At 49.8% G+C, this 57671-nt stretch carries 55 protein-coding genes and 4 pseudogenes (2 of these 59 cut by a window edge); 46 read left to right on the forward strand and 13 right to left on the reverse strand.

Going from position 1 to position 57671, the window contains the following annotated elements; translation table 11 throughout:
• From J2T14_RS14025 to J2T14_RS14085, 13 genes are all read left to right on the forward strand, one after another.
• On the forward strand, positions 1 to 824 hold the 3' end of the coding sequence (locus tag J2T14_RS14025; protein WP_307471674.1) for a peptidoglycan D,D-transpeptidase FtsI family protein. 1267 nt of this gene lie to the left of the window's left edge; 824 of the gene's 2091 nt are visible here — the last part of the coding sequence; the start codon falls outside the window, past its left edge; it ends in the stop codon at positions 822 to 824.
• 534 nt (positions 825 to 1358) lie between these two features.
• On the forward strand, positions 1359 to 2282 hold the full coding sequence (locus J2T14_RS14030) for a metal ABC transporter solute-binding protein, Zn/Mn family (protein WP_307471676.1): 924 nt from the start codon (positions 1359 to 1361) through the stop codon (positions 2280 to 2282).
• Positions 2283 to 2313: 31 nt separating this feature from the next.
• Positions 2314 to 3126: a metal ABC transporter ATP-binding protein gene (locus J2T14_RS14035; RefSeq protein ID WP_307471678.1), complete on the forward strand. Its 813-nt coding sequence runs from the start codon at positions 2314 to 2316 to the stop codon at positions 3124 to 3126.
• Positions 3127 to 3129: 3 nt separating this feature from the next.
• Positions 3130 to 4071, forward strand: a complete 942-nt coding sequence (locus J2T14_RS14040; RefSeq protein WP_307471680.1) for a metal ABC transporter permease — start codon at positions 3130 to 3132, stop codon at positions 4069 to 4071.
• On the forward strand, positions 4068 to 4940 hold the full coding sequence (locus J2T14_RS14045) for a metal ABC transporter permease (RefSeq protein ID WP_307471683.1): 873 nt from the start codon (positions 4068 to 4070) through the stop codon (positions 4938 to 4940). Before J2T14_RS14040 ends, J2T14_RS14045 begins: the two co-directional genes overlap by 4 nt.
• A 415-nt stretch (positions 4941 to 5355) precedes the next feature.
• Positions 5356 to 6108: a Cof-type HAD-IIB family hydrolase gene (locus tag J2T14_RS14050; protein ID WP_307206868.1), complete on the forward strand. Its 753-nt coding sequence runs from the start codon at positions 5356 to 5358 to the stop codon at positions 6106 to 6108.
• A gap of 6 nt (positions 6109 to 6114) precedes the next feature.
• Complete coding sequence (locus tag J2T14_RS14055; protein ID WP_307471685.1) at positions 6115 to 6597, forward strand: DUF456 domain-containing protein; 483 nt, start codon at positions 6115 to 6117, stop codon at positions 6595 to 6597.
• A gap of 160 nt (positions 6598 to 6757) precedes the next feature.
• Positions 6758 to 8383 (forward strand): putative polysaccharide biosynthesis protein, encoded by a 1626-nt coding sequence (locus J2T14_RS14060; protein WP_307471687.1) that lies wholly within the window; start codon positions 6758 to 6760, stop codon positions 8381 to 8383.
• A 608-nt stretch (positions 8384 to 8991) separates the two neighbouring features.
• Complete coding sequence (locus tag J2T14_RS14065) at positions 8992 to 10590, forward strand: copper amine oxidase N-terminal domain-containing protein (RefSeq protein ID WP_307471689.1); 1599 nt, start codon at positions 8992 to 8994, stop codon at positions 10588 to 10590.
• A 58-nt stretch (positions 10591 to 10648) separates the two neighbouring features.
• Positions 10649 to 10996, forward strand: coding sequence for a thioredoxin family protein (locus tag J2T14_RS14070; protein ID WP_307206875.1), 348 nt, complete (start codon positions 10649 to 10651; stop codon positions 10994 to 10996).
• 158 nt (positions 10997 to 11154) lie between these two features.
• Entirely contained in the window at positions 11155 to 12099 is a 945-nt protein-coding gene (locus tag J2T14_RS14075) for a COX15/CtaA family protein (protein WP_307471690.1), read from the forward strand.
• Positions 12100 to 12121: 22 nt separating this feature from the next.
• Entirely contained in the window at positions 12122 to 12826 is a 705-nt protein-coding gene (locus J2T14_RS14080; protein WP_307471692.1) for a Cthe_2314 family HEPN domain-containing protein, read from the forward strand.
• A gap of 34 nt (positions 12827 to 12860) precedes the next feature.
• On the forward strand, positions 12861 to 13637 hold the full coding sequence (locus J2T14_RS14085; RefSeq protein WP_307471970.1) for an SDR family oxidoreductase: 777 nt from the start codon (positions 12861 to 12863) through the stop codon (positions 13635 to 13637).
• A gap of 232 nt (positions 13638 to 13869) precedes the next feature.
• Here J2T14_RS14085 and J2T14_RS14090 read toward each other — a convergent pair whose 3' ends face one another.
• A complete protein-coding gene (locus J2T14_RS14090) occupies positions 13870 to 14115 on the reverse strand; it encodes a NifU family protein (protein ID WP_168123009.1) in 246 nt (81 codons plus the stop codon).
• 88 nt (positions 14116 to 14203) lie between these two features.
• Here J2T14_RS14090 and J2T14_RS14095 point away from each other — a divergent pair, with 88 nt between their 5' ends.
• Positions 14204 to 14476 (forward strand): YuzB family protein, encoded by a 273-nt coding sequence (locus J2T14_RS14095; RefSeq protein WP_307471694.1) that lies wholly within the window; start codon positions 14204 to 14206, stop codon positions 14474 to 14476.
• Positions 14477 to 14512: 36 nt separating this feature from the next.
• On the opposite strand, the gene J2T14_RS14100 is transcribed toward J2T14_RS14095, so the two are convergent.
• On the reverse strand, positions 14513 to 15583 hold the full coding sequence (locus J2T14_RS14100; protein WP_307206885.1) for an NAD(P)/FAD-dependent oxidoreductase: 1071 nt from the start codon (positions 15581 to 15583) through the stop codon (positions 14513 to 14515).
• A gap of 62 nt (positions 15584 to 15645) precedes the next feature.
• Positions 15646 to 16749: an aminofutalosine synthase MqnE gene (gene mqnE, locus J2T14_RS14105; RefSeq protein ID WP_307206887.1), complete on the reverse strand. Its 1104-nt coding sequence runs from the start codon at positions 16747 to 16749 to the stop codon at positions 15646 to 15648.
• A 216-nt stretch (positions 16750 to 16965) separates the two neighbouring features.
• Between mqnE and erpA the strand changes: the two genes are divergently transcribed.
• The 13 genes from erpA (at position 16966) to J2T14_RS14170 (ending at position 29663) form a co-directional block, all read left to right on the forward strand.
• On the forward strand, positions 16966 to 17328 hold the full coding sequence (gene erpA, locus J2T14_RS14110; RefSeq protein ID WP_307206889.1) for an iron-sulfur cluster insertion protein ErpA: 363 nt from the start codon (positions 16966 to 16968) through the stop codon (positions 17326 to 17328).
• A 124-nt stretch (positions 17329 to 17452) separates the two neighbouring features.
• The gene (locus J2T14_RS14115) at positions 17453 to 17839 is read left to right on the forward strand and encodes a hypothetical protein (RefSeq protein ID WP_307471695.1); all 387 of its coding nucleotides are present in this window, start codon (positions 17453 to 17455) and stop codon (positions 17837 to 17839) included.
• Between the two features lie 169 nt (positions 17840 to 18008).
• Positions 18009 to 18263, forward strand: coding sequence for a hypothetical protein (locus J2T14_RS14120; protein ID WP_307471697.1), 255 nt, complete (start codon positions 18009 to 18011; stop codon positions 18261 to 18263).
• A gap of 66 nt (positions 18264 to 18329) precedes the next feature.
• On the forward strand, positions 18330 to 19076 hold the full coding sequence (locus J2T14_RS14125; RefSeq protein ID WP_307471699.1) for a response regulator transcription factor: 747 nt from the start codon (positions 18330 to 18332) through the stop codon (positions 19074 to 19076).
• A complete protein-coding gene (locus J2T14_RS14130; RefSeq protein ID WP_307471701.1) occupies positions 19073 to 20158 on the forward strand; it encodes a sensor histidine kinase in 1086 nt (361 codons plus the stop codon). The genes J2T14_RS14125 and J2T14_RS14130 overlap by 4 nt, the downstream gene beginning before the upstream one ends.
• A 141-nt stretch (positions 20159 to 20299) precedes the next feature.
• On the forward strand, positions 20300 to 21076 hold the full coding sequence (locus J2T14_RS14135) for an ABC transporter ATP-binding protein (RefSeq protein WP_307206899.1): 777 nt from the start codon (positions 20300 to 20302) through the stop codon (positions 21074 to 21076).
• Positions 21051 to 23000 (forward strand): ABC transporter permease, encoded by a 1950-nt coding sequence (locus tag J2T14_RS14140; protein WP_307471703.1) that lies wholly within the window; start codon positions 21051 to 21053, stop codon positions 22998 to 23000. Before J2T14_RS14135 ends, J2T14_RS14140 begins: the two co-directional genes overlap by 26 nt.
• Positions 23001 to 23126: 126 nt before the next feature.
• Complete coding sequence (locus tag J2T14_RS14145; RefSeq protein ID WP_307206902.1) at positions 23127 to 24566, forward strand: spore germination protein; 1440 nt, start codon at positions 23127 to 23129, stop codon at positions 24564 to 24566.
• 14 nt (positions 24567 to 24580) lie between these two features.
• Positions 24581 to 25657 carry a GerAB/ArcD/ProY family transporter gene (locus J2T14_RS14150; RefSeq protein WP_307471705.1) on the forward strand — a complete coding sequence of 359 codons (1077 nt, stop codon included), beginning with the start codon at positions 24581 to 24583 and terminating at the stop codon, positions 25655 to 25657.
• On the forward strand, positions 25654 to 26784 hold the full coding sequence (locus J2T14_RS14155; protein WP_307471706.1) for a Ger(x)C family spore germination protein: 1131 nt from the start codon (positions 25654 to 25656) through the stop codon (positions 26782 to 26784). Before J2T14_RS14150 ends, J2T14_RS14155 begins: the two co-directional genes overlap by 4 nt.
• A gap of 169 nt (positions 26785 to 26953) precedes the next feature.
• A complete protein-coding gene (locus J2T14_RS14160) occupies positions 26954 to 27802 on the forward strand; it encodes an SDR family oxidoreductase (RefSeq protein ID WP_307471708.1) in 849 nt (282 codons plus the stop codon).
• A gap of 16 nt (positions 27803 to 27818) precedes the next feature.
• Entirely contained in the window at positions 27819 to 28937 is a 1119-nt protein-coding gene (locus J2T14_RS14165; RefSeq protein ID WP_307471710.1) for a hypothetical protein, read from the forward strand.
• Positions 28938 to 29327: 390 nt separating this feature from the next.
• Complete coding sequence (locus tag J2T14_RS14170) at positions 29328 to 29663, forward strand: hypothetical protein (protein ID WP_307471712.1); 336 nt, start codon at positions 29328 to 29330, stop codon at positions 29661 to 29663.
• Here J2T14_RS14170 and J2T14_RS14175 read toward each other — a convergent pair.
• From J2T14_RS14175 to J2T14_RS14185, 3 genes are all read right to left on the reverse strand, one after another.
• Complete coding sequence (locus J2T14_RS14175) at positions 29608 to 30420, reverse strand: MBL fold metallo-hydrolase (protein ID WP_307471714.1); 813 nt, start codon at positions 30418 to 30420, stop codon at positions 29608 to 29610. The two genes, J2T14_RS14170 and J2T14_RS14175, sit on opposite strands and share 56 nt — an antisense overlap.
• A gap of 124 nt (positions 30421 to 30544) precedes the next feature.
• Positions 30545 to 31939, reverse strand: coding sequence for a sensor histidine kinase (locus J2T14_RS14180; RefSeq protein WP_307471717.1), 1395 nt, complete (start codon positions 31937 to 31939; stop codon positions 30545 to 30547).
• Positions 31936 to 32622, reverse strand: coding sequence for a response regulator (locus J2T14_RS14185; RefSeq protein ID WP_307471719.1), 687 nt, complete (start codon positions 32620 to 32622; stop codon positions 31936 to 31938). Before J2T14_RS14185 ends, J2T14_RS14180 begins: the two co-directional genes overlap by 4 nt.
• 170 nt (positions 32623 to 32792) lie before the next feature.
• On the opposite strand from J2T14_RS14185, the gene J2T14_RS14190 reads away from it, so the two are divergent.
• Positions 32793 to 33173: a DUF6220 domain-containing protein gene (locus tag J2T14_RS14190; RefSeq protein ID WP_307471720.1), complete on the forward strand. Its 381-nt coding sequence runs from the start codon at positions 32793 to 32795 to the stop codon at positions 33171 to 33173.
• Positions 33174 to 33387: 214 nt separating this feature from the next.
• Positions 33388 to 33894, forward strand: a complete 507-nt coding sequence (locus J2T14_RS14195; protein WP_307471722.1) for a GNAT family N-acetyltransferase — start codon at positions 33388 to 33390, stop codon at positions 33892 to 33894.
• 1074 nt (positions 33895 to 34968) lie between these two features.
• Here J2T14_RS14195 and J2T14_RS14200 read toward each other — a convergent pair.
• A complete protein-coding gene (locus J2T14_RS14200) occupies positions 34969 to 35460 on the reverse strand; it encodes a hypothetical protein (RefSeq protein WP_307471724.1) in 492 nt (163 codons plus the stop codon).
• Positions 35453 to 35668 (reverse strand): hypothetical protein, encoded by a 216-nt coding sequence (locus J2T14_RS14205; RefSeq protein WP_307471726.1) that lies wholly within the window; start codon positions 35666 to 35668, stop codon positions 35453 to 35455. The genes J2T14_RS14200 and J2T14_RS14205 overlap by 8 nt, the downstream gene beginning before the upstream one ends.
• Positions 35669 to 36102: 434 nt before the next feature.
• Between J2T14_RS14205 and J2T14_RS14210 the strand changes: the two genes are divergently transcribed.
• Complete coding sequence (locus J2T14_RS14210; protein WP_307471727.1) at positions 36103 to 36888, forward strand: class I SAM-dependent methyltransferase; 786 nt, start codon at positions 36103 to 36105, stop codon at positions 36886 to 36888.
• A gap of 363 nt (positions 36889 to 37251) precedes the next feature.
• Here J2T14_RS14210 and J2T14_RS14215 read toward each other — a convergent pair whose 3' ends face one another.
• Positions 37252 to 37689 (reverse strand): Rrf2 family transcriptional regulator, encoded by a 438-nt coding sequence (locus J2T14_RS14215; RefSeq protein WP_307471730.1) that lies wholly within the window; start codon positions 37687 to 37689, stop codon positions 37252 to 37254.
• Positions 37690 to 37811: 122 nt separating this feature from the next.
• On the opposite strand from J2T14_RS14215, the gene J2T14_RS14220 reads away from it, so the two are divergent.
• The 4 genes and pseudogenes from J2T14_RS14220 (at position 37812) to J2T14_RS14235 (ending at position 40857) form a co-directional block, all read left to right on the forward strand.
• Positions 37812 to 38453, forward strand: a complete 642-nt coding sequence (locus J2T14_RS14220) for an NAD(P)-dependent oxidoreductase (protein WP_307471732.1) — start codon at positions 37812 to 37814, stop codon at positions 38451 to 38453.
• A gap of 2 nt (positions 38454 to 38455) precedes the next feature.
• Positions 38456 to 39154: a DsbA family protein gene (locus J2T14_RS14225; RefSeq protein ID WP_307471734.1), complete on the forward strand. Its 699-nt coding sequence runs from the start codon at positions 38456 to 38458 to the stop codon at positions 39152 to 39154.
• 223 nt (positions 39155 to 39377) lie between these two features.
• Positions 39378 to 40321, forward strand: a pseudogene (locus J2T14_RS14230) (helix-turn-helix transcriptional regulator).
• Between the two features lie 131 nt (positions 40322 to 40452).
• Positions 40453 to 40857, forward strand: a complete 405-nt coding sequence (locus tag J2T14_RS14235) for a VOC family protein (RefSeq protein WP_307471736.1) — start codon at positions 40453 to 40455, stop codon at positions 40855 to 40857.
• 563 nt (positions 40858 to 41420) lie between these two features.
• Here J2T14_RS14235 and J2T14_RS14240 read toward each other — a convergent pair.
• On the reverse strand, positions 41421 to 42479 hold the full coding sequence (locus J2T14_RS14240; protein WP_307471739.1) for a TRAP transporter substrate-binding protein: 1059 nt from the start codon (positions 42477 to 42479) through the stop codon (positions 41421 to 41423).
• Between the two features lie 176 nt (positions 42480 to 42655).
• Between J2T14_RS14240 and J2T14_RS14245 the strand changes: the two genes are divergently transcribed.
• The 4 genes from J2T14_RS14245 to dctA all read left to right on the forward strand — a co-directional run bounded on the left by J2T14_RS14245 (position 42656) and on the right by dctA (position 47925).
• The gene (locus J2T14_RS14245; RefSeq protein ID WP_307471741.1) at positions 42656 to 44257 is read left to right on the forward strand and encodes an ATP-binding protein; all 1602 of its coding nucleotides are present in this window, start codon (positions 42656 to 42658) and stop codon (positions 44255 to 44257) included.
• A 13-nt stretch (positions 44258 to 44270) separates the two neighbouring features.
• On the forward strand, positions 44271 to 44990 hold the full coding sequence (locus J2T14_RS14250; protein WP_307471743.1) for a response regulator: 720 nt from the start codon (positions 44271 to 44273) through the stop codon (positions 44988 to 44990).
• 158 nt (positions 44991 to 45148) lie between these two features.
• Positions 45149 to 46588 carry an NAD-dependent malic enzyme gene (locus J2T14_RS14255; RefSeq protein WP_307471746.1) on the forward strand — a complete coding sequence of 480 codons (1440 nt, stop codon included), beginning with the start codon at positions 45149 to 45151 and terminating at the stop codon, positions 46586 to 46588.
• 32 nt (positions 46589 to 46620) lie between these two features.
• Complete coding sequence (dctA, locus tag J2T14_RS14260; protein ID WP_307471747.1) at positions 46621 to 47925, forward strand: C4-dicarboxylate transporter DctA; 1305 nt, start codon at positions 46621 to 46623, stop codon at positions 47923 to 47925.
• A 660-nt stretch (positions 47926 to 48585) separates the two neighbouring features.
• Here the strand turns inward: dctA and J2T14_RS14265 are convergent.
• The gene (locus J2T14_RS14265) at positions 48586 to 48759 is read right to left on the reverse strand and encodes a hypothetical protein (protein ID WP_307471749.1); all 174 of its coding nucleotides are present in this window, start codon (positions 48757 to 48759) and stop codon (positions 48586 to 48588) included.
• A 504-nt stretch (positions 48760 to 49263) separates the two neighbouring features.
• Between J2T14_RS14265 and J2T14_RS14270 the strand changes: the two genes are divergently transcribed.
• The 5 genes from J2T14_RS14270 to J2T14_RS14285 all read left to right on the forward strand — a co-directional run bounded on the left by J2T14_RS14270 (position 49264) and on the right by J2T14_RS14285 (position 53479).
• Entirely contained in the window at positions 49264 to 49734 is a 471-nt protein-coding gene (locus tag J2T14_RS14270) for a DUF4046 domain-containing protein (RefSeq protein ID WP_307471751.1), read from the forward strand.
• A 218-nt stretch (positions 49735 to 49952) separates the two neighbouring features.
• On the forward strand, positions 49953 to 51602 hold the full coding sequence (locus tag J2T14_RS14275) for an extracellular solute-binding protein (protein ID WP_307471753.1): 1650 nt from the start codon (positions 49953 to 49955) through the stop codon (positions 51600 to 51602).
• Positions 51603 to 51908: 306 nt separating this feature from the next.
• A complete protein-coding gene (locus J2T14_RS30910) occupies positions 51909 to 52112 on the forward strand; it encodes a DUF4372 domain-containing protein (protein WP_373458157.1) in 204 nt (67 codons plus the stop codon).
• 447 nt (positions 52113 to 52559) lie between these two features.
• Entirely contained in the window at positions 52560 to 52865 is a 306-nt protein-coding gene (locus J2T14_RS14280) for a carbohydrate-binding protein (RefSeq protein ID WP_307471755.1), read from the forward strand.
• Between the two features lie 110 nt (positions 52866 to 52975).
• Complete coding sequence (locus tag J2T14_RS14285) at positions 52976 to 53479, forward strand: helix-turn-helix domain-containing protein (RefSeq protein ID WP_307471758.1); 504 nt, start codon at positions 52976 to 52978, stop codon at positions 53477 to 53479.
• Here the strand turns inward: J2T14_RS14285 and J2T14_RS14290 are convergent.
• The gene (locus J2T14_RS14290; RefSeq protein ID WP_307471972.1) at positions 53376 to 53666 is read right to left on the reverse strand and encodes a hypothetical protein; all 291 of its coding nucleotides are present in this window, start codon (positions 53664 to 53666) and stop codon (positions 53376 to 53378) included. The two genes, J2T14_RS14285 and J2T14_RS14290, sit on opposite strands and share 104 nt — an antisense overlap.
• Positions 53635 to 54317, reverse strand: a pseudogene (locus J2T14_RS30915) (glycoside hydrolase family 27 protein). Before J2T14_RS30915 ends, J2T14_RS14290 begins: the two are co-directional and overlap by 32 nt.
• A gap of 382 nt (positions 54318 to 54699) precedes the next feature.
• Between J2T14_RS30915 and J2T14_RS14305 the strand changes: the two are divergent.
• The 3 genes and pseudogenes from J2T14_RS14305 to J2T14_RS14315 all read left to right on the forward strand — a co-directional run.
• A pseudogene (locus J2T14_RS14305) lies at positions 54700 to 56236 on the forward strand (glycoside hydrolase family 43 protein).
• A 179-nt stretch (positions 56237 to 56415) separates the two neighbouring features.
• A pseudogene (locus J2T14_RS14310) lies at positions 56416 to 56724 on the forward strand (endo-1,4-beta-xylanase); the annotation flags it as partial.
• 311 nt (positions 56725 to 57035) lie between these two features.
• A protein-coding gene (locus tag J2T14_RS14315; protein ID WP_307471763.1) for a Gfo/Idh/MocA family protein crosses the window boundary here: on the forward strand, positions 57036 to 57671 show its 5' portion. It continues 384 nt past the right edge of the window; the window shows 636 of its 1020 coding nt (coding positions 1–636); its start codon is at positions 57036 to 57038; its stop codon lies off the right edge, out of view.

Consider the following 57671-nt stretch of genomic DNA (forward strand, 5'->3'; position numbering starts at 1 on the left):
AAAACTCCTTGAATCACGTCTACGGCAGTATCGACGGCGCAGGCGCAATCGCTAAATCGTCCAACCCGTTCATGGCGTCTATGGTGGGCAATAAGCTGTATATGCGCGGCGATGTGAATGGCAAGAGCAGCGTCGAGATCTGGGACGAATACATGAAGCAGTTCGGTCTTGGCGTTCTGACCGGCAGCGGCTTGCCGAATGAATCGAAGGGCATTATCGAGTACTTCAAGGAAGCGCAAAGCGGCAGCTCGCAATCCGCGCTTATATTCGCCTCCTTCGGGCAGCAGGGTCGTTATACGACGCTTCAGCTGGCGCAATACGTGTCGATGCTTGCCAATCGAGGCAAGCGGATGAAGCCGCAGTTCGTGAATGAAATCAAGGATTCGGACGGCAACGTCATTCAGGGCTTCACGCCGGAAATCTTGAACACGATCGACATTCCCGAGCAATATTGGAAAGAGATCGAAGCAGGCATGTCCGAGGTTAAGTCGGAAGGCTTCGAGGGCGTTGATTACACGTATAGACGGAAGACCGGTACGTCCGAGCAGGACGTCGCTACCCGCCGCGCGGAGAACGCGGTGTTCATCGCTTATGCGCCCGCCGACAAACCTAAGCTTGCGGTTGCGGTAGTCGTGCCGGACGGCGGCTTCGGCGGCTACGGCGCATCGCCGATCGCGCGTCAAATCTTCGACGCGTATGACCAAGAAGTCGGACTGTACGGCGTACCGAAGAAGAAGACGGCCGCTAACACGGTTGATACAAGCGGTCAGGCGAACGCCGGAACAGACAATGCAGCAGCCGGAACAGCGGGCAATGCGGAATAACTCTAAATAATAAACTGCCCCTCTGCATCCATCGAATGGATGCAGAGGGGCAGTTTTTTGTTTACCGCTGTTATCCATTGAATTACAGGAGAAGCTCATGTTAATTTTGCATGAACACCCGCCGATTAACGATTAACGGGAGGAGCTCCAGTTATTTTGACGACTTCTATTCAATCAATAGAAAAGCAGATAATTAACTGGAAGAACTCCATCTATTCACTCAAAGTGTTGATATCGGCCAGTCATAACAGGAGAAAATCCAGTTATTTGACCAGCCACACGCCAGCTTTACTCGTTAGCGCGGGAAAAGCTTGAAAAAATAAATGTTGCACGAGAGAAACATTTTTGTGTATTATAAAAAAAGAGGCACTGAGCTAAATAATATTCTCAGGGTAAAATAATGTTCACAAGGGAAACTTGTCCGAAGACAATAACGTGAAATTCAACAATGAACAATCAATTTTCGAAACTCGAAAGGGAGGATGCAACATGCGCAAGTATTCAAAATCCAACTCAGCAATCAAGAGGTTTATCATGACGATCATATTTCTGACAGTTACGGCGCTCGCCGTATCGGCATGCGGCGGAACTTCCGCGAATCAAGGGGGGGATAGCGACGGAAAGCTGAAGGTGACGTCTACGATCGGCATGATTAACGATGTCGTCAAGCAGGTCGGCGGAGATCATGTCGATGCTGCCGCCTTAATGGGCTCCGGCATCGACCCCCATCTCTATAAGGCGTCCCAGGGCGATGTGAAGAAGCTTGATGATGCGGACATCATTTTCTACAACGGTTTGCATCTCGAAGGAAAGATGGCGGAGATGTTCGAGCAGCTTGAGAAACGCAAGCCAACCGTTGCCGTATCGTCTTACTTAAAGGAGGAACAACTCCATGCCGATCCCGCTCAGGGCAGCGGTTCGCATGATCCGCATATTTGGTTCAACGTGAAATTGTGGATGTCCGCCGCCGAAGTCATACGCGATACGCTCGCAGAGAAGGATCCGGCTAACGCTGCCGATTATAAGCAGCGCGCCGCCGATTATTTGAAGGAGCTCGAGAAGCTGGACGCTTATGCGAAGGAGCAAATCTCCCTCATTCCAGAGGACAAAAGAATCCTAGTGACGGCGCATGACGCCTTCGGATACTTCGGCGAAGCATACGGGTTAACTGTCACGGGTCTGCAAGGCATGAATACGATGTCTGAGTATGGCTCAAAGGATGTCAGCAAGCTTCGGGACTACTTGGTGGAGAACAAGATAAAGGCGGTGTTCATCGAATCGAGCGTACCGAAGAAGTCGATCGAATCCGTCATTGAAGGCGCTCGCCAGCTCGGTCATGAAGTGAAGGTCGGCGGCGAACTGTATTCGGATGCGATGGGCGACGAAGGAACAGAGGAAGGCACTTATATCGGCATGGTGAAGCATAACGTGGATACGATTGTAAGTGCGTTGAAATAAAAGAGGACCAGAACGAAAGCGAGTGATAAATATGAGCCTTACGAAAGCATTGTCTAAGCCTGCCGGCAGCACGGCAGCACCTTCCCCGTTGTCCGTGAACGGACTGACGGTTGCCTACCAGAAGAAGCCGGTATTGCGCGGCGTAACCTTCGAGATTAACGAGGGTGAGCTGATTGGCGTAATCGGACCGAACGGCGCCGGCAAATCGACGCTTATGAAAGCTGCGCTAGGGCTCATTCCGAGCATTGGCGGCGAGGTGCTCGTATACGGCAAGCCATACAAGGAGCAGCGAAAGCTGATCGGCTACGTTCCGCAGCGGGAATCGGTCGACTGGGATTTTCCTACGAATGCGCTCGATGTCGTTATGATGGGCCGTTACGGCCATCTCGGCTGGTTCCGCCGGCCGGGCGCGAAGGAGAAGGCGATTGCGCTTGAATGCCTAAGCAAGGTCGGCATGGCCGACTTCGCGGATCGCCAGATTAGCCAATTGTCCGGCGGACAGCAGCAGCGCGTCTTCCTGGCAAGGGCGCTGGCTCAGGATGCGAAGCTGTACTTCATGGATGAACCGTTCGCCGGCGTCGATGCGGCAACGGAGAAAGCGATTATTACGCTGCTTCAAGAGCTGAAGCGCCAAGGAAAGACGGTTGTCGTCGTCCACCATGATCTTGCGACGGTACAAGATTATTTCGATTCCGTGCTGCTGCTTAATGTAGAACTGCAAGCCTACGGGCCTACCGAACAGGTGTTTACGCAGGAGCGGCTGCAGCAGACCTACGGAGGCAGACTGGCCTTTCTTGACCGCAGCTTTCAAGTGCCGGCTGCAGACAGCGGAAAGGGCGTGTAGCAGATGGCAAACATTTGGTCGATGATTGCGGATCCGAACATGCAATGGATCTTTCTCGGCTGCACGCTTCTTGGCCTAAGCAGCGGCGTTATCGGCAGCTTCTCCTACTTGCGGAAGCAGAGCCTGATGGGCGATACGCTGGCGCATGCGGCGTTACCCGGCATCTGCATCGCGTTCATGCTTACGGGCATTAAGTCGATCGGGCTATTCCTCATCGGGGCAGGCTTGGCGGGTTTGATTGCCACTTTCGGTATCGGCTATATTACCCGCCATACGAAGCTCAAGCAGGATGCGGCGATGGGCATCGTATTATCGTCTTTCTTCGGTCTTGGCATCGTGCTGCTTACCGTTATCCAGCACGGCAATTACGGCAATCAAGCCGGGCTCGATAAGTTTCTGTTCGGGCAGGCGGCGTCGATGATCGGCTCCGATGTCATTACGATGTCTATTGTCTGTATCGTACTGCTGTCGATATGCACATTGCTGTTCAAGCAATTCAAGCTTATTTCTTTCGATCCGGGCTTTGCGCGCGGTCTCGGCTACCCGGTAGCCGCTCTTGAGCAACTGATGATGCTGCTTATGGTTGTTGCCGTTGTAGCGGGCATTCAAGCAGTCGGCGTCGTGCTTGTGGCGGCACTGCTTATCACGCCTGCCGTCTCGGCAAGGTATTGGACCAATAAGCTTAGCTTAATGGTCATCTTATCCGGTATATTCGGCGCGGCAAGCGGTGCTGTCGGCACGCTGTTCAGCGCTTCGGTATCGAACTTGCCGACGGGACCGGTGACCGTGCTGGCGGCAACGCTCATGTTCGGAATATCGATCTTGTTCGGGCCGCAGCGGGGCATTGTTGCGAAGCGGTTAATGCGGCAACGGGCGAAGCGTCGATTCGCGGTGCAACGAGAGATCTCGATTCACGACAACACGAAGAAGGAGGCGGCGTTATGAGCGACTTCTGGATTATATTGACGGGATCGCTCGTCGCAAGCTGCTGCGCGATTCTGGGCGTTTTCCTTGTCCTTCGCAAAATGGCCATGATCGGAGACGCGATCAGCCACTCTGTCATGCCGGGTATCGTCATCGCTTTCCTGCTGAGCGGATCGAGGGATTCGGTGCTAATGATGTTCGCCGCGCTCGCGTTCGGTTTATTAACGACCTTCCTTATCCAAATGTTCCAGCAAAGCGGCATTCAATCGGATGCTTCGATCGGCGTCGTGTTCACCGCCTTATTCGCGGTAGGCGTCGTCCTCGTCAGCTTGTTCGCCCGCCAAGTGCATCTGGATCAGGACGCGATCTTGTACGGGGAGATCGCTTATGTGCATTGGAACATCTGGGAGCTCGGCGGCGTTAATATGGGGCCCCGGGCGGTTTGGCTGCTCGGCTTCACGCTGATGGTGATCGTCGCGGTCATTAGCCTGTTCTATAAGCAATTCAAGCTTTGCGCGTTCGATCCTGCGCTTGCCGCCGCAATCGGCATTCCTGTCGCGATCTTCCACTATTTACTCATGGGTCTCGTGTCGATGGCAACGGTCAGTTCCTTCGAGAGCGTTGGAGCCATTCTCGTCGTCGGTCTGCTTATTATTCCGGCTTCAACGGCTTACTTGCTCACGGAGCGGCTTGGCATGATGATCGGACTAAGCATCGGGGTAGGCATTGCAAGCACGGTGCTCGGTTATTTGGCGGCCAAAATGCTGGATGCATCGATTGCCGGCTGCATCGTATGCGCTGCGGGCGTTCTGTTCGCGCTAGCGCTGCTATTCTCGCCTTCGCAGGGCATCGTTGCGAAGAAGCTAAGACTTCGCAAGCTTGCGGCTTGAATATAGAAATATGCATGAGGGAAAGCACTCGCAGAATCGGCCTTGCAGCCGCTTGCGGGTGCTTTATTTTGCAAATTTCGACTTTTATGAAACTATCTAATAACGTTTAGAATATTTGGAATATATTTTATTTAGAGGGATAAAGGAGACAGGTGGAGAATGAGTCGATCAAATTCGAATAGAGTTTCGATAGAAGGCTCGGCGCAGTAAGCCGATGAAGTGAGGAGCTTGCGGAGGGCTGCGATAGCGGCTTAAAGCAAGCTTCTTCTTTTTGAACGCCTCGAGGAGTTGATGGTGCTCGATAATACTTTCGTTTGGATTATGCTGCAAATGTGCTAAAATAACGGAGTCAACTAAAGATCAAAATTTTAGATGCGAGCCGTTTACGCTTGGCTGCCGGGAGGACTTACATAAGATGTCGAAGTACAAATTGGTTGCATTGGATATGGACGGAACGCTGCTGAACGAACAAAGCGAGATTAGCGCGGAGAATGCCGAATGGATACGGAAGGCGCTTGATGCCGGCGTTATTGTCAGCTTCTCGACCGGAAGAGGCTTCCAAAGCGCATTGCCTTTTGCAGAACAGCTGGGGCTGGATACCCCAATGATTACGGTAAACGGAAGCGAGATTTGGCATAAGCCGCATGTGCTGTATAAGCGGACGCATCTGAGTTCCGTGTACGTGAAGCGCATGCACGAGCTTGCTCTTAAGCACGGTGAGCCGTGGTTCTGGGCTTACACGACGGATACGGTGTACAATAAGGAAAAGTGGATCGATCCGGCTGCCGGCTACGATTCCTATCATTGGCTCAAATTCGGTTATTACACGGAGGATGATGTAGCTAGAAATGAAATTTTGGCAGAGGTTCAAAGCTGGGGAGCGCTTGAGATTACGAACTCCTCGCCGTGGAATCTGGAGATGAATCCGCAAGGCGTCTCCAAGGCGAGCGCGCTTCGCGACTTATGCGAACTGCTGGATATCGATATGTCTTCGGTTGTCGCGGTCGGTGACAGTCTAAACGATATCGCGGCTATCCGCGAGGCGGGATTAGGCGTAGCCATGGGCAATGCCCAGCAAGCGGTCAAGGACGCGGCCAACGCCGTTACGCTTACCAACGACGAACATGGTGTCGCAGAGGTTATTAAACGTTATGTTTTGAAAGGATGATCAGCTATGGAAATATTAGGTTGGATTCTTGTCGTAGCGCTGTTTATTGTGGGGATGGCAGGAGCGATATATCCAATCTTGCCGGGCGTGCTCGCTATTTACGCCGCATTTTTTGTGTATGGGTTCTTTTTCTCGTTCGGCGACTTTGACGTCTTCTTCTGGATCATTCAAACGATCATATTGGTGGTTCTGTTCATAGCCGATTATGCAGTCAGCGCCTGGGGCGTCAAGCGATTCGGCGGCAATCGGGCATCCGTCGTCGGAAGCACGATCGGCCTTATTTTTGGTCCATTCATCATTCCGGCTTTCGGTCTTATTATCGGACCGTTCGCAGGAGCCGTTATTGGCGAGCTGATCGTGGGCACAGAGTACAAGAAAGCGCTCAAGGCAGGCTGGGGCGCCGTTGTCGGCTTATTCACAAGCGTAGTCGTAAAAGTTATTCTTCAAGCCGTTATGATCATCCTGTTCGTATTGTGGCTTATATTCTAATTTTAAAAATAATGCAGATTCATGGGGCGCTTAATAAAGGCTCTATCGTGTAAGACATAAGCAAAATGCGTGATAGGCGCTCACTCCTTAGTGATGACCGTAATCACGCATCGCAATAGGAGTGAAAGACATAGCCTCTCAATTATTGAAGAAAGACTCGTTGATTAAGGGTACGCTCATACTGGCGGCCGCAGCGTTGACAGCCCGGTTTCTCGGGCTCTTTCAACGTGTGCCGCTCGATTATATGCTGGATAAGGACGGGCAGTTGGCGTTTGCCGTTGCCAATCAAGTGTATTTGCTGCTGCTTGTTGTCGCCACGGGCGGCATTCCAAGCGCAATAAGCAAGATGGTCTCGCAGCGCTATGCGCTGGGCAGACCGGAGGAAGCAAGGCGTATTTACAAGGCGGCGCTTCTATTCGGCGCCGTTGCGGGCGTGCTTCTGACGACGGCCATGTTCATTCTGGCGCCGGTCTATACCGACATCGTTAAGAAGCCGATTGCGGAATTGGCGGTAAGAGCCATTGCGCCGGCGTTGCTGCTGTTCCCGATTATCGCGATGATGCGCGGTTACTTCCAAGGCAGACAGTTCATGGCTGCCGGCGGCGTTTCGCAGATCATTGAACAAATATTGCGCGTGATCGGCGGTATCGGACTCGCGCTTATCGTGCTGGCTTGGGGCTGGGGCGACGCTTGGGGCGCGGCAGCCGCGACGTTCGGCAGCGTATTCGGCAGTATCGGCGCGTTCGCGGTCATGGTGTGGTACGGACGGAAGCTAAGACGCCAAGACTTGGCCGAGCAGGCGAAGAAGGGGAGCAGCTATCTTCGTTCGCGGAGCGGAAGCGGCTCGGCATTGCCTTTCCGCTCGATCTATAAGGAAATATTCAGCATGTCCCTACCGGCGGTCGTAACGGCGATGACGGTACAGTTTCTATACACGTTCGACTCTACGCTGTTCATCCGGCTGACCGAACGGTTCTATGATCTAGAGACGGCAACGCATGTATTCGCCGACTATACGATAAAGGCCATGTCGCTTGCCGGCATCCCGCCAATATTAGCGATTGCGCTTGGAGCATCGATTATTCCGGTCATATCATCGGCCTTCTCGGTCGGGAATATGAACGAGGTACAGCGCCAATCATCGCTTGTGATGCGGATTGTCTGCTTTACGGGCGTCCCGATTGCACTGCTCCTTACGGTTGCTGCCTATTCGGTGACCGGATTCCTGTTCAGCAGTCCTAGCGGCAGCGGCACGGTCGCATTGCTAACGTTGGGAACGATCTTTCAAATTACGATGATGACGACGAACTCGATTTTGTACGGGCTTGGCAAGCCGAAGAAGCCGATGTATCACACCTTCTTCGGCTTAGCGCTCAAAGTGGTGTTCAGCATTGCGCTTGCTCCGTTCCTTGGCGTGTACGGGCTTATTATCGCTTCCTCGATTTGCTTCATCGTTATTACGATGTTGAACGTTGCTTCCATTTGGCGAATCGTGAAGCTTAGCGTGCTCGGACGGCGCTGGGGTACCTACATGATCGCGGTTGCAGTCTCTGCGCTTGCTGGCTGGGGTGCAGAGAATGGCATCCTCGCTTGGACGGAAGGATGGCCGGACAAGCTGTCCTATTTGGTAGCAGGCATCGTTACGGCCGCTGTCGTCGGCGCTCTGTATCTCGCGCTGCTCGCGGCGCTTCGCGTCATTACGCCGGAGGATGTCCGTTCCTTCCCGGGACCGCTGCGCAAGCTGCTCACGAAGGTGCTGAAGCCTTTTTACCGCAAGGCGTTATAGGAGAAACACAATAATGCAACTCCCATGGTCGCTATGACCATGGGGGTTGTTGTATGAACTCATAATATGATTAAATCAAATAGAGGGGGCTGTCCCAAAAGCCAATGGCTTAGGGACGGCCCCTTTGTGCGTACACAGCTAACCTCTGACTGCTATGTTGACTTTTGCAGAAACTTTGGGCGGAATTAATGGCGGTGGGGAGCTATGTTGGATTCTCGCAGTAACTTTGAGCGGAGCGGTTGACGGCATTTTGGGTACAAAACCGAGGTCTATGTTGCGAATATCCAATATAGCTCTCGATATGGAGCGAAGAGCGAAACAGCCTAAAGTTGCTGCATTGATCCAGTATAACTTCGATCAATCCACGCCATGAACGAACCTTCGCCCAACACTTTTTGAGACAGCCTCCTAGAAATTTGATAGGGATATATATTAGCCCATCTTAAGAGAACGGGGTATAAGTATAATTTGGAATTTGGATTAAGTACAGCATCTTTGATGGAGAAACTTAAGGTAGACTAGTCGCGCTTCCATACATTTACACGCAATGGATGCTCTAGTATAATGATAACAGTTTAATAGACGAGTGTTGAAGGGGAGAATGGACATTGATTAAGAGATTAGGAAAACCAAGCAAGCTGATGCTCCTAATGCTTGCGCTTGTACTTGTATTCGTAGCGGGCTGTCAAGCGATTGGAGGCGTCGATCTGAATGCCGTATTGAAAAACTCGCTTAAAGTGACTTCGAGCGAAAGCAAGCAGACGGTGGCGTTTAAGCTGGAACTTGATGAAGCAGCATTCGATGATCTAACGGATGAAGAGATTGCCATTTATAAGTTATTATCTAACATAGAGCTGCAATTGAATGATGTGAAGATGGAAGATAGCTCTAATGCATCGTTTAACGGCAAGCTCGTGCTTGGCGGAGCGGCCTCCATCGGCTTCTCGATGAAGATGAACGAAAAACAAGCAATTGTAGAGATCGAAGGCGCAAAGCAGCCGTTCGCGTTCGATATGACAGGAACGGTACTCACTGAGTTGGCAGGCATTAGCCCGGCGGCCGGTACTCCTGCTGCAAACGACGAGTCGTTGACGGCGCTTGGCCACGCGCTCATCGATACGATTGGCGGTTACGCAATCGATAATCTTCCTAACCCGGAGAAGATCGAAGTGAAACCGACGACGGAGACGATTAACGGCGAATCGACTGCTCTTATGCAAGTGCACACCGAGATGGACGGCAAGGCGATATGGGCATGGGTGAAAAAATATGTAGATGCGCTCGTTGCCGATAAGGCAGGCCTGGAAAAAATGATCAAAGGTGTTGTAGAAGTGCTCTCGAGCGATCCTGACGTATGGGAAACGCTTGGCACCGTCAATCCGTTCGAGGAGAGCGGAGAGCTTGATGCGCCAACGCCAGACGAGCTTATCCAGCAAGGTATCGATGAAGCCGTTGCGATGCTGGAGGAATTGCAGGCAGAGCTGAAAGCGATGGAAACGGAGGATCCGGAATCAATCGACATGCTGCTCGGCGATAACTTGACCGTGACGGCGGATGTTTACGTGGACACGAAGCTCGATATTCGCAAGCAAGCTTTCGAGCTTTCCTATACGCTGCCGACTGAAGAAGAGGAGGAGCTGGCTCTTTTCCCGATTAAGGGCTTTACGGTGACCTCTACAAGCGAATTATGGAATGTCAATGAAGCGGTAAAAGCAGATGAAGTTACCGTGCCGGAAACGGCTGTCGAGCTCGAGCAGCTGCTGGAACTGAATAGCTATCGGTTCATGAAGATGTTCAAGGACGATTCGGCGGTATATGATATATTGAAAAATAAATTGCATTTGAACCAACAATCCGTCAGCTTCTATACGGACAGCTATTACAATCCTCCGATCGTGGTTCAAGGAGGAATAACGCTTGTCCCGCTTCGATCTACGGCGGACGCGTTTAGCGGTGTGATTACGTACGATCCGAAGTCGAAGGGCATTCAATTGTTCGACGAGCCGACAGGCACTACGATTGAACTGAAGATCGGAAGCGACAAGGTGCTCGTTAACGGCGTTAGCGCAACTTGGTCATTCCCGGTGACAAGCGTGGGCGGTACAGCCTACGTGCCGGCTCGCAGCCTAAGCAATACGCTGAAAGCGAAGCTGGCGTGGTCGGATTTGTTCGATGAGAAAATATTGACGATCGAGCGTGAAGTATAACCTTCAGGTCTGGAACAGATGTTAAGATTACGAAAGCGCAGGAAGCAGAGGTGGAAATATGGAGAAATTAACGACCGAAGAAGCCTTTCGCTCCGCAGTAGCAAGCGAAGGCCTTACGATTGCCGTATTCAAGACGACCTGGTGCGGGGATTGTCATTTTATTAATCCTTTCATGCCCGATGTGGAGAAGAAGTACGAGGGCCAAGTGAAGTTCATTGAGCTGGATCGCGACGATCTGCCGGATTTGTGCTCAGAGCTTAACATTCTGGGCATTCCGAGCTTCATTGCTTTTCGCCAAAGTCAAGAGCTTGTACGGTTCGTAAGCAAGCTGCGCAAGACGCGCGAGGAGATCGAGGAGTTCGTCGATCGAGCGATCGCGGTTAGCGCCGCGATGGAAAGCAAATAATAGAAGGTCCGCGTTAAGGGAGCTGTTGTCCCGCGACGCGGACTTTCCTTTTTTTAATAAACGTTCATACGTAAGTGTCACATTTTCAACATGGCTTTTGACAATTGTTATCGATATAATTGAAAGGTGATTAATTCCTGAAAAAAGGTGATTTTATTATGGTAACCGGCCGTTTTCGCACGTTAGCTATCGCTACGTGCATCGGAATGCTTCTTGTACTGCTCGCCGGCGCGCTCGTCACGAATACGGATTCAGGCCGCGGCTGCGGCGATGACTGGCCGTTATGCAATGGCAAATTCGTACCTTCTTACACGCTGGAATCATTGATCGAATATTCGCATCGACTTGTTACAGGCTTCGAGGGCATTTTGGTATTGGCGACCTACATGGCGACGCTGCGGATGCATCGCAGGGACAAGCAAAGTCAAGATTTCAAAGAACCGTTGTTTTACGCCGGAGGCGCGCTTCTCTTCACGATCGTGCAAGCGTTGATGGGCGCTGCGGCCGTGAAGTGGCCGCAGTCGCCCCCGGTCATGGCAATTCACTTCGGCATCTCGCTCATCGCGTTCGCCGCTACATTGCTGCTCGTCGTATGGACGTATCGCGTGAAGAGGGGACAGACGGCTGTTGTTAAAGTGCCGGCCGTCATATTCCCCGTAGCGCTTGCTACAGCGGTTTACTGCTATGTTGTCGTCTATCTGGGGGCTTTTATTCGCCATACGGAAGCTGCGGGAGGCTGCTTAGGTTGGCCGTTATGCAACGGCGAGCTCGTTCCGGAGATCGAGGGGGCTACCGGCGCCGTATTCATTCACCGGGCTGCAGCTCTCGTGCTCGGTTTAGCGATTGCCGGCTTGTATATGTTTATCCGCAAAGTCAGCAATCCGGAAGCTGGTCTTACGAAAGCAGCTGGTTGGTCGCTGACTCTCGTCATCACGCAAATATTCAGCGGAGCGCTGCTTACGGCTACGGTGAGCAACGAAGACTGGTTTATTTTCACAAGCTTATTGCATAACTTGATTATTACCGGATTGTTCGGCTTGCTGCTCGATCTCGTCATTCGATCATGGCGATTAAAGGATGATCGTTCAAGTAAGTCATTCTAATGCTAATAGGAGGCTTGGACATATGCTCCGTTTTCTGTTTGATGAGCCGTCAAGGGAAGCGACGGGCTGCCTTGCCGAGACGCTCCGGCTAATGGAGGAATTCGGCACGCTTGTGTCGAAACAGATTGCAGCAGGCCAAGATCCCGATCATAAGCTGCGTAAATACGAGATATGGACGCTTGGGCTTCGTTCCGCACTGGACGAGCTGGAGCAGAGCCACTATGCGGCGGGCAAATACAAGGAGCTTATTCGTGCCGTATCCGTTCACCAGATGACGCCGCAGGAGCGGATGAACTATTCAAGGTATGTCTACTATGACAAAAACGGGTTTATCCGCGTGTTCTCCTTGCTGGATAAGCTGGGCACGCTGCTGAACGATCTGCTCGATATGCGCACGGAGAAGGTGAAGGCGCATTTTTCCTATTTCACGGTGCTCCGCAATATGCGCGAGCGCAAAGCGCATCCTGAGCTGACTTGGAAGCTTAATGACGTGAAGGAGAAATATAAGGAAGCGACGAATCGGCTGCGCAAGCGAAGAAATACGGAAATACACTATATGAACTCGGAAATGCACGACGATCTGATCCAGAGCCACCGGATGTACGGAGAGGAAGCGAAGCTGGAGAACCTCGAACAGCAGGCGGCCGACTTGTCCGATGGCGTCATGCTGGCGATGGAGTCGATGCGTCTGTCGTTCCAATACGGCTGTAAGCTAATGAGAAAATAAGCAAGCATAAGCGGGAGAGGGGATACTCGTGGAGCTGAAGGGCAGAACGGCATTAGTGACGGGCAGCGCGAAAGGGCTTGGCAAAAGAACGGCGATCCAGCTTGCCGAGCAGGGCTGCAACGTCGTGCTAAATTATTATGAGAGCGAGCTTGAGGCGGAGCAGGTTAGGCGGCAAATCGAGCAGCTAGGCGTAAAGGCGATAACGGTTCAAGCCGATATATCATCGGCCGAGGGCGCCGAGAAGCTGGCAAGCGAGGCCGAACGATGGGCCGGTGGTGTTGACATCCTAGTCAATAACGCCGGTCCGTTCGTGCGTGAGAGGCGCTTGTTCAGCGAGTATGACGATGCGACGATTATAAGGCTTCTGCATGGCAACCTGCTCGGCGTTATGCTGCTGGATCATCGTCTGCTGCCAGGCATGCGCAGCCGCAGATGGGGGCGGATCATACACTTCGGCTACGGCCATGCAGGGGAAGCGAGAGCGTGGCCTCATCGGGCGGTATACGCAGCAGCCAAGACGGGGCTCGTTTCGTTCACCAAATCGCTTGCCGTCGAGGAAGCGCCGTTCGGCATTACGGTGAACTTAATCGGTCCCGGCGACATTCGCGGCGCGAACAAGGAACGGACGATCGAGGAGGCCGAACACGAATACGACTCGGAATCGCCGATGGGCAGGCCCGGCACAGGTGAAGATGTCGCGCGCGTCGTATTATTCTTATGCGAGCCGAAGTCGAACTTCCTGACCGGCAATGTCATTGACGTGACGGGCGGCTTCGATCCGATCCGCGCCAACATCAAGGGGATGTTCTAAGCCGGATCGGCTTAGAACATCGGAGAACCGAATAACTGGATTAAGTCCTTCTATTTACGCGACGAAACGCCATTTGCAAAGAATAACTGGAAAAACTCCTGTTATTGCTAAGAAACAATAGGGAGCTCGCGAAAAAAAGAGTCTTACTCCCAAGCGCCGAGCGTACACTCGGCCTTGCTTGGGGTAAGACTCTTCGTCATTCTAGGGCGTTATCGTATGATTCAAGTACGGCTTAGAATACTTGAACGACCTCAACGACACCTTCGACTTCTTCAAGCAGTGCGCGTTCGATACCCGCCTTAAGCGTGATCGTGGAGCTCGGGCAGCTACCGCATGCTCCCATAAGGCGAAGCTTGACGATACCATCTTCGACATCGACCAATTCTACGTCGCCGCCGTCCCGTTGCAAAAACGGACGAAGCTTATCTAATACGTCGAGAACTTCATCATACATGGTTTCTTGTACTTGTTCACTCATTGCAATCATCTCCTTTCTCCCCTATTATAGTACAAAGCGCTTCAATTGAAAATGGATAGCAACTTAGTAAAGTAAGGTGATCATAATAATGTTCAAACCAATGATTGAATTTTGCGCCAGCAACATGCACCATGGAACAGATCGTATTATGGCAAAATTTCAGGAAGACGATGCATACGAGGTCATCGAGTACGGCTGCCTAGGCAATTGCGGCGAATGCTACATGAACCCGTTCGCCCTTGTTGACGGCACAATCGTGTCCGCCGAAACGGCAGACGAGCTCTATGACAATATTTTGAAGTCGCTTAAGCAGCAGCAAGCCGATCGGGATGCGCTCGACAAGCTGCTGGAAGACCTGTAAGCGGGCACTAAGGCCTAGCTCCCCCTTGGTTATAACTTAACCAAGATGACGCTTCGAACGCCAGAGCACGCCGCTCTTGACGAGACGCGGCACGCGGCCCAAGATCGCCGTACCGCCCATGACGCCGAAGCCGCTCTTTTTGCCGAGCGAGCCAAGCACGCCTTTCAGCTTGATCTTGCCGAGATGCGGCAGCGACTTGTCATGCCAGATCGCTTGAATCACTTCGGCGATTTGCTTGCCTTGCGCGCCGGCAGCTTGGCCGCTAGGCGAGAACGGCAGCGATGCGCAGTCGCCGACGACGAATACGTTTTTGTAATCCGGAAGCTGATGGTGCTCGTTAATGATAAGCCGCCCTGTTTTGTCCTTAGGAAGGTTCATCCGCTGCACGAGAGGCACGGGCTGAATGCCTGCCGTCCAGACCGTAACATCGGTATGAATCTGGCTCGATGTATTGGAATCATACAACGCCCCGGCCTCCAGCCTCGCGATCGCGATATTTCCTCTCATCTCCACCTGATGCTCCGTGAACCACTCGGCTACGAACGATTGCAGCTTGCCAGGGAATGCGGAGAGAACACTCGGACCGCGGTCCAAGATGCGGATATTGAGATCCGGACGGCTCTCGCGAAGCTCTGCCGCAACTTCTACGCCGCTAAGTCCTCCGCCGACAATGGTCACTTGGCCATAAGGTTTAACGTCATTCAGCAGTGCATATGTTTTTCTGGCTGCCGAGAACGTCTGAATGCTCGTTGAGTACAGCTCCGCGCCTTCGATGCCATGATATTTATCCGTACAGCCAAGGCCGATGACGAGCCATTCGTAAGCGATTGGATCTTGTCCTTCCATGTAGACAAGCCGCCCCTCCATATCGACGTCCGTTACTTCCCCGTACGCGTAAGAGATGCGCGGATCTACCGGGAACTTGACCCGAAGCTCCAGATCGGACACCGTTCCCGCCGCGAGGGCATAATATTCGGTTTTGAGTCCTTGGAACGGCATGCGGTCAACCAGAACGATCGATACGTCATGCGGTACTTGTTTCTCCAATAATTCATTCGCGATGGCGAGTCCGCCATAGCCTCCACCCAAAATAACTATTTTTCTCATATGATTCCATCTCCACAATTCTAGATGATGATTCTATAGTATGCCCTCGTAAGGCTGTTTCCTTACTCGTACACTTTGATTTCGTTATAGAACGTGTCCCGCTCGACAGGTATCCGGCCCGCACCCTTGATGAGCCAGATCAGATCCTCGCGCGTAATGCCTTCTGGCGTGAGCGCGCCTGCCGCATGGCTGATCTTCTCCTTCACGATCGTGCCGTGGGCATCGGAGGCGCCCATCGTCAGCGCAACTTGCGTAAGCTGCACGCCGATATTGATGAAGTACGCCTTGATGTGCTGAATATTGTCCAACATGAGCCGGCTGATCGCGATCGTCTTCAAATCCTCGAAAGCCGAATTGCGGCGGCGTATGCCGGCACGCGGATTAATCGGCTGCATGGACAGCGGAATAAACACAAGAAAGCCGTTCGTTTCATCCTGAAGCTCGCGTACGTGCATCATATGGCGAATTCTTTCTTCCTTCGTTTCGATCGAGCCGTACAGCATCGTCGTATGCGTGCGCAATCCAAGCTGGTGAGCTGTCCGGTGCACGTCCAGGTATTGGGACACATCGGCTTTGTCTACCCGCATTTTTTTGCGGTATTGATCGGACAGGATCTCGGCGCCGCCGCCCGTAAGCGATTCAAGCCCTACCTTCATCAGCTCCTGCAGTACTTCCTTGTATGAAAGGCCGCTAATACGGGAGAAGAAATCGATCTCCGCAGCCGTATAAGCTTTGAGCGTTACTTCCGGAAAACGCTGCTTCAGCGCAGCAAGCGAGTCCACGTAATACTGGAAGGGCACATGCGGGTTATGTCCTCCGACAATATGGAACTCGCGGACGCCCGGGTGGAAGTGCTGTTCCACGTATTCGATCATTTGCTGACCGGATAGCGTATAGGCTCCTTCTTGTCCTTCGTCCTTACGAAAATTGCAAAAGGCGCAATGGGCTTCGCAGACGTTCGTGAAGTACAAGCTCATGTTTTCGATAAAATACACTTTTTTGCCGTTTTTACGCATAGCGACTTCGTTCGCCAATTGGCCGATGGTAAGCAAATCATCCGATTGATATAAGAAAACGCCATCCTCCAGCGAAAGCCTTTGACCATGACGCACTTTTTCGATGATACTTTGCATTTGCGTATTTTCTGACGGGATTACGATGTTCATTGCATAGCCTCCCTCTCTTAAGGTGGTTTGTGAAAAAAGGTACATAACTTTCCGGTGAAGAAGCTGTAACTATTATAAACCTCATGCGTAGTGCGGGCAATCCCAAAATGATGTTAGTTGTGCGGATAGCTCTTGAGCAAGCTAGCGTTTAGGAGTATACTATGGATAAGTAAGTGGAATACCATGCAAGCAGAGACCTAAATGGAGGGATGTAACATGATCACGATCAGTGACACGGCATCTGACAAAATAAAAGAAATGCTCGAAGAGGAAGGAACGCCGGATATGTTCCTTCGAATCGGCGTCAAAGAAGGCGGCTGCAGCGGTTTCTCGTACGGCATGGGCTTCGATGACGAGCAGCATGAAGGCGACAACGCGCTTGAGCTTAAAGGACTCAAAGTCGTTGTCGACGGCGACAGCATCAAATATTTGAACGGACTCGTTATCGACTTCAAGGAATCCGCAATGGGCGGAGGCTTTACGATCGAGAATCCGAACGCAAGCGCGACTTGCGGTTGCGGCAGCTCGTTCCGGACGGCAGCCGATGCAGGCAAGCCAGCCGCGGCCGGAGAATGTTAATAGCCGCTCTGTAATCATCTTCCGGGGCTGTGTATCGTTACCGATGCACGCCCCGGAGGATTTTTGTTTTGGTTGGACAAGTTAAGCCAAAGCCGATACTTAGACATCTTGGGGGATACCGCTAATGAAATTCATTAAGGATTACGGGCAATTTATCGAAGTAGGCTGTACATCATGCGGTAAGAAGCATACGATTCAGAGAAGCCATTACACATCGGTACCGGAAGGATACAAATTCCAATCCCAAATTACTTGCTCATGCGGGCTTACGGCCATAGCTGCCAGCCGGGACAAAAGCAAGTGGAGCTTCGACCCCGAATATACGATGAAGAGAGTCGGGAGCCGGTCGACGTCGGTTAAGATGCTCCTCGTCATTGGAGCGATTATTGCCATGTTCGTCAGCGAGACGGTATACATCTTCGAGACCGATAGAGCCGCCCATAGCGGTACAGCACAGCAGCAATCCGATGAAGAAACGTCAAACGCGGAAGCGCTTGTTTATGCCCTATAGAATTTTCGCAAGATAGACTCGTCATCCTTTCAGAAGCCTTGCAGTCTGCGCGTTCATGTGCGGGAGCGGAGGGCTTTTTTTTGTTGGCTGCCTTCACTTGGCACTTGAAGGCATAGTTCGAAGCATTGTGGACAATCTAACGATATTCCAATAGATGGATGCTGAGACAATGCGTGCGGCAGAAGTCGTTAGAAAAGGAGGAGTCCGGGTGCTGTTGTTCGTATGTATTGCCGTCGTAGTCCTGCTGCTGTTCGAAGCGCCGAGACTGTGTCTAAGAAAGAAGAAGAAGGCGGTTGTCGTATTCGTGCTCGTGCTGTCGCTCGTGACGGTGCTGGCTTATAATTTCGAATACCGTTTGCCGTTTCCTGCGCCGGTCAAAGGGATAGAGGCGGTGTTCAAGCCGCAGACAAGCTGGATGGAATAATTTGCTTGGCCTTAACGATCCTGCTATCGTTAGAGTGATAGTTTTTTAAGATGCAGGAGGATATGCATGTACCGAATATTCATCGTTGAGGACGATGTGAAAATAGCCTCGATATTGAAAAATAATATGGAGAAATACGGCTTCGAGGCCGCAAGCGCGATGCAATTCCGCGAGCTTCTGCCGGAGCTTGCGGCATTCGATCCGCATCTTGTGCTGCTTGACGTTAACTTGCCATACTTTGACGGCTTCTACTGGTGTCGCCAGATACGGGCCAGATCGAGCATGCCGATCGTATTCATCTCCGCTCGCGCGGGCGAGATGGATCAGGTGATGGCAATCGAGAACGGCGGGGACGATTACATAACGAAGCCGATTCATCTGGATTTGTTGATGGCGAAAGTAAGGGGCGTGCTTCGGCGCGCTTACGGTGAATATGCAGCGGCGGGTATGGGCGGCGCTTCGGCTGCAGCTTCCGCGGCGGCTGCCTTGGGGGAGCTGGAGGTACGGGGCTTGCGTCTGCATCTAAGCAGGAACGAGCTGGAATGGGGCGGGAAGCGGGTGGAGCTGACCAAGAACGAGCAGCTGCTTGCCGAGTGTTTAATGAAGCAATCCGGTCATGTCGCTTCCCGGGAGCAGCTGCTGGAGGCGCTATGGGACGATGTGCAGTTCGTCGACGATAATACGCTCACGGTCAACGTCACCAGGCTGCGCAAGAAGCTGGAAGAACTGGCGCTTCCGAAAGCAATCGAAACGATTCGCGGCCTAGGCTATAAGCTCGTATTGCCGGAAGAAGCAGAGGGAGCAACGTCATGAAAGGATTGACGCTTGCCGTTTTCTTGCGGGATCGGCTCTTATATATCGTCGTATGCATGCTCATTATATTTTTATCCGTGCTTATGCTGCTGCTGGAGCGGGAGCGTTATCCGAAGCTGATTGAACTCAACACCGTTTTCTATTTTATCGTGTTGGCCTTATTTTTCGTTGCTCTATGGCTTGTACTCGATTATTTGCGTTTGCGTCCTTATTACAAGCAATTATTGATCGCGATTGAACGTTCGGATGGTCTATTCACCTCGGCTATCTTGCATGAGGCCGTTACGAGAGAGCAGAAACTTGCCGCAAGGCTGCTGGAGGAGCAGCACCGTGCCTACTTGGACGAGCTTGGCAAATACCGCCGTCAGCAAGAGCTTCACAATCATTTTGCGCTGCAATGGGTGCATCATATGAAGACGCCCGTATCGGTCATTGATCTGTTGTCGCAGGAAGCGCTGCGGCAGACTGCGCATACGGAGGAGGAGCAGCGTCATTTCGCCGCAAGCGTGCAAGAGGAAGCCGAGCGGATTACGAACGGGCTGGAGATGATGCTCTATTCGGCGCGTATCGATAAATTCGAATTCGATCTTCGAATCGAGCGAACGGCTCTGCATGAGCTTGCGCGCGGAGTGCTCAATGCGCATAAGCGGTTATGCATTCGCCATTCGATCTTCCCGCGGCTGGAAGGCGAAGCTTGGGTGGAGACGGATCCCAAGTGGATGACTTTCGTTCTGAATCAGTTTGTAAGCAATGCGATTAAGTACAGCAAAAACAAGCCAGGTTCAAAATCGCTGCTGCTGCGGATCTTGCCTCAGGCAAACAACGGAACGCTGCTATCCGTTCAAGACGAAGGGATAGGCATCCCTTCGCATGACATTCCGCGCATCTACGATCCTTTCTTCACAGGGGAGAACGGTAGAACGACCGGCGAATCGACGGGGATGGGCTTGTATTTGACGAAGCAAGTATGCGGACGCTTAGGACATGCGCTGTCGGTATTATCCGAGGCGGGGAAGGGGACGACATTCACGGTCAGCTTCTCGCCGCAAGGCATACATAGGCTAGCCCAGAAGCATGAGTAACGAGATGTAGACGCCGCCAAACCTGACATTTTTGTAAGGTATGCAAGGTCGGATTGAAAGGTAAATCGATGGGTCAGCGTTCTCCCGGCAGCTATACTTGTTGTATGCAAATGAAAATAATCGTTCTGGGAGGAACATGGCATGAGCGTACTAAAGGCACAAGGGCTTGGCAAAATATACAGCAGCAAAGGAAACGTGGCATACAAAGCGCTGGAGGATATCGAGCTGCAGGTCGAAGCGGGAGAATTCGTAGGCGTCATGGGCCCTTCGGGCAGCGGCAAGACGACGCTGCTGAACTTGCTCGCTACGATCGACCGCCCGACCTCCGGGCAGATCGAGATCAACGGCGTTAATCCGAGCAAGCTTATCGAGAAGAAGCTGGCGCTGTTCCGCCGCCGCGAGCTTGGCTTCGTCTTTCAAGACTTCAATCTGCTCGATACATTGTCTATCAAGGAAAACATCATATTGCCGCTCGTTCTTGAGGGGATGGCCCCGAGAATCATCGAGCAGAAGCTTGCTCCGATCGCGGAATTTCTACAGATCGCACCGATATTGGAGAAGCGGACCTACGAGGTTTCCGGCGGGCAGAAGCAGCGTGCCGCCATTGCGCGCGCTATCATTCATCAGCCGTCGCTTGTGCTTGCCGATGAATTGACGGGAAACCTCGACTCCAAGGCGGCGAAGGATGTCATGGACGCGCTGAAGGATATGAACGAGCGCTATAAAGCTACGATTCTAATGGTGACGCATGATCCGTTCTCGGCAAGCTACTGCCAGCGCATCGTATTCATCAAGGACGGCAAGTTCTTCTCCGAGATTAGAAGGGGAGCGAATCGCCAAGCGTTCTTCCAACAAATATTAGAAGCGCTCAGCGTGCTGGGAGGTAACTTCGATGACGTTCCGTTCGCTCGCGCTTAGCAATATTAGAGGCAATTGGCGATCCTACAGCGCGTTTTTCCTTAGCAGCGTATTTTCCGTTCTGATCTTCTACATCTATGCAGCTTTTCTTGCGCATCCGGATGTCGTTAACGGAAATATCATGGCGGCAACGAAAGTACGCAGAGGGATGGTATTCTGCGAATACTTGATCGTCATCTTCTCATTCCTGTTCGTACTCTATTCCAACTCCGCGTTCCTGAAGACGAGAAAGCAGGAGTTCGGCTTATTCTCCTTATTCGGCATGACGAAGGCTCAGCTTAGACGGCTTGTCATCTACGAAAATACAGCAATTGCGGTGCTCGCGATTGCCGTGGGCATCGGACTCGGGATGTTGTTCAGCAAGCTGTTCTTCATGGCGCTTGGCGTCCTTCTCGATATGGACGAAACCATCCCGTTCGCCGTACCGCTCAAGGCCGTCTGGTTGACTGGAGGCGGATTCTTCCTTCTATTCATGGTCATCTCCCTATGGACGGCGCTTCGAATCGGACGTAATGAGATTATCGATTTGCTTAATGCAGCGCGTAAGCCGAAGGGACAGCTAGTGTATTCCATATGGCTCGTCGCGCTTGCAATCGTATGTCTAGCTACGTCTTATGGTGTCGCGCTTTCGATGACTCCGGAGAACTCCGAGGGACTGACGAGTCCGCTTATCGTCCTTGTTACGGTCGTCATCGGCACGTATTTTCTGTTCACGCAGCTTAGCGTCCTGTTTCTTCGTTTCATTCAGAAGCGTCGCGGCGTCTATTACAAGCGAACGAATATGATCGTATATTCGCAGCTAGGCTATAAAATAAAGGATAACGCCCGCATCTTGTTTACGGTATCGCTGTTAAGCGCGGTTATTATGACGGCGCTGGGCGCTGTCTATATTTTGCAAATCGGTTCGACGGAAGAAATGGTGAAGCGTTCGCCGTATTCGATCGTGTATATCGAAGAAGGCTTGAATAGTCATAAAGTCATCGATCCGAAACAGATGGAGAGGATCATCCAGGAAGACGGCTTCAAGGTGACGCGCGAAGCGAAGTTCACTGGCGTGAAGCTGAGCGACCCCGTCATCAAGTCGGGCGAGGTCGAACGGAGCTACGATTGGAGCAGCGCCCTAATTATGAGCCTGGGCGATTACAATAAGCTGGCTTCAAGCTTAGGGGAGCCCATACAAACGTTGCAGGAGGGGACGGTGAAAGTGTCCGTTCCGATCTACGGCGATAACCCGTTCGGCAGCGGAACGGTGGAAGGAAAGCTGAACGGCGTTCATCGCAGCTTCGAAATGTCGGAAGCAATAAATGCCGCGGTGATTAATACGACCGATTTCAATTATGTCACATTGGTGATGGATGATCTGTCGTTCGCCCGGCTTCTGTCCGGCATACCGGAAGACAAGCTGCTTGTCGCTTATGCATTTGAACTAAGCAATTGGAAGAAAGCGGGCGAGACGGCCACGAAGCTGCAACAGCTTGTGCCGAAGGAGCTGCTTCCAGGGACCGACTTCAAACGTTCGATTCGTTATGCGAGTTCAGCGGAAGAGATATCGCTTACCGTATTCATCGGCATATTCATTGCGCTGCTCTTCTTTATCGCATCGGGCAGCATGATCTACTTCAAGCTGTTCACGGAATTGCAGGAGGATCAAGCCCAATTCAAATCGTTGTCGCGGATCGGGATGACAAGGGGGGAAATCCGCAAAATCGTAGTGACGCAGATCGGCATCGTTTTCTTCGTGCCATGCGTCGTCGGCATTGTCCATACGCTATTCGCGATGATGGCGCTGGACAACTTGATGGAATCGTCCAATTGGATCTATTCTTTCGTTGTTATCGGCATTTACATTGCGATGCAGAGTATTTATTTCCTCTTTGCTTGCGGCAGCTACATGAAGAGCATGCTGCGCGGAGCAACCGCTTAATATTCACAACCATAACCGTACGGGGCAGCTGGCATGCTCCGTGCGGTTATTTGCCTTGGTATAAATATCCTGCCGAAAGCTCAGATTAACGTATGAATCCGTTTTATAGGCGGGAGGCGACGACCTATGGCTTTATCCAAATCCGAGGACAACATGGACAATATGAAGCCTACTCTTCAGCACACATTGGAAGAGTTTAAGGATTGTGCGGACATCTTGCATCGTACATTGCCTGAAACGGGAATAGACATGGTTTTCTTCGAGCATTTGGTCGGGAGCGATCAATTCACGAGGGATGTTGCAATCCCCTTCATGGATGCCAACGGCGATGACGTCAAACGGCTGCTTAATCGTTCCCAGTATGAAGAAATGAATACAAACAAGCCGTTTATTAAGGCCATATTGGAAGGAGCGGTTGCCATCTTCCACAACGACCGCAGTTATGTGGTCTACGTATCGAAGCCTGAAGCACGCTCTATTCAGCAATCCGAGACAGAGGCAATCATTACCGGACCCCACGATTCCTTCAACGAGGTTGCGGAAATCAACATGTCCCTTATTAGGAGAAGGGTCAAAAGCTCGCATTTGAAATCAATCTTGCTTGAAGTCGGAGAAGTGACGAAAACGAGAGTATATGTACTCTATTTGGATGATTTGGCTAATATGGAGTATGTCAACGAGCTGCAATCCCGCATTGAGAAGATCGAAATCGATTCGGTATTGGACGGCAATATGCTTGTGCAATATATCGACGATTTTCCGAATTCGATATTCCCGCTAATTCCTACAACGGAGAGGGTCGATGCGGCCGTATCGAGACTTGTGGCCGGCCGGATCATCGTGGTGGTCGACGGAAGTCCTTCCGTTATTTCCGCGCCTGCATCTTTCTTCGAGTTTTTCTCATCGCCGGACGATTACTACCAGCGCTGGATGTTGGGAACAGCAACAAGGCTATTAAGATTCATAGCATTTATAATTACGGTCACCTTCACGGCGATGTATGTCTCCGTAACGACGTTTCATTACGAAATGATTCCTGAGGATTTGCTGCTAACACTGACGGAATCGCGATCCCGCGTACCTTTTCCGCCCATATACGAAGCGCTTCTTCTCGAAGCGACCATCGAGCTGCTAAGGGAAGCGGGAGCGAGACTCCCGACCAAGATCGGTCAGACGATCGGTATCGTCGGCGGTATCGTTATCGGCCAAGCGGCTGTTCAAGCGGGACTGACAAGCAACATCTTAATTATCGCGGTAGCTTCATCGGCGATTGCTTCCTTCGTTATACCGAGCTATGTGATGAGCGCATCCATTCGTCTCATTCGATTCGGTTTGATAATCCTAGCCAGTGTACTGGGAAATCTTGGGCTGATGATGGGCATAGTCATGGTCATTATCCATTTGGCAGGCTTAACGAGCTTGAAGGCTTCCTATCTAACGCCGATAGCACCCATGAACGTGAAGGATTGGCGGGACGTATTCATCCGTTCGCCCTTCGCATGGTTGAAGGAGCGGCCATCCATGTCAAAATCGCCGAATATGCGAAGAAATAAGATGAAGCAATAGGGGGAAAAAGGGAGTTGGCCAAGGAAAAGCTGTATCCTTTCCACGTGACGATACTTACCTATATGACGCAGACCGGAGTCGTCATGCTGAGCTTGCCCCGCATTCTTGCGGAAAATTTCGGGTACAACGGATGGATGGCATTAATCGGCCTCTCCGGCATTGCGGCGTTGAACATTTTCATTATTTCGCTCGTTTACCGCTTGGGTAAGGGAAAATCGATCTTTCAGATTATGGAGATGTCCTTGCCCAAGTTTGTTTTATATCCGCTGTATTCGTTTATCGCTTGCATATGGGCCGTTACGGGATGCATTGTCGCCAAAAACTACGTATCCATTTTCCAAATGATTTCGTTCAATACGACGCATGTCATGCTTTTGAAGATTATGGTTGATATTCTTGTTTATTTTCTCGTCATTAAAGGGATCTATAACATATCGAAGGCGCTTACGAGCTTTTACTGGGTGACATCTTGGATGTATTTGATTTTATTTTTTTATTTTAAAGATTTCGAATGGGCGCGAATGACTCCTTTCTTTTTTTCCGGAGAGACGCATTTCGTGGAAGGAAGTATGAGCGTGTTTACGTCCTTTATTGGATACGAGCTAAGTTTGCTATTGTTTCCGTACGTTGAAAAAGGCAAAAAATTTATGCGCGCGGTCCAAATCGGCAATTTGCTCACAACGTTAACGTATATAATTATTTGCTTCATCTGCTTCGGCTTTTACAGCTTCGAACAGTTGAAGTTGATGGTTTACCCGATGCTCGATCTATTGTCCTATATCAAGCTGCCGTTCATCGAGCGCATCGACAACCTGCTGTTCGCGTTCTTCTTGTTTACGACGGTCTCAACGATTGCGATGTATATATGGGCGTCTCAAGAAATAGTGAAACGGATGATTCCGAAAGCGAAAGTAAAGGTTATCGTAATTTTGATCATCATGGCGGTTTTTTTTATTGCATGGATACCGGACACGATACCAGAGATAGGAGAGTGGCTTCAATATTTGGGATACACCGATACGGTCATCGCCTTCGGTTTACCTCTCATGCTCATCGCCATCCTGCTAGTGAACAAGAGAGCAAGGCAATGATCCCCTTGCGCAAGAAGGCATTGCTGCTGCAGTTGTTTGCCGCACTCCTCGTTCTTTCAGGCTGCGGAGACGAAAAAATACTGGAGAGACTGGGGTTCATCCATACCGCGGGATACGAACTCGTACCGGCGGAGAACAGCGGTGAACCGGATAAGCTCAGAGTAACGATTGCCGTACCGAAAGCCGATCCGGAAGGAAAGATCAAAAGGGAAACAATGACGGCAGTCGTAGCTACGAGCAAGGAAGCGAGAATCGAATTATCGAGGCAAACCGAGCTTTCTTTAGTGAGCGGGCAGCTCCGCAGTACGCTGTTCGGCGCCGCTCTTGCCAGGAAGGGGATTGGCGAGCATATCGATACCTTCGTACGCGATCCTGCCATATCCCAGCGAGTGAAAATTACGGTTGTCAACGGAAACGTGCAGCATTTGCTTAATAAACGTTATGCGGAACATCCGAGGCCAGGGCAGTACATCGACCGAATGTTGGATAAGGAAGCGGAGGCAATGATGATTCCAAACGTCACGCTTTACGATTTTACACGGGATTATTATGACGATGGAATCGACGCCGTGGCACCGATTATAAGGGAAAAGGGAAAGGATATTACGATTGACGGCATTGCCTTGTTCCAGGGAGACCGGTATGTCGCCCGAATCGATCCTGACGATTCGCTTATATTCGCGATTTTGCGCCAAAACTTCAAGCGGGGGGAAATGAGCATCAATTTGAATTCATTGGGATATGGCAAGGAGAAGTTATTGTTCAGTTCTATGGTCAGCAGCCGGAAAATAAAGGTCAATCGTGGGGAAAACGGCGGGTTAAGCGTTCAAATCCGAATGCTTGTCAAGGGCTCTGTCCTGGAATATGTGGGCGATCTGAAGATCGGAGAAGAGGAAGACCGACATAAGCTGGAGAAGCGAATCGCCGAGTATTTAACGTCGAACGCGCAGAAGATGATTGACGCCATGCAGCGGCATAAGGCAGACAGCATAGGCATCGGGAAGCATGTCAGAAACAGCATGAGCTACACGGAATGGAAAAGCACGAATTGGGATGAACTATATCCGAACATAGAAGTCAGATGCAGTACGGAAGTCGTCATTAAAAATTTCGGGAAATTTATGTGAGCAAGAGTCGCGCCGGATGATTCGCATCGTAATAGCGAACGATCCGGCGCCTTTTCGTTTGGAAGCTGCGGAGCTCAGTGTTCCTGTCTTAGAGCATTTAGCGAATAGATGAGACAACGGTTGATCGATAATGGTAAGATTTAGGTAAAAGAGTAGGGAGGCATCTTGCATGGGCAATATGGACGGAAAAACGGTCATCGTAACCGGAGCGAATTCCGGTATGGGGCTCGCGACGACAATCCAGCTCGCGAAGCTGGGCGCTAAAGTGGTTATGGCTTGCCGCAGCGAGGAGCGGGGCAGGCAGGCGCTGGGGCAGGCAAGGGCCGCGAGCGGGAGAGCGGCAATTGAGCTGATGTTATGCGACCTCGGCAGCTTGGCAAGCATCCGCAGCTTCGCTGAAGCCTACAAGGAGCAATATGACCGATTGGATGTGCTTGTGAACAATGCAGGTGTCATATCGCTTACACGCGCGACGACGAAAGACGGCTTCGAGTCGATGATAGGCGTCAACCATTTGGGTCATTTTCTGCTTACCCATGAGCTGCTGGAAATGCTGAGGGCTGCGCCGCAAGGCCGAATCGTTAACGTATCTTCGGGTGCGCATAAGGCCGGCCATATTCACTTTAACGATCCCTTCTTAACGAAAGGCTACAATGTGGCTAAGGGGTACGCCCAGTCGAAGCTAGCCAATATTTTGTTCACGAAGGAGCTGGCGAAGCGGCTTGCCGGCACGAAGGTGACGGTCAACAGCGTGCATCCCGGGGCGGTCGGCACGAATATCGGCGTAGATCGAAATACGGGCTTCGGCAAGTCGGTGCTTCGTATGCTGAAACCGTTCTTCCGTTCGCCGCTTAAGGGAGCGGATACCGCGATATATTTGGCTTCATGCGAGGAAGGAGGAGCGTCGACGGGATTGTATTTCATCGATCGCAAGCCTGCACAAGTATCGAAGCGAGCCGCCGATTCGGAGCTTGCCTCGAAGTTCTGGACATGGAGCGAGCAGCAGGTAGGACTATAGCGAGGAGGTTATGCGAATGGACAAACAATCGGCCATCGCTCTGATTATGAAGGAGATCGGCCTGCTCACCGGAAAACACCGCAATCAGATTGAAAATATGCTGGAAATTCAGTTTGATTGGCAAGAAGAGCTTACGGAGGCGGGGCTGCTAGGTTGGGAGGAGTCCAAGCTTCAAACGTTGTACCAGGTGATGAAGGGCGTCCAGATGACCCGGGAGTATGTGCCTAATATTTCGCAATCGTATGCGAACGTAAATCATCTTCAACTGCCGTCCAAAGTACAATTCGGACGGATCCGCGAGAGCGACAAGCCGGTTCCCGCTTCACCTCCCAAGGAACATGACCAATATGGCAAATACGACGTGCCGCAGTCTGTAATCCGGCTTTATGAGCTCGAGCATGAGCTTGGAAGCGATATGGATTTCAAGCTAGGTCTGCTCATGCAGAAGCAGGACTTTCGCTACCATTGCACGCCGCCGGATTTTATCCCGTTTGCCAGTCCGGGGATGGACGGCATCCATTTCTGCTTCGTTACCGATTTCGGCACGGTTGACGATTTGGAGAACGCCTATATCGCCGCCGTCTCGCCTATGGATTTCGACAACGAGATATGGATCGTCGCTAGAAACATAATGGAGTTTCTCCGCATTGTAAGTACGGACCGCAGCGTGCTCTATAACAACTATGGATCGGGTGAAGCTTATTTGGCCGACGTTAAACGACGGGAGCGTAAGGAGCCGGATGACGCGCAGCGAAAGGCGGTCAGCCGCCTTAAGCAATTCTTCGGGATCGAGGCTATTGACGATCTAGCCTCGCATATCGACGAGGTGAAGGCGGAACGGGCTGCACGCGTGCGGCTGCATACGTTGGATTCGGTAGGCGTTATGGCGATGTCCGACTCGCCTAGAGAGGGTGAGCCGCGAATGGTTGCGGAAGCGCCGGAATGTCCGGAGCTGCCGGAACATGCTTTTGATGAAGCCGATGCGGAGACGAAGCTTGCCAGCATTCGCAATCTTCAATATAAGAAAATCATTCCCGAAGACCGTAAAATGTTATTGTTTTGCATGAGAACGCTCGCGAAGCTGGGCTTAAGCGACGAACGGAATCGATTGCGCAAGCTCGGCGTACAGGAATGACGAGGCATACCCGGATAAAGGGATAGAACGAGGACTTGGTCAGCGTGCGCACTCTTTTTGTAAGGCGCGTGATTCTCTTATAGGCGAGCTATATTGGAAATTGACACTAACTTTTGATGAAAAAAGAGCCGTTCCTTTTCTATATTGGATTTATGCATGAATTTTTACCCAATAGGCGTTGTACAGCTCATAGAAGCATAGAGTTGATGCGAAAATCCACATAGCCGCTTATAAGGCGGCGCGAAGTTTAAGATGGGGTCATCCCCGACGTCTAATGAGACGCAGGGGATGATCTCTTTGTTTGTAAAAAGACAGATTCGGCCATGCGAGAACAAAATAGGTGCATGAAGAGGATAAAATCAGTCATATACAATGAAGGGAAAGCTGTATATGATTAATCAATTGCTTTATTCCGATCTCGGATTAAAGCCCGGCAGCTTCGTTCCCCTTCACGATAGAAACGGCGAATATGAGCTGAACAGCTTGCCCGTGCTCGATTCCGATCATCTGTTCATCCATAATCATATAACGCTGCCGGAGGAAGAAGAGAAATTCCTGCATATGCAGAAGTCGATCGCCTGGAATGCCATTCAAGCGGTCCAAAAGAAGCAGGCGCGGCTCGTTCCGAATTGGATCGGAATGAGCTGGTCGCCTGCCGGAAGAGAACGGATTATGGACGTGATGCTGCATTTTCAAAATCACTCGCGTTTAGCGAACTTTGAATAATCGCTTCCGCTTCGCAGGCCAGCTGACGGATTCGTTCGTTGGCAAGTTCTGCGAAAATGCCGCCATGATAACAAATGACGGTCTCGATATCGAAGGGGATCAATGCCGCTATCGAAAGGCAGGCCTGCCGAAAGTCCGAGCAAAGATCCGGATCGGGAAGCTGAAGCTGCCCGTCGACGACTCTCAACGCGTCGGCTGCGATCAGCGTCTTACTTGGGCGATGATAGAGGCTGATATGGCCGGGCGTATGACCGTGCGTGCCGATTACGTCGATGCCGCCGCTGTAGGGAAGCAACGTTCCATATTCCAGCACGGAATCGACGGGAGCCGAAGGCGGATGCTCGAGCGTTCTCCGGAACGCGGCTCGCCACTCTGCCGGGACCTCCGGGGGAAGCGAGCCGACGGCGAGCTCGATCGCGGCATCGGTTATTTTAAGGAGGCGGCGTTCGCCTTGAATGTACGGTATTTCCAGGGCTGAGGCATAGATCTCGGGCTTGCGAGGCAATGCAGCCGTTATCGTAGGCAAGCCGCCGATGTGATCAAGATCCTGATGCGTCACGATAATGCGGTTCACCTTATCGAAGGGGATGCCGAAGCGTTCCAATTCAACCTTGAGCAAGGGGAGCTGCCCAGGGTAACCGGCATCGATCAATAGGACATTTTCTTCGTCCCAAAGGACAGTTGGATAGATCGTTTCCGTCTTACCCATCATTTCGGCCGAAATGGTTAGTAGTTGTATCCCGTTATTTTGTTGCATGCAAAAACCTCCCTAATCGGATGTTGAAGAGCATAGTGAAGTCTAATAACGAATGCAAACAACATCTTATCAGGAAGAATGAATTACGTAAAGAGGATAACTTATTATTATACCACAAATATATTTATTTGTCAATAGACAAATAAATGTCAGTTGAGGGGCGTGGAGAGGCATACGGAAGCCTGATGCGGAAGCTCGTTCCGACGCCGGTTTTGCTGTCTGCTTCGATCGTTCCGCCGTTAGCAATCACGAATTGCTTGGCAATCGCCAGTCCCAGACCCATTCCTCCCTCGGATCGGGAGCGCGCTTCATCCGTACGGTAGAACCGTTCGAACAAAAACGGCAAATGCTCTTCGCTGATTCCGATCCCTGTATCCTCAATCGTAATCAACAGACGATCAAGCTCTTTTGACTTGCCTTTTTCCTCGCTGACCGCTATCGTTACCGTCCCTCCCTTATCCGTATAGCGAATCGCATTGACGAGCAGGTTGACGAACACCTGCGCCATGCGGTTCGGATCGACGACGACTTCCGTACGGTCCGCATCGCAGCGCCATGCAAGCCGAACCGCGTTCTGCTCCGCATCGGGCTTTATTCTCTCGATCGTCCGCTGCAATAATTGGTCGATGGCGACAACCTTCTTATGGACCGGAAGCTTGCGGGCTTCCGCGAGCGACAGCTGGTGCAGATCGTCGATTAGGCGCGTAATCCGGATAAGCTCATCCTGGAGCGGGAGCAGCGCTTGCGGTTCGATCGTTTGACCTTGCTGCTGAATCAGATCAAGCTTGCCTTGCACAATCGTAAGCGGCGTACGAAGTTCGTGGGCGATATCCGCTACGAGACGTTTGCGGTTATCCTCGGCTTGCTTAATGTCGGAAGACATCTGATTGAACGCGAACGCGACTTTCCCGTATTCGTCTTTCGAAGAGACGTTAGCAACTGTGACGGCTTCTCCTTTGCCTAGACGGTCGATCGCATCGATCAGGCTGCGCAGCGGCAGGGTCAACCGCTTCGACAGCCAATAGGCTACAACCGATGCGAGTACGATAAAGATTATGGCGCCGGCGATAAGGAGAATGTTCAGCATATCGAGAATGCCGATTCGCAGTTTCGCCACGAAGGCGATATCCGAATCCGTGTAATACAACCACGCGATCGTGGCATCGCCGGATTGGATAGCGGTTTTGATATGGAAATAGTTGAACGTAGGAGCGTTGGAGCTGCCTGCCGCGAATATTTCTTTATGATCTGTTGCTATAACCTTGATTCCGGCTTCCGTGTCGCCGGGCTCGAGAAGCTTGCTTGCTTCGGCTCGTTCAAGGCCTTCCCAAGTACGGCCGTTAAGATCGTACATTTGGAGAAGCGAGGCGGCGATTGCTTCCGTCTTGGATTTGCCCGCTTCGTTGACCATGACCGTCAGCATGTCGCGGACGACGAACTGGGCGGTAACGGCGAAGACGACGCACATGACCGCGATGAAGGAAGCCATGACAAGGAAAAGCTTCATTCTCACGCTCATACGCGATCACCGAAGCGGTACCCGAAGCCGTAAACCGTCTGCACGTAACGCGGGTTGGCCGGATCTTCCTCCAGCTTCTTGCGAATGCGGCTAATATGCGCGTCAACGGTTCGTTCGTCGTTCAAATAATCGTCCTCCAGCGCGGACTGCAGCAGCTGCAGCCGGCTGTACACGATACCGGGCTTCGCGGCCAAAGTGTGCAACAGCTTGAATTCGGTTGGCGTGAGCGTAAGCTCCTTGGCGCGAAACCAAGCTTGCCGATGCGCTTCGGACAAGACAAGTTCACCCCGTGTGATCGGCTCGGCGGACATTTCGCGTTCATCTAGACGGCGCAGCACGGAACGAATCCGCGCCGCCAGCTCGCGCAAGGAGAAAGGCTTCGTCATATAATCGTCCGCGCCAACCTCGAGGCCGATTATTTTATCGACCTCGTCGGTTCTCGCGGTTACCATTATGATGCCCATTCGGCTTATTTTGCGAAGCTCCCTACATACGTCGATGCCGCTCATTTCCGGCAGCATCCAGTCCAGCACGACGAGCGCCGGCTGCTGCTCCTTCGCTTTGGCCAGCGCTTCGGGTCCCGTAACCGCGGTTATCGTCTGATAGCCTTCCTGGCGCAAGAACGGCTCCATGAAATCAAGTACTTTACGCTCGTCGTCGACGAGCAGCAGTTTTTGCGGCATATAGTTGGTCCCCACCTTACCTGTAATCCTATAATAGCTCACATTATACACGTTCCGGGGGCAGCCGTGCCAAAGTTCACGGAACCCGAATAACTCCGTCATAAGTTCGCAACAAGTTGCTGTTAGTATAGACCAAGTAAGCAACTTCAACGACGGAGGCTAAAGTTATTATGGAAAATAGAAATCCCTCATACAGAGGAAGGGGCTTTGCGCAAGCCGCATTTGTCGTGCTGGCTTGGCTTTACGTTGCGTGCGTCGTCGTTCAGACGATGTTGGCGGGCATGGCCGTATTCGCGAATCCCGAACATTGGAGCAGTCACGTTATATTCGTTCGTTTTTTTGAGTTTTTGCCTTTCTTGATGCTGATCTTCTCGTTCGCCGCGAAGCTTCCCGTTCCGCTGCGTTGGCAGTCGTTCGGGCTTTACGCTATCATTTTCATCCAATATATGACGGCCAATCTGCCGGGCGCGGGGCTGCTTCATCCGGTAATCGCCTTATTCCTGTTCTGGTTTTCCGTAAGAATCGCAAAATTGGGTTGGCAAGCACGATGAGGACGGTTCTAAGTGTTATCGTTGGTGCAGCAGCAGGCATTTAAACTGTTCCGTGTGTAAACTCTGCTGGAGTCGAGCGTAGGGACGTATATTCCGTTGCCGCCCGAACGATAAGAAGTGCAGTGCTCCTAGTTGATTTTAACCGTTTATTACCCGCTCGTTGGAACATTATTCGTTATACTACATGAAGAATCCTATGAAGTGAGGTATGCTTATGAACCTAATCGCAATTAGAAGCATGAACGAAAATGACCATCTGAACATATCCAATGCTTTTGCAAATCAAGGTTGGCATAAGCCGGCCGAGCTGTATGAAAAATACGTGAATGAGCAGGCAGCTGGACTTCGTGCATCGTTAGTGGCAGAAACAAATGGACAGTTTGCCGGCTATGTGAACATCGTTTGGCAGTCGGATTATTTATACTTCAAGGAGCGTTGTATCCCTGAAATTCAAGATTTTAATGTGTTAATCAAGTATCGTCGTCTTGGTATTGGAACGCTGCTGATGGACAAAGCCGAGGAGATTATAGGTAAGGATTCGGAGCTTGCTGGCATTGGGGTAGGCTTGTTCAGCGATTATGGTGCGGCTCAGTCTATGTATGTGCAGCGCGGTTACATACCCGATGGCCGAGGAATCTATAGGAACGGCGAGTACTTGCGTTACGGTCAGCAGACAATAGTAGACGATGACCTCAATCTGTATTTTGTGAAAAAGCTATAAGCACGTTAAAAAAGGGGATGTCACAAAAGCCGATGGCTTAGGGACAGCCCCTTTGCGCGTATGCAGATAACCGCTTGCCGTTATGTTGGATTTTCGCAGTAACTTTAAGCGTTTGACGATTTTGGGTGTAAAACAGAGTCTATTTTGCGAATATCCAATATAGCTCTCGATATGGCGCGAAACAGCCTAAAGTTACTGCAATGATCCAGTATAGCCATTTCGCGCATTCCACGCCATGAACGAACCATTCGCCCTCATCGGGTAAAAACAAAGAAACCATTCCTTGAAGCATCAGCGCAGTTGCGTTCATCACCTATGTTCCAAGCACGGTGAGCATCGCGTTCCTGCCGTTGTCGGCCGTAATCGGAGCTTTCGGGGATGCGCTGCTCGTCTATGCGCTGGCATGGAAGAACGGCGGGAGAGAAATGTCTTGAAATCTCTTTAAATCTTACTGTAGCTCTTTATTTTGAACGAGGTTCTTGAATAAGGGGGTGCGTTTGGTTTTGGCCTCGATGTTCAAGGGTTCCCGGATTTTTGCCGTTTGGAGGTATGGTCGCTCAAAATCTCGATGATCTTTGCTGTCAAGAGGAGAAGCTTGACGATGTTTGCTGTTTTCAATTGGCTATGCTCCTTTCTTCAAAATGCCTTGCTTTGAACAAAAGCAGCTTCTCGCGAGATGCGGGTATGTGATGGTCAGGGTTCTAAGTTTGAGCAGCCCTGTCGTCCTACTGGGCTATCTTCTTGCAGGGCTTGGGTTTCCGATGTTTGGACATCCGCACTCTTGCCACCCTGCACCGCACTTGTGGTCTGGTCCAGAAGAGTGCGGTTGAGTGCGCCTCCCAGGGCATAGTAAAAGCATTGAAAGGCTTGAAAGAGCGTCAAGAGCGGCAGTTTTGCCTGGATCTGCGGTAACCGATTGGAGAGAGTATGTTTCTCTGAGGCGGTAAAGCCAAGTTGTCCCGTCCTTTGATTTTGAAGACAGGGCAGCACAGGGCGGAAGGAGGGCTCTTGAAAAGTCTTGCTGTGCTTGGGAAGAACGTCAGGGCGGGTTGTTTTGAGGAAATGAGTGTTCGTTCACTTTAAATCATCGTCATGACCATTCAAAGCGAATCGTTCCTGGCTGGTCAGGAACGGGTCTTTGTACTGGACGTGGAACAGCTCGCCCAGTTCCTTCACCCAGAGGACGGCGCTGGCGACGTCACCGCCGTGGAACGCAGGAGCGTTGGCGAAGCTTTCTTCTTCCCAAACGAATACCGCTTCCTGTCGTTGCTGGTCGACGGCGAGGAAAAAGTTGGAGCCGTCCACGTAGGGGTTCGTTCCCGCCTGGGCATCCGTAGTACGCAGGACCAAGCGGACGCGGTGCGTGGGTTTCAGTTCGTCAAGTGATGGTCCGAGGCCGTTTTCATCGTTGCTCGCAAAAGGTTCCGCCGCGACAAGCATGACGCAAACGTTCGTCCCGTTGCTGTTGTTGTCGGTGACGTTTTCGTTCCGATCGAACGACTCCTTCAGATTCTGGAGAACCAGTTCGTTTGCCGTCAGTTTCTTTCCGCTTGGTCTCTCAGCCATTGTTCCACCTCCTCGTCGTGTGCCCCGGCCTGTGTGAAGTCAGTACCGTGACTTTGTGGGCTTGAAGTCCGCCGCCTACGTCGAGCAGTTCGACGTACTCGGGGAAACTTCCCAGGAGTCCGCCGCCTTTGCGGTTCAGCCCGACGTTACCGAGATCGCGGACGTTGTCTCCCGCTTCGAGAACGACGACGTAGCCGCATCCGTCCAAGCGAAACTCGCTCCTATCTTCGTCATCCTGCTGATCCTTTAGTTGTAGGATGCAGTCCTCAATGTGATCAAGGAGTGTCGCTGGGACTGCTTTTGCGCGGCGGAGCAAGTCAATGTCCTGCTTCGTCTTGATGGTTCTCATTCATATATCCCTCCTGAAAATGAAAAAGACCCCTTGAAAAAGGGGGCTTGGTATAAGTCACAACTATGATATATGTATAAAAGCTCACTTAATACGAGTTTTGATGAACAAAAAAGGACACTGTAAAAGTGTCGTTACGGTATTTTTGTGTGATTTTAAGCAGAGGGTACCTATCCCGATTCCCTATAATAGTATTATAAATCCAAGAACTTTATAAGTCTATACTTTTGGGAAAATTTTCTGTATCTTAATCATGCTGGCCGGCAAATCTCATGTTGGAGGTGTTGGAATAAATGTTTCCTGAACTGACAAAACATCCAGATTATCTTAGAGGACAGACATTAGAATGGTGCAATCAATTAGCAGCCAAGACGGGAAAATACGAATACACTTGGAATAATACTTATGAAGGGCAAACAGCAGAAAATATCTTGACTGAAAAACTTTCTTCTTTGTTACATGGAAAGGTACTGGAAGTTGGCTGCGGCCATGGAGAATACGCCGTTCAATGGGCAAACGTAGCGGTAGAGATTGTCGGTTATGACATGACGGAGGGGTTTATTGCAACAGCTAATCGAAATCGGAAATCAAATGTCCGGTACGTATTAGGGCGCACTCACGACGGATTGCCTTTTCCTGATGATTATTTTGATATAGCCTATACGAAGAAGGGTCCGACTAGCTGGTACGAGGAGGGAAATAGAGTTGTTCGGCCCGGTGGAACGATTCTATTGTTTCATCCCGGTGACGGCAATGGCGAAGGAGCAGAGCTTGGGACATGCTTTCCGGGATTATTCGGTCCGCCTTCAGTAGGTACTCCGATACTTGATAAGATTCAAGAGAGGTTAGAAACAAGTGATCTAACTAACATTGAAATGTCTGTCTTGAAAGAAACCGTTTGGATCCCAACTCCTGAAGATGTGTTTGAAATGGTTTGCTTTGGGCAAAGTGGCGGATTTAGAAAATTTGTTAGAGACGAATGTTACAATCGGATCGTTTCACAATTTGAAAAACACTCAAGTGAAAAGGGAATAAAGACAACAGGGTTCTACTACTTAATTCAAGCAAACGCATCCTAATTTTTTTGGGCTATCTGTTAAGGTGGCCCATTTTTTCTTGAAACTTGCCGTTACAGACAGCGCGGTGAACCGTATCATAAGTGAGGGCAAGTTTTTTGCTGAATTGCTTGTTTTTGCATGAGGTTTGAAAGCTTTCGGGGATTTTCCGGGTGTTTTTCTAGAGTTGCACTTTACGTTGCTATTCGGAAACATGGACTACCCCTACCACATCCCACGGTTTAGTTAGGAGGATCGAGGGATTTTGTCGCGGGAAGAAAAGTGTCAGAGCTGACAATGCTTATGTATCAAAAACTGCTTGAACCGGTTTTAAACTAACGGCAGTATAACGGGATAACGAAACTCTGCGTCTTACATAATTATTTTCTAATTATTAACCTGTTCTTTATCTGAAATATCATGAACAACATCTTTTATTGTTCTGTTCTCCAACTCTTTTTCCAAATCCCGTTGAGCGGCAGAAAATTGAATTTCAACGGACTCTTGGATGTTTCTACCGACAGGACAATCAGGATTGGGGTTGTCGTGTACGGAAAACAGTTCATCTTCTTGTACAGCATTTACCGCCCGATAGACATCCAACAAGGTTAATTTCGAAATGTCCCTAGCTAGTTTAGCACCAGCAACTCCAGGTTGGACATCGACCAGTCCAGCCTTTTTTAACATCCTCATTATTTTCCTAATAACGACAGGATTGGTATTTACACTAGTTGCAATATTTTCAGAAGTATTCAACCCACTCTTATTGATTTCCAACAAGGCAAGGATATGGATTCCTACGGAAAATCGACTACTAATACTCATGAATGATCACCACTTTTTTCATAATTGAATTGTTGACAACCGAGCAAGATGTAATTATTATAATTACATGTAATCGATATAGTTACAGGTTGATTTCATCATAATACTAGGAGGAAACGAAAATGAAAATTGGAATTGTCGGTGCAAGTGGTAAAGCAGGAAACCTTATTCTTAAAGAGGCTGTGGAAAGAGGTCACACAGTTACAGCAATCGTTCGAGATGCAGGGAAGGTTAAAAATCAAAATGTGTCTGTAATTGAAAAGAATATCTTTGACTTAAAATCAGAAGATTTTACTAATTTTGATGTCATTGTAAATGCTTTTAATGCCCCATTTGGGGAAGAACATCTTCACGTTGAAGCAGGAAGAGTCTTAATTGAAGCACTAAAAGGTGCACCACAAACAAGATTAGTTGTTGTTGGAGGAGCAGGAAGTTTATTTGTAGATGAAGCGAAGAAAGTACGAAAATTTGATACTCCTGAATTTCCTGAAGCTTATCTTGCAACTGCTAAAAATATGGGAAAGAACCTTGAAGAGTTACAAAATACAGACGGAGTCAATTGGACATATATCAGTCCAGCGGGTTTTTTCGATGCTGAAGGTAAACGTACTGGAACTTATCAAAAAGGTGGAGACCAATTACTGTTTAATTCCAAAGGTCAAAGCTATATCAGCTATGCCGATTACGCAATTGCAGTACTGGACGAAATCGAAAATCCTCAGCACATAAACGCACGCTTTACCGTCGTTGCTGAAGCGGAGTGATTATGGAGAATAAAGAACTTGCTCTTATCTATGTATGGGATGCTTACTGTGGTTGGTGTTACGGGTTCTCGAACAGTCTGCAAGCCTTTCACGAGAACCATCTTGAACTACCCATAAAAGTTTTGTCTGGTGGTCTGTTTGTTGGCGATCATAAGCAACCAATCGGGGCATACCCACACATTCCAGAAGCAAATAAAAGAATCAGCCAGCTAACTGGAGCAGAGTTTGGCACCTCTTACCAAACGATGTTGGAAGAAGGTGCTTTTGTTATGGACTCCAAGGCTTCGGCTAAAGGCTTTTCTGCATTGCGTTCCTTCGCACCAGAACGTGCCTATTATTTAGCCTCGTCCATGCAGCGCGCGTTTTATTACGAAGGTAAGAGTCTCAGTGACCCAGCAACTTACCGAGAAATTGCTATTGCTCATCAGCTTGACCCAGAGGCAGTTCTCGCACAGTTCGAGGACGAGGCATCCACCAAAGATGCCATTGAAGACTTTGTGAAGGTTCAGCAGATTGGTGTTCAAAGCTACCCTACATTGTTTTTGCAGAATGGTGACGACTTTATCGGGTTTGGTGGAGGTGTCATGACCACCGAAAAGCTTGAAGCTCGTCTGGAAATGGTGATTCAAGAATTACAAAAACAGAAGATAGTTGAACCGCCCGTGGAAATGGCGTGCGATATAGATAAAGGGAAATGTTAGATAAAAGAGGATAAAGGGAATCAATAATTTTGGGAGCCGATTTATCAGCTCCTTTTATTGTCTAACTATCTTAGTACGATAGTTGAAAAGGTGAGAAAAAAAGGAAGGGCCATCCCACACAAAGGATGGCCTTAAAACTTGCCGTTACAGACAGCGCGGTGAACTGTATCACAAGTAACGGCAAGTTTCTGTTGTACAGTATTACGTTTCAAGGGGGCAGTCAATGAACAAAACAGATCGTTTGTTGGCCATCGTGCTGGAGTTGCAAGGCAGGCAGGTGGTACGCGCCGAAGATTTGGCGGCACTATTTGAAACCAGCGTGAGGACCATCTATCGCGACATTCAGGCGCTCAGCGAAGCAGGCGTGCCGATTACAGGCACTACAGGCACAGGGTATACCTTAATGGAGGGATATTTTCTACCTCCGATTAGTTTTACGATAGAGGAAGCCGTGACCTTGCTTATAGGAACAGAGTTTATCGAGCAACGATTTGATGATGATTATCGTGATAGAGCTAATGTTGCTAGGAGGAAAATCGAGGTCACTCTATCAGACAGTGTCCGCAGTGAGACCTCCCGTATACGAAGGTCGCTGCGATTGCTCGCTCCAGGCAAACATGCAGCTCCGTCAAACGAAAGGAAAAATCTCGATAAGATCCGCCGAGCTCTATTAGGCGAAAGATCAGATTTCATTATTAAAAAAGAATTACGGATTCCACGGGGAGCCGCCATAGCGAACGTACCGCCGCTCCCTATGGCCTTGTACTCGTTGAAGGATCTTGGATGCTTGTGGCACGGTGTGATCTACGCCAAGACATCCGCCATTTCCGGTTGTCCCGAATGGCTAAACTTATCGAACTGGACGAACGATTCGAACTCCCGGCGCATTTTGACTTAAGGGAGTATACTCCTTTAGATGATCGTCATTTGCGAGTCTGCCTTCGATTTAACCATGACATCGCAGATAAGGTGAAGGAATCGAACTATCATTACGTAGAGGATATGAAAGAGCATCGAGATGGATTGGATGTGGTCTTACGCGTTCGTCAGCTGGATGAATTGCTGCAATGGGTGCTTGGCTGGGGAGCGGGCGTAATCGTGTTGGAACCCGAATCGTTCCGAAATCGGATTCGTGAGGAAGCCAAAAAAATTCTAAAACGCTACTGACATAACGTTGTCAGTAGCGTTTTTTTATAATTGGACATGTAAATGTAAAGGAGATAAATAAGTAAATAGTATGTTTTGCAACAGCTGTAGGACACAGCCAAACCTATTATTATTAGGAAGGATGATATCTTGTGAATTTCGCTTCTGTACGAATCATTACTGACGACGTGGATCGCCTCGTCGAGTTCTATGAGAAAGTCCTGGGGATTTCGGCGGAGCGACCCGCGCCTGTATTTGCCGAACTCGTTGTGTCATCATGCACCCTTGCAATCGGCCACTCCCAGACGGCGCAGCTATTCGGCGCCGGTTCCGTAGTGGGGGCTAACAATCGCACTGTCATTATTGAGTTCCGCGTCGACGATGTCGAGGCCGAATATGTACGCTTGAAGCCATTTGTCGATAATTGGGTAAAGGAACCGACCACGATGCCGTGGGGGAACCGTTCTATGCTGTTCCGCGATCCCGACGGCAACCTTCTTAACCTCTTCGAGCCGGTGACCGAGGATGCGATTAAACGGTTTAGAGGTAGACATTGACGGGCAGTAAAGGATGACCTTCAAACTTGCCGTTACAGACAGCGCGGTGAACCGTATCACAAGTAACGGCAAGTTCAACTGGTTTTCCAAATTTCTTTCCAATAGGTATTTATACCACACGTGAGTTAGCTATCAAAGAAGTGGAAGCCATGCCAAGAGAGCACAACTATCAAATACTTCGAATGCCGCTAAATAATAACTTCGCATATTACCATAAAATGAATGGTAAGTTGGTTGGGATGGATTCGATCCATCATGAACATTTTCATTTCAAAGATGAAAGTTTGTTACGCTAACGAGGAACGTTAGCTCAATAAAACAGCGACAGTCTAGGACTTTATTTTTTCGTCCCATGCTGCCGCTTTTTTTTATAGTTGGAGCTATTCTAATACTATTTTTACGAATCTGACGGTTTTATAATTCGAAAAGCCGCGTGAGACCAACATATCCAGTCTAATCCTTTATTTTCTTTTTACAACTGTTTTTATTCTATTTTTAAGTTGGATGATTTCGCCCAATTATATTCATTTTATAGATGATGTATAATTATTCGAAGGGAGGCATCAGCTTTCGTATTTCCGTTGCAAATTGCGGATCGCCTCCATCAGTTCTTGGCCGAAAAACCGTTCAGACTGCCTGTAAAGCTGCTCCCATTGCAGCATCCATTCCGCCCGCTCGCTGTCTGACAGCACATGAATCTGCGTATAGCCATCCTGCTGGATTTGCTCCAAATAACGTTTGTCCATCTGCACAGCGTATCGGTTGATCCAATCCGTCGTCTCTTTCATCGCTTGCTCAATCGCTATTTGAAGCTCGGACGGGAGCCGATCCCAGAACGGCTTGTTCATCAGTACGGCATAGCCGAGATACCCGTGATTGCTGATCGTCATGTATTTCTGAACTTTATAAAATTTTTTGCTGTAAATATTGGATATTGTATTCTCGCCTCCATCCACGGTTCCCGCCTCAAATTCGCGGTACACCTCGTTAAACGGAATCGACGCCGTATAGGCTCCGAGGGCGTTGAATTGATCTTCAATAATCCGGCTTGGCAATATTCGAAACCGCTGCCCGGCAAAATCGGACGGATCGGTAAGCGGACCGCGGTTCGACGTCATTTGTTTAAAGCCGTTACTCCAGAAGGCCAGTCCCTTCATGTTGCTTTTCTCCAGCCGCTCGAATAGAATTTGTCCGACCTCCCCCTTGAACGCCTCTTGAACCGCGTCATCGGACAAGAAAACATACGGCAAATCCATTACCGCCCATTCGGGCAGCATGACCGACAGGTTCGAAAAGGACGGCGCAATCATCTGCACCTCTCCCCGCTTCAGCGCTTGCTTTTCATTAGGTTCGGAGTATAAAATACCGTTCGGGTACACTTCGACTTTGACCTTGTTCCCGGTTTTCTCCTCTACCAGATCGGCGAACCGCTGCGCAGCCAAGCCTTTTGGCGTATTTTCCGCCACCACGTGGCTAAACTTTATCACATAGCGGTCGTCAAAACCGTCCTGCTCGTCATCTAATACGGCCTTTCCATTTGTAAAAGCGGGGTAAAACCCGGCTAAACCGGCGGCCAGTAAGCCTACGGCAATAAACAATAAGGTGCCAAGCCATGGCTTCATGTGCTTCTCCTCCTGGGTACAAGCTATATAATACTTAGTATATAACAACGTTGCGCCAAACCGTAATGCTTCCCCAATCAGAAGTTGTTCAAAAGAACGAAATCGAATGTTTTTCAAAGGAAAGTGGTTTATAATAAAAACTAAATTTTTGTTAGGGATAAGGAGCTTGTTGCCGTATGCTGCAGCGGATGAACATCAACTGGAAAATCGCTTTCCTGTCGTTTGGCATCGTGCTGTTCGCCCTGTTAATCGGCGGCGTCGTCCTGCTAGGCGGCATTCTCCAGCTGAAGGAAGAAGAGCTCGGAAGAAGGCTCCTTGTCACCGCCCGCACGGTTGCCCAAATGCCGGAGGTCATTGGCGGCATCGGCGATCTTTCCAAACGTGTAGACCTGCAGGCCGCTGCCGAGCGAACCCGTATTATCAACGATGCGACCTATATCGTCGTGATGGACATGCAGCGCGTACGCCTTTCTCACCCGGTGGAAAGCAATATCGGCACAGTCTCCGAAGGAGCGGATGAAGGCGCGGCGTTTGCCGAGCATACCTACGTTTCGAAGGCCAAGGGCGAGCTTGGAACGGCGCTGCGCGCTTTCGTGCCGGTAATGAGCGAAGAGCACGAGCAGATCGGCATCGTCGCCGTCGGCCGAATCATGCCGACAGCCGGACAAGTGCTGCTGGATATGTCGGGAAGAGCTTCTGTCATTGTTCTGCTGTCGCTGCTGTTCGGAATTTGGGGTTCGTGGAAGCTTGCCCGCCATATCAAGGAACAGATGTTCAAGCTCGAGCCGCATGAAATTGCAAGGCTGCTTGTCGAAAGGAATGCGACATTCCACGCGATGCACGAAGGGGTTATTTCCATCGACAAGGACGAGCGGATCGCGATTTTTAACGACAAAGCAAAGCAAATGCTCGGCATCCAAGGCGATGTCACGGGCAGAAGCATCCGCGAAGTACTGCCGGATACCCGGCTGCCGGAAATGCTGGAAAGCGACGAGCCGGTTTACCATCAAGAAATCGTTGTCGGGGGCAAGCACATCGTCAGCAACCGGGTCAGGGTTAAAGTCGAGGATAAGACCGTAGGGGCCGTCGCGATTTTCCAGGATCGGACCGAGACAACCCGCATGGCGGAAGAGCTTACGGGCGTCAAAGCTTTCGTCGACGCGCTGCGCGTGCAAAACCATGAATATATGAACAAGCTGCATACGATTGGCGGCTTGATCCAATTGGGAAACAAGGACAAAGCGCTCGAATATGTATTTGAAATATCCGAGGAGCGCGAAGAGCTGATACGGTTTTTGAGCAGCCGGATTCAGCATGACAGCCTGACCGGTCTGCTGCTGGGTAAGATTAGCCGCGGGCGCGAACTGGGCATCGACGTCAAGCTCGACCGGCATAGCCGGCTGCAGCGTTTCCCGGAAGGGATGGATCATCATGATTTTGTCGTTTTGCTCGGAAATTTGCTGGAGAATGCGTTTGAAGCGTTAGGGACAAAGACGGGGGACAAGCGGGTATTCATCAGCCTGGAACAGGATGACGATATTATATCCGTACTCGTGGAGGACAATGGCTGCGGTATGGACGAAGCGGTCAAGTCGCGCATATTCGAAAGGGGCTTTTCGACGAAAGGCAGCGCTGGGCGCGGCATTGGGCTGCACCTCGTGGCAGGCATTGCAGAGCGGGGCGGAGGTACGGTTCGCGTCGATTCCGTACCGAGGGAAGGCACAACAATAATAATAACCTTTCCGATGAGTTCGGATGCCGTTAGCGATAGGAATTAGGGAGGCTGTTACGATGGAAACGATTCGCGTGCTGCTCATTGAAGACGATCCGATGGTTCAAGAGGTAAACCGGCAATTTGTAGAGGGGGTTGACGGCTTTCTAGTCATCGGGACCGCCTCAAGCGGCTCGGAAGGTCTTCGGCTCATATACGACTTATCGCCGGATTTAGTCATTCTCGACATTTTCATGCCGGGGCTGGACGGTATCGGGCTGCTGCAGAGGGTTCGCGAAGAGCAGCTTGAGGTTGACGTCATTGTAATCAGCGCAGCCAACGATATGGCGACAATCGGACGCATGCTGCAAAACGGCGCCGTCGACTATATAATGAAACCGTTTAAATTCGAACGGGTGAAGCAAGCGCTTGAGCGTTACCGGAGTAAGAAGAATTCGCTTGGATCAAGTAAGGCTGTTACCCAAAACGAGCTGGACCTTGTACTGTTCGGTGAACATGCCGCCAGCGCTTCCGAACCCGCTTCGGAGACGCTTCCCGCCGCTCAGGCCGGACTGCCTAAAGGGATGCAAGCGGCAACGCTCCGTCACATATTGAAGTTTCTTGAAACACAGCCAAAGCCGGTATCCGCAGAGGAAACCGCCGAGGCCGTCGGCATCGCTCGGGTAACGGCCCGCCGCTATCTGGAATACCTGGAGAAGACCGGCAGCGTACGGCTTGAGCTGCAATACGGAGTCGGCAGACCGCTAAATACCTATTTATATGCCGACACTGGTTTATAACCGTGTTCCAACCGTGTTCTTCTGCGGAGGGGCACGGTTTTTTCATGATCAAAATGACCAAAACGATCAATATGTCCTAATCGTCACCGCCTTATTTGAAAGCGGTATCATAGACACAAGAAAGCAAAAGCAAATCAATCGTAAAGGTGTGTTGGCCAATGTCCATCCCTGCTGGCGCGAATACGCGCATTATTCTTCGTCTGGAAATGAATAAACAGATCGCTTCCTTCGCGCAAATCGCCGCTGTCATCGGGGAAAGCGGCGGGGATATCGTAGCGATTGACGTAACCCGGTCCGATCAAGTGACGACGGTCCGCGACATAACTGTGAACGTATACGATAAAAAGCATGCCGATTTGATCGTGCAAGCGGCCGGAAGACTTGCCGGCGTACGCGTGCTGCAGGTGTCGGATCAGACTTTCCTGATGCATATCGGGGGCAAAATCGAAATGACACCGAAAACGCCGATTAAAAACCGCGACGATCTGTCCCGCGTATACACGCCGGGCGTCGCTCAAGTATGCCTCGCCATTCATGAGAAGCCTTCCCGCGCCCACTCGCTGACGATCAAGCGCAATACGATTGCGGTTGTCTCCGACGGATCCGCCGTGCTCGGACTCGGCAATATCGGTCCGGAGGCGGCCATGCCGGTCATGGAAGGAAAAGCGGTGCTGTTCAAGCAATTTGCCGGCGTCGATGCTTTCCCGATCTGTCTCGATACGCAGGATACCGATGAAATCGTCCGTATTGTGAAAGCGCTTGCTCCCACATTCGGCGGGATCAATCTGGAGGATATCTCAGCGCCGCGCTGTTTCGAAATCGAACGCAGGCTGATCGAGGATCTCGATATTCCGGTATTCCATGACGACCAGCACGGTACTGCCGTCGTTTTACTCGCCGGTTTGCTTAACGCCGTTAAGCTTGTCGGCAAGCGTCTGGAAGATTGCAAGGTGGTCGTGTGCGGTATCGGTGCCGCAGGGACCGCCTGCACGAAGATACTGATGGCTGCCGGCGTCCGCAACATCGTAGGCGTAGACCGGAATGGCGCTATCGCAAGCGGCATTCCCTACGAGAACGAAGCATGGAGCTGGTATGCCGAGCATACGAACCCGCAGCGGTTGACCGGAAGCTTGTCCGAGGTCATCGCAGGCGCGGATGTCTTTATCGGGGTATCCGGGCCGGGCGTCTTAAAGATCGACGACCTGAAAAAGATGGCGCAAGATCCGATCGTCTTCGCGATGGCGAACCCTACTCCGGAAATTTTACCCGAAGAAGCAGAGCCCTATGTACGTGTTATGGCTACAGGCCGCTCCGACTATCCGAATCAAATCAATAACGTGCTTTGTTTTCCGGGCATCTTTCGAGGCATTCTCGATTGCCGCGCATCCCGCGTAACCGAGGAGATGAAGCTCGCCGCGGCACAAGCGATCGCTACTGTCGTAACTGAGGAAGAACTGAACGAGCATTACATTATTCCGAGCGTATTCAACCACAGCGTGGTGGAGCGCGTTCGTGAGGCGGTCATCAAAGCCGCCATTGAATCCGGAGTCGCGCGCAAATCGGTTCCGGCTAACGGCAAAGTTATCGTTTCATTATAGTCCGACCATTTCTAATGAAAAGAGGGAACATTATGAGAATTAACTTTAAAAACTTGACCGTTCAAGTGTTGATTGCCATCGTCATAGGCATTATGATCGGCCAATTTTTCCCGGCATTCGGCATCGAGCTGAAGATGTTTGGCGACATTTTCATCAAGATGGTCAAAATGGTCATCGCTCCGATTGTGTTCTTTACGATTGTCGTCGGCTTCGCGGGAATGGGCAGTATGAAAAAAATCGGCCGGATCGGCGGCAAAGCGCTGCTCTATTTCGAGATTATTACGACATTCGCCATGGCCATCGGGGTCGCGGTCGCCTTCCTGGTGAAGCCTGGCAGCGGCATCGACATCAGCAAAGTCGCAGACAAAGCAAGCGACGTCGACAAGTATACGACGCAGGCGGCCGAAACGCAGCACAGCTTTGTCGATTTTCTGCAGAGCATCGTGCCGGACAATGCGATTGCAGCGATGTCCGGAGGCGCTATGCTGCCGGTGCTGTTCTTCTCGGTTCTGTTCGGTCTGGCGCTTTCGTCACTCGGAGAGAAGGGCAAGCCGGTCGTGCAGCTCTTTGAACTGATCAATGAAGTGTTTTTCAAGCTGGTCGCCATTATTATGCGATTCTCCCCGATCGCCGCAGGCGGCGCTATGGCTTATACGATCGGCAAATTCGGCATCGATTCGCTGTTCTCGCTTGGAAAAATGATGGCCGCGACGTATATGACAATGTTCTTGTTTATCTTCATTGTTCTTGGCCTTGTAGCGAAATTTTATAACTTTAGCATTATAAAAATGATCAAATTTATTAAAGACGAAATTTTGCTGGTGCTCGGCACTTCGTCGTCCGAGTCCGCTTTACCCCGTCTGATGCAGCGGTTGGAGCAATACGGCTGCTCCAAACCGGTCGTAGGGCTGGTCGTACCGACCGGATACTCGTTCAATCTCGACGGTACGTCGATTTATTTATCGATGGCTTCAATCTTTATTGCGCAAGCCTATGGCATCGAGCTGACCTGGATTCAGATTCTGACTTTCTTCGGCATCCTGATGCTGACTTCCAAAGGAGCTGCAGGCGTGACCGGATCGGGCTTCATTACGCTCGCGGCTACGCTGACGGCGATCCCGGGCACGCCGATCCCGGTCGAAGGCATTGCGCTTCTGCTCGGAGTCGACCGCTTTATGTCGGAAGCTCGCGCCATTACGAATCTGATCGGAAACTCCGTCGCGACGATCGTCATTGCGAAGAGCGAGAAGCAGTTCAATGTTCCGTCGGCAGCTTCCAACGAAGCCTTGGCAGTAGAGCGGCACGGCGTTCATACGGAAAGCGGCAGCGTCGCCTAGTAATTGCATGCGAAGCCGGAAGGCTATTAAAGCTTAAGGGTCCAACCGCGTTGACAGACGCGGTTGGACCCTTTTTCATACAATGTCCCGTCATTAGGAAGCCGTAGAACGTCTTGCTGAGCGACAGGCCGCAGCATTAGAAATGTCAAAAGAAAATAAAGTCTTAGACTAGAAAAATAAAGGATTAGACTGACGGAGCTTTATTAAGCTAACGTGCGGCATTCCTATTATGAAGAAAGCGCGGTCGTAAGCGACTACGAGCGCTGCTATTTCGCTGCGAGACATGGGAGGGTTGACCTCCATGTGGCGATGTGGAGATCCAAAGGCGAGACCATAAATGGCCAGAATATCCACTTTTTAAAATGAGTGGTCTAGGTGAATATGTTTTCGCACTTTCTTCGCCCCCATATTTTACATCCTTTTGTTTCGTACGAAAGAGAAGCGTTCAAAATCTAAGAAAACAAGCGTATTTAAGAGAAAAACGATTCTCCATAGAGAGGATTAGTGCAACTTCCCAAGCATTGGAAACGTATTGGAATAAACGAAATAAAATGAATATCATGGAAGGACATGCGTTGTTTTACCAATTCAACAAATCTTTCATAAGTACTCTCGCAGTCATTTATGTAATATGCACTGTTGTATAGATATCTTATCGCTTCATCCTTCTGATTCGATATATGATCCCATGTAATCGTCTAAAACACTCGATGATTCATTAGTTGAAGATTCGGAGATTTCCTTATTAATATCTTGAGTCAAATCTTCTCCCTTGCCACACGCTGATAGGGTAAACAGCAACGCAAACATTGGTATTAGTATTTTTATTCTCATGATGTACCCCCTGTGATCTTAGAGATGATTTGGCAAAGAAAAGTCCTCACACATCGTTTCAGGTATAGCAAGCAGCCAGCAACACCTTTGTTACTTCTCTGGCATTTTGTAACCTCCAATGTAACCTATGATTGAGAACATTATTCTATGAAGTAGGAGGTAAAACCTACCTATATGTCGAATTCTGGAGGTATAAAGTAAACCTTACTGGGAAAGATCAGTCATTTTAAAATTGGTTCCTGTTTAATTGCGTGCTCAATTTCAGCCATTTCAAGCATCTTAGCTACGTTCTTTAACAATTAGCTTTGCATTCTCAATTTGCTCTAACACCTTTTATGGGTGCGTTTTGTTGGCTGGGATATGAGATCGGACAGCCGACTGGTCTAGAGAATGAGATGTTGGCAATTTACTAGTACTTGCTATATTATCCTTGGGATTATTTGTGGCCGACAACTCAATCGATACAGATGAAAAAACATAAAATATAGTTTTGATGGAGGTTTAATGAACCCACAGACAATCATTGAAATATATGAAGATGTTCTGAAAGGTAATCGAAATAGATTCCCTCGCGAAACGTGGAAACCGCATAATGGTGGGTTTGAGAATTTCAGAAGATGTTTGCGATATCTTGTACTTGATAAGTTGAAATTAGATAGAGAACAAATGTTATCAATTGGTATTAGCTTCTTCATTGAATGGAAGCTACGAACGCCTTTCCAAAGGTTATACGATTCACAGACGTATAAGTGTTTGTCTGAAATTTTTTCAGAAATGGATATTAAACCTTGGGAAATGAAGATATCTCCTGATGGAGTTTGGAACGATGAAAATATGAAAGGAGCAATAAGATGGGTCGTTTCTAAGTCAATTGGAATAGATAGAGATAAAATCATAAAGAACATCGGCTATGAAACGTTTAAAGATTTTTATGTATCAACATTGATACATAAGAAGGTTCAGTTCAATGTATGATTTATGCGCGTTCGCTTTCCCCGAATATAACTCCTACAAGTGTACATTTCATTATATTAATAAGTAAACAACGGGTAACGACATAAAGAGATGTGTATTGTATTGTCAGGTATCCAAGATAATGAATATCATACAGCTCGTGCGTCGCAGCTGCGCCCGAGAGAAAAGGGGTAATCCTGTTGCGGATACCAAGGCCATGGTCAAACAAAGCTAAGCTTATGCTTACAGCATTTATGTTCCTATCAACCTTATCTGCATGCGACAAAGAAAACGCTGCCAATCTGCCGAAGGAGCAGGTCAACAATCCGGCAGTAACGAACGGTGACTCGTCCTTCAGCCGATACGAGCCTCCGATTGAACTATCCTTTGTAAGAGAAACCGATGAAGGACTGGAGAGCTTGATTAACAGCCTGCCCGAGGAAACCCTGGAGGATAACCGCTGGACCAGGCTGGATGAAGAGGTTCTCGGAATCAAGATCAAGTACGACTGGACAGCTAAAGGGGATTTATACCGTCAGAAGTTTGGCGCTTCCATTGCTTCAGGAAATATTCCGGATGTAGTCGCAGTGAATGCCCAGCAGCTCCGGGAGCTCAGCAATGCAGGACTGATCGAGGATTTGACGGATGTCTATGAACAATATGCTTCCACTCTTACGAAGAGAGTACTCAGTGAGGAAGGTGACGGTCCATTTGAGACGGCAACGATTGACGGCAAGCTGATGGGCATTCCGCAGACAAGTTCCTCCATTGACGATGCCGACTTGTTATGGATCAGAACGGACTGGCTGAATTGGCTGGGGCTGAAACCGCCAACAACGATGCAGGAATTATTGACCATTTCGAAAGCGTTTACAGAGGATGATCCTGATCACAACGGCAAAGACGATACCTTCGGGATTGGGGCAAACAAAAATTTGGGCGACCCTGTTATGGGGCTTGTGGATCTTATGGCCGGGTATGATGCATTTCCAAATATATGGATTAAGAATCAGCAGGGCAAGCTCGTGTACGGAGGGATCCAGCCTGAGGTCAAAACAGCCTTGAAGGTCATTCAGGATATGTATCGGCAAGGGCAGATTGATCCCGAGTTTGCTCTGAAGGACGGAGAGAAGGCTAACAAGCTGATAACATCCGGGAAGATCGGCATGATCTACGGTGAGCAATGGGTTTCCTTTCTGTTGAATACAAGCCGCGATAATGATCCGAACGCTGACTGGCAGGCTTATCCGATCGTGTCTGCTACTGGAGATGCGGCCAAAGTTCCGCTTAAATTCAATACTAACACCTACTTCGCGGTCAAGAAAGGTTATGAGCATCCGGAGGCCATTATCAAGCTGTTTAATCTGCATCTGGAGAAAAACTGGGGACAAACAGCGGAGTATGAGAAGTATTACAATATGACCTATGCAGTATGGCTGCTATCACCGGTTACGCCGTCCCCAACCCGCAAAAATCTGGAGGCGTTCCGTCAGATTAAGGCTGCGAGCAGGATCGGAAATAATGATTTGATGAAGGATGAAGCCAAGTATATCAAGAAGAGAATGGATACATATTTGTCCGGTAATGATTACGGTGGCTGGGGCTGGCTGAAAACTTACGGTCCTACGGGAGCTTTCTCTATTATCGATCAATATGAAAAAAAAGATCAGCTGCTGTACGAGAGTTTTGTTGGCGCTCCTACAGATACGATGATTGATAAGCAGCTGATTCTAAGTGATTTGCAGAATGAGACCTACCTTAATATTATTTTGGGCAGACCTATCAATGAATTCGCCCAATTTGTAAACAACTGGTACAAGCTGGGTGGAGACAAAATTACAGATGAGGTTAATCAGTGGTATGCGAAGCGCGAAAGCGGGAAAAAGTGAATGACGGTCAACGAGTGCCCTATATATTCGTAAAATAGAACAACGGAGGTATTCTCATGTTTAGACTGCCAGCTCATTCATGGCGCAATGCACTGTTTGTCCGGTTGATTATAATGAATCTGATTGTGATCCTGCCGATTATTTTACTAGGGGTCTATTTGTATAATTGGAGTTATTCACTAGCGTTGCATTAATGTTCTCTGAATCTTCATAATTTTCTATCTTTATGTCAGGCGAGCATAAAAAAATCCTTTACAATGGTTATGGTAGGTAGTACCTGTCCATAACACTGAAAAGGATAAGCGCATAGACAAGAATACTCTATTTTCTTCATTTGGTAAATGGCTAAATCCAATTTGTACGAAAACGTTCATAGATAGCGTTAACGAAATCGGTCAAGATAAGTACGTCAAGAAACTAACGACGCTCGCTTACTTCAAGCTTTTTCTTCACGCGGAGTTGCAAGGACGCGACGGGCTTCGTGACATTGCGAATGACGTATTATGCTGAGATATTCAACGCGAACTCGAACTTCCTTCCATCTCAGCAGCGCAACTGAGCCGAAAACATAATCAAGTCGATCCTGCACTGCTCGAACAAGTATTCAACCAGTTGGCGAAGCGAATCCATTTGCAAGCAAACCCTCATCGTTCTCGTAATAAGCTCAAGATTATCGATTCAACGACGATTGTGCTTTGTTTGCAGAAATTCAAGTTGGCACACTTTCGATCTACAAAGGTCGGAATCAAACTGCACTCACGCATTGCATATTGGGATGAAGACGACGTTTATCCGGATAAAATAAAGGTAACACCTTCTTCATCGACCGAATTCCACTAGAGGAATTGGCCGATGAAGAAGGTGTTATCTATGTTTTCGATAGAGGATGTGTCGATTATGCAGCTTACGACCGATTTTGTGAGAAAAAGATTTTCTTCGTTACGCGATTGAAAAACAATGCGGTTATTGAGCCACTACATACGTATGAATTGCCGCCGGATAGTTGATTTTGGCAGCAGCGGCGCTTCCGGGTTTACGGCATCTGTATCGGAGGCAGGCTCGGCTACTGTCATTGAGCTGCGGCTGGATGCGGCAGACGGCCAATTGATTGGGTCCTTGCAGATTCCTGCTGCGCGGACGGAGGCAGCGAAATATCAAACCAAGGTTACTGGTGTCGGCGGCGTTCATGACCTGTACCTGGTGTTCAATGGCAAGCCTGCCAGTAAGCTGTTCAAGCTGCATAGCTGGCGGTTCAACCAATAAGCGAAACTTGATACCTTTAACAGCAGTCAGTTGATCTGCACCTACAGCGGCTATAAGCCTGCCTGGAGACGCGTAATCAGCGGTATCCGTTAACAGCAGGCGATAGCTTCATGATCTTTCCGCAAACGGAGATTTACTACTATCCCGATCCTGAGGATCCCTGGGAGTATGTATGGATCGAGTTTAAAGGGGATGAAGCGGAACGTCTGGTGGCGATGACGGAGCTTGAGCCGGATAAACCTGCAGTCGCGGCATGTCAGGCTGATTTGAAGCCGTATTTCCCTGTGGTGCCGGGTGCTGATGCGAGGCTTTTTGAGAAAATGAGAACAGAGGCGCAATTGCGTATGCTGCTCTCCTATTATGTGGAGTTTTATCCAAGAGAATCGCACTTTATCGATTATGTTCGGTTGGCGAAGGAATATATCATGATTAATTATTGGAAGGCAACCTTGACGGTATCGGATATTGTAAATGCTGTCAGCCTGGAGCGAAGCTATCTGTTCCGCTTGTTCAAGGAAGCAGCCGGGATGTCTGTTTCCGGCTATTTGACCGCATACCGGATTGAACGAGCCCGCGAGCTGCTTCAGCATGAAACCATTGCGGCTCAGGCTTGATCCGGTAAGCTCCGCGGCTTTCGATATCCTGATTGATGGCGATCAGATCCGGGTTTAACAGCATATTTTTAGTCGTCTGATTAGCCGTCCGAATATCGCAGCCAATCAGGAGCGGAGAACCCAGTAAGCACCATAATGAGAAGTGAGTCTTGTATTCATGTCGCTGCAGCCCCGATAAACGAATTATTGCTGCCGCCGTACATGCCTACAACCAGCATATCCATATCATTATGGCAGAAGGAGCCGGTGTAGCATTCTTTGTCCAGCTGTGAGAGTGCCAGATTTTTGATGGAATTCCAGTGATCCTGAATATCGCCTGTTGACCGGTACATATGGGCACCTGACTCACGTATCCACAGATAGACATTATCCTCTCCCCAATTGCAGGCGGAGAACAGAATCTCCTGTCCGCTGTTTTTAAGGGCAAGGCTCATCCGTTTGTACAGCAGTTCACCCGAGATATGCCGGGGTTTGAAGCAATATTGTACTTTAAATAATCGACGCACCACTCAGCGAATAATTGAGCATCTTGATATTCATGCTCAAAGCTGCCGAGATAACCCGCGCAAGTATGGGTGCCAACGCAGGAGTACATGCCGAATTTCAAGCCTTTCGAATGGATATAGTCGGCAAGTGCTTTCATTCCGCTTGGAAACTTGGCAGGATCAGCAACAAGATTCCCCTGCTGGTCACGCTGCTTCAAGCTCCAGCAATCATCAATTACGATATATTCATACCCTGCGTCCTTATAGCCCTCCGATTCGAATAGATCGGCAACATCCCGGATTAACTGTTCATTGATGTCCCAGGTGAAGGTATTCCATGAGTTCCATTCCATGGCGGGAGTAAGTCCAAGCTGTTTGTCCACTAGTAATATACATCCTTTCTTGGCCCGTCTGCGGATGTTCGTGACCGCGCTTAAGGGCTGGTTTTGAAATGTGAGTTGTCAGATTGTATTTAAACATATAAAGCTTGAAGCGGCCTATAGCTTGACGTTGCTTATATATGGACAGTTGTTGTTTCTGCAGCAGCTTTGTTAAATAACAGCCAGTAATCTATAAATTGACGGGTAATAGAGCCGCAATCCGGCGGGTTGTTGGAGCTGGCTGCGGGAACTAAACTTTCCTTGTGACGCTAATATCTAAGGGATAGCTATGCGTAAAGACCGATCTGCTGTTCGACGGCAGTTGGTAGACGTCCTATAAATCTTTTAAATATAAATGGAGAGGGGAACTGCATATGAGCAGCATCGTTATAGCAGCATCGTTATAACAAACCCTATTATTTGGGCGGATGTACCTGATATTGATATGATCCGCGTAGAGGATACCTTTTATATGGTCAGCACCAGTATGCATTCGATGCCAGGCTGTCCGATTATGAAATCTGTTAATCTGAAGGATTGGGAGATCGTGAATTATGTATTTGATACGATCGAAGACAATGATGCCCACAATCTTTCAGACGGCAAAGGCATTTACGGGCAAGGCTCTTGGGCTTCCAGCCTGCGTTATCATAACGGAACCTTTTATGTTTGCTTTTCCTGTAACGATAGGCAGCAGTTCTATATTTACCGGACAAGGGATATCGAGAACGGCACATGGGAGCGCTCGGTCATCAACGGGCTTCAGCATGATCCGGGGCTGCTGTTTGATGAGGATCGCGTCTTTGTATTCAGCGGCAACGGGAACATCTATATTACCGAATTAACAGCTGACGCTGCCCGGATCAAGCCTGACGGAATCCGTCAGCTTCTGCTTGAAGGGGAGCGGGAAGGCTTGGGGCTGCGCATAGAGGGCTGCCATGCTTATAAGCTGAACGGCTATTATTATTTGTTTTTCATTGATTGGCCGCGAACCGGGCATAGACGCCGCAGGGAGTTGTGTTACCGTTCGACAGAGCTTCTAGGACCCTATGAATATAAAGTAATTCTCGATGATGATCTCGGCTATCACAACAAGGGGGTTGCACAAGGCGGTATTATCTACACGCCTTCCGGTGAATGGTACACCTTCTTATTCCAGGATCATGATGCTGTTGGCCGGATTCATGCGTGCTGCCGATGTCCTGGCAGGACGGCTGGCCGGTTATCGGCAATGGCGGCAAAGCACCGGTCTCCTTCGAGGCGAATCTGCCGGAGTCCGCTTCCAAGCCGATTGTCATCAGTGATGAATTCGACTATGAAGAGAACAAGCTGGCTTTGAACTGGCAATGGAACCATAATCCGGACAACACGCGTTGGTCAGTTACAGCCCGGCCGGGTTATCTGCGTCTGGAGACTGGTCAAATCACTGATCGTCTCGTGCTTGCCTGCAATACCCTTACCCAGCGGACGGAAGGTCCGGCATGCAGCGGAAGTACGGTACTGGATCTGTCCGATATGAAAGCTGGTGATCATGCCGGTCTTGTCGCACTGCAAAGCGGATATGGTACGGTTGGCGTTCAGGCGGAGGATAACGGCGAGCGTTATGTCATGATGGAGATGAACCGCAGCACGGCGGTATGGAAATTGTGGAAAAGCACCGGTATGCAGGCAGCCAGATTCATGTGAAGATAGATTTTGATTTTCGTAACAGTATTGACCTTGCTTATTTCTATTATTCGACTGACGGAGTGGAGTGGACGCCGATCGGCCGCCCTCTGCAGATGAGGTACACACTGGATCATTTAATAGGCTACCGGATCGGTCTGTTTAACTATGCAACGAAGCAATCTGGCGGATATGTCGACTTCGATTACTTCCGTTACAGCAAGTAACCTGATGAAAAGCCGGTATGGTTCGGAGCCAGTGAATGTGCGATGCTGGCGCGGAGGTTGCGGGCGGCTTCACCGGTGTATTATTAGCCATGTATGCAACGGGTAACGGGCGCAAAGTGGAGAACACCGGCTTATTTTGACTGGTTTGATTACGAGGCGATGGAAAGGGTGCAGGCATAATGGCAGAACAAGAACAGCAGCAAACAGGGTTTTCGTTAGCTGAAGCCTTCAGGAACGATTTTCTTATTGGAACAGCAGTAAATAAACGGACGATTGTCAGCCAGAGCGATCTTCTGAAGGAGCATTATAACAGCTTGACCGCCGAGAACGAAATGAAGTTCGAAAGACTTCATCCGGAGGAGCACCGCTATACCTTTGAGGAGGCTGACCAGATTGCCGGCTTCGCGCGCGAGAACGGTATGAGTCTGAGAGGCCATACGCTTGTATGGCATAATCAGACGCCTGGCTGGGTGTTCGAGGACGGTAACGCTTTCTCAAGCCGCTCCACGCGATAACCTGCTTATGCCTGAATATATGTCCGACGAGTACGATGCGCACCCGAATGGAAAAGCGGGTTCAGCCGTCGCCGCCGCTTTCTTGTCCTGGTACTGAGGCGCAAGTGAAAATATGAAATTCTGGGGCTTATACCCGATAAAGGGGGTGATATTCATAAAACAAGTTGTGGAGCAGGATAGCTGCGCTAATCCGCCGCTGGAATCTGTTCAGACAAGCATGGAATGGTTGAAGGCGAACGGACATAAAGCTTAATCCATCATAATAAATAGAGGAGTTTTATACGATGAGTAAAGTTAAAGTAGCTGTTGTTGGTTGTGGTTCCATCTCCAAGTACCGTCATATTCCAGATTATGCCGCCAATGATAACGTTGAGCTTGTTGCTTTCTGTGATCCGATAGTTGAACGCGCGCAGAAATACGCCGATCAATATGGCGCCAAAGCATATGCAAATTATGAGGATATGTTAACGGAGCTTAAGCCGGATGCTGTCAGCGTCTGTACCCCGAACTATCTGCATGCGCCGGTTGCAATTGCAGCCGCTAATGCAGGCGCGCACGTTCTTGTTGAGAAGCCGATGGCTTCGACGGACGAAGAAGCGGCAGCGATGATTGAAGCTGCACGCAAGAATGGCGTCTATCTGATGGTTGGCCACAATCAGCGCTTGATGCCGCCTCATGCCAAAGCGAGACAGATTTTGGAAAAAGGCGAGCTAGGGAAAGTACTTACGTTCCGGACCTCCTTCGGACATCCAGGGCCGGAAGGCTGGAGCATCGATGGCAAAGGAAGCTGGTTTTTCCGCAAGGAAGAAGCTGTTATGGGCGCAATGGGCGATCTTGGCGTGCACAAGTCTGATCTTATCCGTTACCTGCTGAATGATGAGGTTTCACAGGTTACGGCCTTTATCGATACGATCGATAAA

It is taken from the genome of Paenibacillus harenae, from assembly GCF_030812415.1.
GTDB classification, from domain to species: Bacteria; Bacillota; Bacilli; order Paenibacillales; family Paenibacillaceae; genus Pristimantibacillus; species Pristimantibacillus harenae_A.

What these genes read in the sequence shown, in the direction of transcription:
- erpA (WP_307206889.1), top strand. Translation starts at nt 16,966, where the DNA reads ATGATCACGATCAGTGACACGGCATCTGACAAAATAAAAGAAATGCTC.
- J2T14_RS14040 (WP_307471680.1), top strand. Translation starts at nt 3,130, where the DNA reads ATGGCAAACATTTGGTCGATGATTGCGGATCCGAACATGCAATGGATC.
- J2T14_RS14165 (WP_307471710.1), top strand. Translation starts at nt 27,819, where the DNA reads ATGGACAAACAATCGGCCATCGCTCTGATTATGAAGGAGATCGGCCTG.
- J2T14_RS14125 (WP_307471699.1), top strand. Translation starts at nt 18,330, where the DNA reads ATGTACCGAATATTCATCGTTGAGGACGATGTGAAAATAGCCTCGATA.
- J2T14_RS14245 (WP_307471741.1), top strand. Translation starts at nt 42,656, where the DNA reads ATGCTGCAGCGGATGAACATCAACTGGAAAATCGCTTTCCTGTCGTTT.
- J2T14_RS14175 (WP_307471714.1), bottom strand. Translation starts at nt 30,420, where the DNA reads ATGCAACAAAATAACGGGATACAACTACTAACCATTTCGGCCGAAATG.
- J2T14_RS14210 (WP_307471727.1), top strand. Translation starts at nt 36,103, where the DNA reads ATGTTTCCTGAACTGACAAAACATCCAGATTATCTTAGAGGACAGACA.
- J2T14_RS14190 (WP_307471720.1), top strand. Translation starts at nt 32,793, where the DNA reads ATGGAAAATAGAAATCCCTCATACAGAGGAAGGGGCTTTGCGCAAGCC.
- J2T14_RS14130 (WP_307471701.1), top strand. Translation starts at nt 19,073, where the DNA reads ATGAAAGGATTGACGCTTGCCGTTTTCTTGCGGGATCGGCTCTTATAT.
- J2T14_RS14135 (WP_307206899.1), top strand. Translation starts at nt 20,300, where the DNA reads ATGAGCGTACTAAAGGCACAAGGGCTTGGCAAAATATACAGCAGCAAA.
- J2T14_RS14140 (WP_307471703.1), top strand. Translation starts at nt 21,051, where the DNA reads ATGACGTTCCGTTCGCTCGCGCTTAGCAATATTAGAGGCAATTGGCGA.
- J2T14_RS14180 (WP_307471717.1), bottom strand. Translation starts at nt 31,939, where the DNA reads ATGAGCGTGAGAATGAAGCTTTTCCTTGTCATGGCTTCCTTCATCGCG.
- J2T14_RS14200 (WP_307471724.1), bottom strand. Translation starts at nt 35,460, where the DNA reads ATGGCTGAGAGACCAAGCGGAAAGAAACTGACGGCAAACGAACTGGTT.
- dctA (WP_307471747.1), top strand. Translation starts at nt 46,621, where the DNA reads ATGAGAATTAACTTTAAAAACTTGACCGTTCAAGTGTTGATTGCCATC.
- J2T14_RS14280 (WP_307471755.1), top strand. Translation starts at nt 52,560, where the DNA reads ATGCGGTTATTGAGCCACTACATACGTATGAATTGCCGCCGGATAGTT.
- J2T14_RS14195 (WP_307471722.1), top strand. Translation starts at nt 33,388, where the DNA reads ATGAACCTAATCGCAATTAGAAGCATGAACGAAAATGACCATCTGAAC.
- J2T14_RS14185 (WP_307471719.1), bottom strand. Translation starts at nt 32,622, where the DNA reads ATGCCGCAAAAACTGCTGCTCGTCGACGACGAGCGTAAAGTACTTGAT.
- J2T14_RS14265 (WP_307471749.1), bottom strand. Translation starts at nt 48,759, where the DNA reads ATGAGAATAAAAATACTAATACCAATGTTTGCGTTGCTGTTTACCCTA.
- J2T14_RS14215 (WP_307471730.1), bottom strand. Translation starts at nt 37,689, where the DNA reads ATGAGTATTAGTAGTCGATTTTCCGTAGGAATCCATATCCTTGCCTTG.
- J2T14_RS14240 (WP_307471739.1), bottom strand. Translation starts at nt 42,479, where the DNA reads ATGAAGCCATGGCTTGGCACCTTATTGTTTATTGCCGTAGGCTTACTG.
- J2T14_RS14275 (WP_307471753.1), top strand. Translation starts at nt 49,953, where the DNA reads ATGCTTACAGCATTTATGTTCCTATCAACCTTATCTGCATGCGACAAA.
- J2T14_RS14090 (WP_168123009.1), bottom strand. Translation starts at nt 14,115, where the DNA reads ATGAGTGAACAAGTACAAGAAACCATGTATGATGAAGTTCTCGACGTA.
- J2T14_RS14155 (WP_307471706.1), top strand. Translation starts at nt 25,654, where the DNA reads ATGATCCCCTTGCGCAAGAAGGCATTGCTGCTGCAGTTGTTTGCCGCA.
- J2T14_RS14220 (WP_307471732.1), top strand. Translation starts at nt 37,812, where the DNA reads ATGAAAATTGGAATTGTCGGTGCAAGTGGTAAAGCAGGAAACCTTATT.
- J2T14_RS14170 (WP_307471712.1), top strand. Translation starts at nt 29,328, where the DNA reads ATGATTAATCAATTGCTTTATTCCGATCTCGGATTAAAGCCCGGCAGC.
- J2T14_RS14050 (WP_307206868.1), top strand. Translation starts at nt 5,356, where the DNA reads ATGTCGAAGTACAAATTGGTTGCATTGGATATGGACGGAACGCTGCTG.
- J2T14_RS14100 (WP_307206885.1), bottom strand. Translation starts at nt 15,583, where the DNA reads ATGAGAAAAATAGTTATTTTGGGTGGAGGCTATGGCGGACTCGCCATC.
- J2T14_RS14115 (WP_307471695.1), top strand. Translation starts at nt 17,453, where the DNA reads ATGAAATTCATTAAGGATTACGGGCAATTTATCGAAGTAGGCTGTACA.
- J2T14_RS14270 (WP_307471751.1), top strand. Translation starts at nt 49,264, where the DNA reads ATGAACCCACAGACAATCATTGAAATATATGAAGATGTTCTGAAAGGT.
- J2T14_RS14095 (WP_307471694.1), top strand. Translation starts at nt 14,204, where the DNA reads ATGTTCAAACCAATGATTGAATTTTGCGCCAGCAACATGCACCATGGA.
- J2T14_RS14225 (WP_307471734.1), top strand. Translation starts at nt 38,456, where the DNA reads ATGGAGAATAAAGAACTTGCTCTTATCTATGTATGGGATGCTTACTGT.
- J2T14_RS14160 (WP_307471708.1), top strand. Translation starts at nt 26,954, where the DNA reads ATGGGCAATATGGACGGAAAAACGGTCATCGTAACCGGAGCGAATTCC.
- J2T14_RS14080 (WP_307471692.1), top strand. Translation starts at nt 12,122, where the DNA reads ATGCTCCGTTTTCTGTTTGATGAGCCGTCAAGGGAAGCGACGGGCTGC.
- J2T14_RS14055 (WP_307471685.1), top strand. Translation starts at nt 6,115, where the DNA reads ATGGAAATATTAGGTTGGATTCTTGTCGTAGCGCTGTTTATTGTGGGG.
- J2T14_RS14045 (WP_307471683.1), top strand. Translation starts at nt 4,068, where the DNA reads ATGAGCGACTTCTGGATTATATTGACGGGATCGCTCGTCGCAAGCTGC.
- J2T14_RS14145 (WP_307206902.1), top strand. Translation starts at nt 23,127, where the DNA reads ATGGCTTTATCCAAATCCGAGGACAACATGGACAATATGAAGCCTACT.
- J2T14_RS14120 (WP_307471697.1), top strand. Translation starts at nt 18,009, where the DNA reads ATGCGTGCGGCAGAAGTCGTTAGAAAAGGAGGAGTCCGGGTGCTGTTG.
- J2T14_RS14075 (WP_307471690.1), top strand. Translation starts at nt 11,155, where the DNA reads ATGGTAACCGGCCGTTTTCGCACGTTAGCTATCGCTACGTGCATCGGA.
- J2T14_RS14030 (WP_307471676.1), top strand. Translation starts at nt 1,359, where the DNA reads ATGACGATCATATTTCTGACAGTTACGGCGCTCGCCGTATCGGCATGC.
- J2T14_RS14285 (WP_307471758.1), top strand. Translation starts at nt 52,976, where the DNA reads ATGATCTTTCCGCAAACGGAGATTTACTACTATCCCGATCCTGAGGAT.
- J2T14_RS14070 (WP_307206875.1), top strand. Translation starts at nt 10,649, where the DNA reads ATGGAGAAATTAACGACCGAAGAAGCCTTTCGCTCCGCAGTAGCAAGC.
- J2T14_RS14255 (WP_307471746.1), top strand. Translation starts at nt 45,149, where the DNA reads ATGTCCATCCCTGCTGGCGCGAATACGCGCATTATTCTTCGTCTGGAA.
- J2T14_RS14250 (WP_307471743.1), top strand. Translation starts at nt 44,271, where the DNA reads ATGGAAACGATTCGCGTGCTGCTCATTGAAGACGATCCGATGGTTCAA.
- J2T14_RS14035 (WP_307471678.1), top strand. Translation starts at nt 2,314, where the DNA reads ATGAGCCTTACGAAAGCATTGTCTAAGCCTGCCGGCAGCACGGCAGCA.
- mqnE (WP_307206887.1), bottom strand. Translation starts at nt 16,749, where the DNA reads ATGAACATCGTAATCCCGTCAGAAAATACGCAAATGCAAAGTATCATC.